This is a genomic window from Nonlabens ulvanivorans (assembly GCF_032922765.1).
GTDB lineage: Bacteria > Bacteroidota > Bacteroidia > Flavobacteriales > Flavobacteriaceae > Nonlabens > Nonlabens ulvanivorans.
The window spans coordinates 2,619,045-2,676,715 of sequence record NZ_CP136694.1; the positions used below are offsets into that span (position 1 = coordinate 2,619,045).

General features: G+C 34.6%; 54 protein-coding genes and 1 tRNA gene (1 of these 55 only partly in view). 40 read left to right on the plus strand and 15 right to left on the minus strand.

Features of this window, described 5'->3' with window-relative positions:
• Nucleotides 1-90: 90 nt before the first annotated feature.
• Nucleotides 91-834 carry a LysE family translocator gene (locus R1T42_RS11870; protein WP_036583282.1) on the plus strand — a complete coding sequence of 248 codons (744 nt, stop codon included), beginning with the start codon at nt 91-93 and terminating at the stop codon, nt 832-834.
• A gap of 39 nt (nt 835-873) precedes the next feature.
• Here R1T42_RS11870 and R1T42_RS11875 read toward each other — a convergent pair.
• Together R1T42_RS11875 and folB are read right to left on the minus strand one after the other, a co-directional pair.
• Nucleotides 874-944, minus strand: a tRNA-Cys gene (locus R1T42_RS11875).
• Nucleotides 945-1,020: 76 nt separating this feature from the next.
• A complete protein-coding gene (folB, locus tag R1T42_RS11880) occupies nt 1,021-1,377 on the minus strand; it encodes a dihydroneopterin aldolase (protein ID WP_317290474.1) in 357 nt (118 codons plus the stop codon).
• A 78-nt stretch (nt 1,378-1,455) separates the two neighbouring features.
• Here folB and R1T42_RS11885 point away from each other — a divergent pair, with 78 nt between their 5' ends.
• The 4 genes from R1T42_RS11885 to R1T42_RS11900 all read left to right on the plus strand — a co-directional run bounded on the left by R1T42_RS11885 (nt 1,456) and on the right by R1T42_RS11900 (nt 4,279).
• Nucleotides 1,456-3,135 carry a glutamine--tRNA ligase/YqeY domain fusion protein gene (locus tag R1T42_RS11885; RefSeq protein ID WP_317290475.1) on the plus strand — a complete coding sequence of 560 codons (1,680 nt, stop codon included), beginning with the start codon at nt 1,456-1,458 and terminating at the stop codon, nt 3,133-3,135.
• Nucleotides 3,136-3,339: 204 nt separating this feature from the next.
• Entirely contained in the window at nt 3,340-3,693 is a 354-nt protein-coding gene (locus R1T42_RS11890) for a YtxH domain-containing protein (RefSeq protein WP_042245142.1), read from the plus strand.
• Between the two features lie 9 nt (nt 3,694-3,702).
• The gene (locus R1T42_RS11895) at nt 3,703-4,086 is read left to right on the plus strand and encodes a phage holin family protein (protein WP_042245145.1); all 384 of its coding nucleotides are present in this window, start codon (nt 3,703-3,705) and stop codon (nt 4,084-4,086) included.
• Nucleotides 4,073-4,279: a DUF6327 family protein gene (locus R1T42_RS11900; RefSeq protein WP_036583274.1), complete on the plus strand. Its 207-nt coding sequence runs from the start codon at nt 4,073-4,075 to the stop codon at nt 4,277-4,279. The genes R1T42_RS11895 and R1T42_RS11900 overlap by 14 nt, the downstream gene beginning before the upstream one ends.
• Before the next feature lie 75 nt (nt 4,280-4,354).
• Here R1T42_RS11900 and R1T42_RS11905 read toward each other — a convergent pair whose 3' ends face one another.
• Together R1T42_RS11905 and R1T42_RS11910 are read right to left on the minus strand one after the other, a co-directional pair.
• Nucleotides 4,355-5,323 (minus strand): SPFH domain-containing protein, encoded by a 969-nt coding sequence (locus R1T42_RS11905; RefSeq protein ID WP_042269238.1) that lies wholly within the window; start codon nt 5,321-5,323, stop codon nt 4,355-4,357.
• 70 nt (nt 5,324-5,393) lie between these two features.
• The gene (locus R1T42_RS11910) at nt 5,394-6,026 is read right to left on the minus strand and encodes a hypothetical protein (RefSeq protein WP_317290476.1); all 633 of its coding nucleotides are present in this window, start codon (nt 6,024-6,026) and stop codon (nt 5,394-5,396) included.
• 110 nt (nt 6,027-6,136) lie between these two features.
• Here R1T42_RS11910 and R1T42_RS11915 point away from each other — a divergent pair, with 110 nt between their 5' ends.
• Nucleotides 6,137-6,772, plus strand: a complete 636-nt coding sequence (locus R1T42_RS11915; RefSeq protein WP_317290477.1) for a hypothetical protein — start codon at nt 6,137-6,139, stop codon at nt 6,770-6,772.
• Here the strand turns inward: R1T42_RS11915 and gltX are convergent.
• Together gltX and R1T42_RS11925 are read right to left on the minus strand one after the other, a co-directional pair.
• Nucleotides 6,769-8,286, minus strand: a complete 1,518-nt coding sequence (gene gltX, locus R1T42_RS11920; RefSeq protein WP_036583263.1) for a glutamate--tRNA ligase — start codon at nt 8,284-8,286, stop codon at nt 6,769-6,771. The genes R1T42_RS11915 and gltX overlap by 4 nt on opposite strands.
• A 117-nt stretch (nt 8,287-8,403) precedes the next feature.
• Nucleotides 8,404-9,471, minus strand: coding sequence for an alkane 1-monooxygenase (locus R1T42_RS11925; protein ID WP_317290478.1), 1,068 nt, complete (start codon nt 9,469-9,471; stop codon nt 8,404-8,406).
• Between the two features lie 130 nt (nt 9,472-9,601).
• Between R1T42_RS11925 and R1T42_RS11930 the strand changes: the two genes are divergently transcribed.
• From R1T42_RS11930 to R1T42_RS11945, 4 genes are read left to right on the plus strand one after another with little or no spacing between them, the layout of a single operon-like run.
• A complete protein-coding gene (locus R1T42_RS11930; protein WP_317290479.1) occupies nt 9,602-13,150 on the plus strand; it encodes a DUF4175 family protein in 3,549 nt (1,182 codons plus the stop codon).
• Nucleotides 13,137-13,556 (plus strand): rRNA maturation RNase YbeY, encoded by a 420-nt coding sequence (gene ybeY, locus R1T42_RS11935; RefSeq protein WP_317290480.1) that lies wholly within the window; start codon nt 13,137-13,139, stop codon nt 13,554-13,556. Before R1T42_RS11930 ends, ybeY begins: the two co-directional genes overlap by 14 nt.
• A gap of 2 nt (nt 13,557-13,558) precedes the next feature.
• The gene (gene mnmG, locus R1T42_RS11940) at nt 13,559-15,430 is read left to right on the plus strand and encodes a tRNA uridine-5-carboxymethylaminomethyl(34) synthesis enzyme MnmG (protein ID WP_317290481.1); all 1,872 of its coding nucleotides are present in this window, start codon (nt 13,559-13,561) and stop codon (nt 15,428-15,430) included.
• Nucleotides 15,431-15,444: 14 nt separating this feature from the next.
• Nucleotides 15,445-16,290 carry a class I SAM-dependent methyltransferase gene (locus tag R1T42_RS11945; RefSeq protein WP_317290482.1) on the plus strand — a complete coding sequence of 282 codons (846 nt, stop codon included), beginning with the start codon at nt 15,445-15,447 and terminating at the stop codon, nt 16,288-16,290.
• A gap of 127 nt (nt 16,291-16,417) precedes the next feature.
• Here the strand turns inward: R1T42_RS11945 and R1T42_RS11950 are convergent, their stop codons facing one another.
• Nucleotides 16,418-16,810, minus strand: a complete 393-nt coding sequence (locus R1T42_RS11950; protein WP_036583253.1) for a hypothetical protein — start codon at nt 16,808-16,810, stop codon at nt 16,418-16,420.
• A 77-nt stretch (nt 16,811-16,887) separates the two neighbouring features.
• Nucleotides 16,888-18,018: a DNA polymerase III subunit gene (locus R1T42_RS11955; RefSeq protein WP_036583252.1), complete on the minus strand. Its 1,131-nt coding sequence runs from the start codon at nt 18,016-18,018 to the stop codon at nt 16,888-16,890.
• 74 nt (nt 18,019-18,092) lie between these two features.
• Here R1T42_RS11955 and R1T42_RS11960 point away from each other — a divergent pair, with 74 nt between their 5' ends.
• The 3 genes from R1T42_RS11960 to R1T42_RS11970 are packed head-to-tail and all read left to right on the plus strand — an operon-like array spanning nt 18,093 to nt 21,855.
• On the plus strand, nt 18,093-19,277 hold the full coding sequence (locus R1T42_RS11960; protein ID WP_036583249.1) for a phosphoglycerate kinase: 1,185 nt from the start codon (nt 18,093-18,095) through the stop codon (nt 19,275-19,277).
• A 15-nt stretch (nt 19,278-19,292) separates the two neighbouring features.
• A complete protein-coding gene (locus tag R1T42_RS11965; protein ID WP_036583246.1) occupies nt 19,293-20,870 on the plus strand; it encodes a lytic transglycosylase domain-containing protein in 1,578 nt (525 codons plus the stop codon).
• A 7-nt stretch (nt 20,871-20,877) separates the two neighbouring features.
• Complete coding sequence (locus R1T42_RS11970) at nt 20,878-21,855, plus strand: DUF4837 family protein (protein WP_036583245.1); 978 nt, start codon at nt 20,878-20,880, stop codon at nt 21,853-21,855.
• 75 nt (nt 21,856-21,930) lie between these two features.
• On the opposite strand, the gene R1T42_RS11975 is transcribed toward R1T42_RS11970, so the two are convergent.
• Entirely contained in the window at nt 21,931-22,125 is a 195-nt protein-coding gene (locus tag R1T42_RS11975) for a twin-arginine translocase TatA/TatE family subunit (protein ID WP_105072209.1), read from the minus strand.
• 238 nt (nt 22,126-22,363) lie between these two features.
• On the opposite strand from R1T42_RS11975, the gene R1T42_RS11980 reads away from it, so the two are divergent.
• From R1T42_RS11980 to R1T42_RS12090, 23 genes are all read left to right on the plus strand, one after another.
• Nucleotides 22,364-23,230, plus strand: a complete 867-nt coding sequence (locus tag R1T42_RS11980) for a M23 family metallopeptidase (RefSeq protein WP_036583243.1) — start codon at nt 22,364-22,366, stop codon at nt 23,228-23,230.
• Nucleotides 23,230-24,720, plus strand: coding sequence for a GH3 auxin-responsive promoter family protein (locus R1T42_RS11985; RefSeq protein ID WP_317290483.1), 1,491 nt, complete (start codon nt 23,230-23,232; stop codon nt 24,718-24,720). Before R1T42_RS11980 ends, R1T42_RS11985 begins: the two co-directional genes overlap by 1 nt.
• 108 nt (nt 24,721-24,828) lie before the next feature.
• The gene (locus R1T42_RS11990) at nt 24,829-26,556 is read left to right on the plus strand and encodes a DUF6909 family protein (RefSeq protein ID WP_317290484.1); all 1,728 of its coding nucleotides are present in this window, start codon (nt 24,829-24,831) and stop codon (nt 26,554-26,556) included.
• A gap of 75 nt (nt 26,557-26,631) precedes the next feature.
• The gene (locus R1T42_RS11995; RefSeq protein ID WP_317290485.1) at nt 26,632-27,669 is read left to right on the plus strand and encodes a hypothetical protein; all 1,038 of its coding nucleotides are present in this window, start codon (nt 26,632-26,634) and stop codon (nt 27,667-27,669) included.
• Nucleotides 27,662-28,684 (plus strand): dTDP-glucose 4,6-dehydratase, encoded by a 1,023-nt coding sequence (gene rfbB, locus R1T42_RS12000; RefSeq protein WP_317290486.1) that lies wholly within the window; start codon nt 27,662-27,664, stop codon nt 28,682-28,684. Before R1T42_RS11995 ends, rfbB begins: the two co-directional genes overlap by 8 nt.
• Nucleotides 28,681-29,544: a glucose-1-phosphate thymidylyltransferase RfbA gene (gene rfbA, locus R1T42_RS12005; RefSeq protein ID WP_317290487.1), complete on the plus strand. Its 864-nt coding sequence runs from the start codon at nt 28,681-28,683 to the stop codon at nt 29,542-29,544. Before rfbB ends, rfbA begins: the two co-directional genes overlap by 4 nt.
• Entirely contained in the window at nt 29,541-30,077 is a 537-nt protein-coding gene (rfbC, locus tag R1T42_RS12010; RefSeq protein ID WP_042295147.1) for a dTDP-4-dehydrorhamnose 3,5-epimerase, read from the plus strand. Before rfbA ends, rfbC begins: the two co-directional genes overlap by 4 nt.
• A gap of 46 nt (nt 30,078-30,123) precedes the next feature.
• Nucleotides 30,124-30,960 (plus strand): dTDP-4-dehydrorhamnose reductase, encoded by an 837-nt coding sequence (gene rfbD / locus R1T42_RS12015; protein ID WP_317290488.1) that lies wholly within the window; start codon nt 30,124-30,126, stop codon nt 30,958-30,960.
• Between the two features lie 34 nt (nt 30,961-30,994).
• Nucleotides 30,995-32,122, plus strand: coding sequence for a GDP-mannose 4,6-dehydratase (gene gmd / locus R1T42_RS12020; RefSeq protein ID WP_317290489.1), 1,128 nt, complete (start codon nt 30,995-30,997; stop codon nt 32,120-32,122).
• A complete protein-coding gene (locus tag R1T42_RS12025; protein ID WP_317290490.1) occupies nt 32,122-33,162 on the plus strand; it encodes a GDP-L-fucose synthase family protein in 1,041 nt (346 codons plus the stop codon). The genes gmd and R1T42_RS12025 overlap by 1 nt, the downstream gene beginning before the upstream one ends.
• A gap of 156 nt (nt 33,163-33,318) precedes the next feature.
• Nucleotides 33,319-34,662 carry an MBOAT family O-acyltransferase gene (locus R1T42_RS12030; protein WP_317291870.1) on the plus strand — a complete coding sequence of 448 codons (1,344 nt, stop codon included), beginning with the start codon at nt 33,319-33,321 and terminating at the stop codon, nt 34,660-34,662.
• A complete protein-coding gene (locus R1T42_RS12035; RefSeq protein ID WP_317290491.1) occupies nt 34,662-36,098 on the plus strand; it encodes a hypothetical protein in 1,437 nt (478 codons plus the stop codon). The genes R1T42_RS12030 and R1T42_RS12035 overlap by 1 nt, the downstream gene beginning before the upstream one ends.
• A 41-nt stretch (nt 36,099-36,139) precedes the next feature.
• Nucleotides 36,140-37,396, plus strand: a complete 1,257-nt coding sequence (locus R1T42_RS12040; RefSeq protein WP_317290492.1) for an oligosaccharide flippase family protein — start codon at nt 36,140-36,142, stop codon at nt 37,394-37,396.
• Nucleotides 37,389-38,459: a glycosyltransferase gene (locus tag R1T42_RS12045; protein WP_317290493.1), complete on the plus strand. Its 1,071-nt coding sequence runs from the start codon at nt 37,389-37,391 to the stop codon at nt 38,457-38,459. The genes R1T42_RS12040 and R1T42_RS12045 overlap by 8 nt, the downstream gene beginning before the upstream one ends.
• 98 nt (nt 38,460-38,557) lie before the next feature.
• On the plus strand, nt 38,558-39,748 hold the full coding sequence (locus R1T42_RS12050) for a hypothetical protein (protein ID WP_317290494.1): 1,191 nt from the start codon (nt 38,558-38,560) through the stop codon (nt 39,746-39,748).
• Nucleotides 39,749-41,017, plus strand: coding sequence for an O-antigen ligase family protein (locus R1T42_RS12055; protein WP_317290495.1), 1,269 nt, complete (start codon nt 39,749-39,751; stop codon nt 41,015-41,017). It begins immediately after the preceding gene.
• Nucleotides 41,010-42,278 carry a hypothetical protein gene (locus R1T42_RS12060; RefSeq protein ID WP_317290496.1) on the plus strand — a complete coding sequence of 423 codons (1,269 nt, stop codon included), beginning with the start codon at nt 41,010-41,012 and terminating at the stop codon, nt 42,276-42,278. The genes R1T42_RS12055 and R1T42_RS12060 overlap by 8 nt, the downstream gene beginning before the upstream one ends.
• Nucleotides 42,271-43,362, plus strand: coding sequence for a glycosyltransferase family 4 protein (locus R1T42_RS12065; protein ID WP_317290497.1), 1,092 nt, complete (start codon nt 42,271-42,273; stop codon nt 43,360-43,362). Before R1T42_RS12060 ends, R1T42_RS12065 begins: the two co-directional genes overlap by 8 nt.
• A gap of 44 nt (nt 43,363-43,406) precedes the next feature.
• Nucleotides 43,407-43,952 (plus strand): putative colanic acid biosynthesis acetyltransferase, encoded by a 546-nt coding sequence (locus tag R1T42_RS12070; RefSeq protein WP_317290498.1) that lies wholly within the window; start codon nt 43,407-43,409, stop codon nt 43,950-43,952.
• A gap of 2 nt (nt 43,953-43,954) precedes the next feature.
• Nucleotides 43,955-45,172 (plus strand): WcaI family glycosyltransferase, encoded by a 1,218-nt coding sequence (locus R1T42_RS12075; protein WP_317290499.1) that lies wholly within the window; start codon nt 43,955-43,957, stop codon nt 45,170-45,172.
• Nucleotides 45,173-45,230: 58 nt separating this feature from the next.
• The gene (locus R1T42_RS12080) at nt 45,231-46,220 is read left to right on the plus strand and encodes a UDP-glucuronic acid decarboxylase family protein (protein ID WP_317290500.1); all 990 of its coding nucleotides are present in this window, start codon (nt 45,231-45,233) and stop codon (nt 46,218-46,220) included.
• Entirely contained in the window at nt 46,183-47,571 is a 1,389-nt protein-coding gene (locus R1T42_RS12085) for an undecaprenyl-phosphate glucose phosphotransferase (RefSeq protein ID WP_317290501.1), read from the plus strand. Before R1T42_RS12080 ends, R1T42_RS12085 begins: the two co-directional genes overlap by 38 nt.
• Nucleotides 47,572-48,822 (plus strand): glycosyltransferase family 2 protein, encoded by a 1,251-nt coding sequence (locus R1T42_RS12090; protein ID WP_317290502.1) that lies wholly within the window; start codon nt 47,572-47,574, stop codon nt 48,820-48,822.
• On the opposite strand, the gene R1T42_RS12095 is transcribed toward R1T42_RS12090, so the two are convergent.
• Complete coding sequence (locus R1T42_RS12095; RefSeq protein ID WP_317290503.1) at nt 48,819-50,117, minus strand: phenylacetate--CoA ligase family protein; 1,299 nt, start codon at nt 50,115-50,117, stop codon at nt 48,819-48,821. The genes R1T42_RS12090 and R1T42_RS12095 overlap by 4 nt on opposite strands.
• Before the next feature lie 63 nt (nt 50,118-50,180).
• Between R1T42_RS12095 and purD the strand changes: the two genes are divergently transcribed.
• The gene (purD, locus tag R1T42_RS12100) at nt 50,181-51,452 is read left to right on the plus strand and encodes a phosphoribosylamine--glycine ligase (protein ID WP_317290504.1); all 1,272 of its coding nucleotides are present in this window, start codon (nt 50,181-50,183) and stop codon (nt 51,450-51,452) included.
• A 10-nt stretch (nt 51,453-51,462) separates the two neighbouring features.
• Here the strand turns inward: purD and R1T42_RS12105 are convergent, their stop codons facing one another.
• Nucleotides 51,463-51,705: a DUF6341 family protein gene (locus tag R1T42_RS12105; RefSeq protein WP_036583203.1), complete on the minus strand. Its 243-nt coding sequence runs from the start codon at nt 51,703-51,705 to the stop codon at nt 51,463-51,465.
• A 46-nt stretch (nt 51,706-51,751) separates the two neighbouring features.
• Here R1T42_RS12105 and R1T42_RS12110 point away from each other — a divergent pair, with 46 nt between their 5' ends.
• The 3 genes from R1T42_RS12110 to R1T42_RS12120 are packed head-to-tail and all read left to right on the plus strand — an operon-like array spanning nt 51,752 to nt 54,355.
• Complete coding sequence (locus R1T42_RS12110) at nt 51,752-52,663, plus strand: DUF6427 family protein (RefSeq protein WP_317290505.1); 912 nt, start codon at nt 51,752-51,754, stop codon at nt 52,661-52,663.
• 56 nt (nt 52,664-52,719) lie between these two features.
• Nucleotides 52,720-53,328 carry a DUF4254 domain-containing protein gene (locus R1T42_RS12115; protein ID WP_036583198.1) on the plus strand — a complete coding sequence of 203 codons (609 nt, stop codon included), beginning with the start codon at nt 52,720-52,722 and terminating at the stop codon, nt 53,326-53,328.
• Nucleotide 53,329: 1 nt separating this feature from the next.
• A complete protein-coding gene (locus R1T42_RS12120; RefSeq protein WP_317290506.1) occupies nt 53,330-54,355 on the plus strand; it encodes a glycosyltransferase family 9 protein in 1,026 nt (341 codons plus the stop codon).
• 1 nt (nt 54,356) lies between these two features.
• Here R1T42_RS12120 and R1T42_RS12125 read toward each other — a convergent pair whose 3' ends face one another.
• The 4 genes in view from R1T42_RS12125 to R1T42_RS12140 are tightly spaced (at most 42 nt apart) and all read right to left on the minus strand, a layout consistent with a single transcriptional unit that may run on beyond the window.
• Nucleotides 54,357-55,274, minus strand: coding sequence for an NAD(+)/NADH kinase (locus R1T42_RS12125; protein WP_042245242.1), 918 nt, complete (start codon nt 55,272-55,274; stop codon nt 54,357-54,359).
• Nucleotides 55,274-56,293: an SPFH domain-containing protein gene (locus R1T42_RS12130; RefSeq protein ID WP_042269303.1), complete on the minus strand. Its 1,020-nt coding sequence runs from the start codon at nt 56,291-56,293 to the stop codon at nt 55,274-55,276. Before R1T42_RS12130 ends, R1T42_RS12125 begins: the two co-directional genes overlap by 1 nt.
• A gap of 42 nt (nt 56,294-56,335) precedes the next feature.
• Nucleotides 56,336-56,638 (minus strand): antibiotic biosynthesis monooxygenase family protein, encoded by a 303-nt coding sequence (locus tag R1T42_RS12135; RefSeq protein ID WP_317290507.1) that lies wholly within the window; start codon nt 56,636-56,638, stop codon nt 56,336-56,338.
• Between the two features lie 31 nt (nt 56,639-56,669).
• Nucleotides 56,670-57,671: the 3' end of an alpha-2-macroglobulin family protein gene (locus tag R1T42_RS12140; protein WP_317290508.1), read on the minus strand. 4,515 nt of this gene lie beyond the right edge of the window; only the last 1,002 of its 5,517 coding nucleotides appear in the window; the start codon falls outside the window, past its right edge — the gene reads right to left on this strand; it ends in the stop codon at nt 56,670-56,672.

Here is a 57,671-nt window from a genome sequence, read left to right on the forward strand (position 1 = left end):
CGCTTTCGCGAAAGCGTGTTAATTATCAACACACAGGTATAAGAAAACCCAACATTAATTTTTACCTTTGAGCAATAACCTTTTAATTATATGCTCGAAGATGTTCTTAGTGCAATTCCGCTGGGATTTTTAATGGCCTTTCTCATAGGACCAGTGTTCTTTGCATTACTAGAAACCAGTGCGATTAAAGGATTTAGAGCTGCAGTAGCACTAGATATAGGAGTTATTCTTGCAGATATTATTTTTTTACTAGCAGCATATTTTATGACTTCCTCTATTTTAGAGAAGTTAAAAGATGATCCTGGACTTTATATTTTTGGCGGTTCTATACTTGCGATATATGGTATAGTTTCTTTTGTAAAAACTAGAAAATCTTATCTTAAAGAGGTTGATCCTAAAGTACTTATTGTAAAGAAGAACAACTACTTTTCTTTATTTATAAAAGGTTTTTTTCTCAACTTTATCAATATAGGTGTCTTAGGATTTTGGCTAGGATTAATAGTCGTTTTTAGTCCTCAGTTAGAGAATGATTCTAATAGAATCATCACCTTTTTTGGTGCAGTATTAGTCACTTATTTTATTGTAGATCTATGTAAAATAGTGCTAGCAAAAAGCCTGAATCGTTACCTCACACCACATCGTATATTTCTATTAAAAAGATTGATAGCTATCATAATGATGATTAGTGGTGCGGTACTTATTTTTAAAGGAGCTTTTCCTAGTGTAACTAATCAGGTAGAAGAGCAACTGCACATTATTCCAGAATTACCAGAACCAGTCGCTCCAGAACTAGAAGGTGTGGAGGAAATTCCTGTACTTAACGATTCTATTTAAAATAAAAAATCCCCAATCAGTAAAGATTGAGGATTTCAGAGGCGTCTAGCGGATTCGAACCGCTGTACTAGATTTTGCAGACCCATGCCTAGCCGCTCGGCCAAGACGCCTTTTACGCCCGCAAAAATAACAAAAAAGTTGTCTTTATCACTATTATTAATCAAAAACGCTCTTTAGTGTTGACTTCTAGCGACTTTGCTGCATAGAAATGACCACACTTGCCACATCACCACCTATAGGAGGATTGATTTTTGCCACTTTTACATGCGCTTTTTGTACTAAATGTTCTTCACTCAGAACTCGATCCAGTATTCTTTGTGCGACTTGTTCTAGTAATTTTGAACGTATCGCCATTTCTTCTACTATAATTCTATTAAGTGAAACATAATCCACGGTATCACTTAGTTCATCAGTCTTAGCGCTTTTTGATAGATCAGCAGTTACTTCTAGATCTACTCGATATTCACTACCTATCATAGCCTCTTCATCGAGACATCCATGGTTAGTATAAACCTTTACGTTTTCAAGTATAATTGTATGCATGTGGTAAAGATACTATGAGTATGGTTAGGACTGAAATAAGCTGTAAATTTGTTTTATCTAAATATATTGAAAAGAGCCATGAGTGATACTACTAAACCTAATAACTTCATAGAAGACATTATAGAAGACGATTTAAACAATGGTCTTTCTCAAGATAAATTACGTTTCCGTTTTCCACCAGAACCTAATGGGTTTTTACACATAGGTCACGCTAGCGCAATATGTTTAAACTTTGGGCTAGGAGAGAAGTACAACAGGCCAGTTAATCTGCGTTTTGATGATACTAATCCTGCAAAAGAAGAAGCAAAATATGTAGCTGCGATTCAAAAAGACGTAGAATGGTTAGGTTACAAATGGGATAATCTGTGTTATGCGTCAGACTATTTTCAAGAGCTTTATGACTGGGCAGTTCAAATGATTAAAAATGGGAAAGCATATGTAGATTCTCAATCTAGTGAAGAAATGGCCGCTCAAAAAGGGACACCTACTCAACCTGGAGTAGATGGACCTTACCGTAATAGAAGTGTGGAAGAAAATCTAGCACTTTTTGAAGGTATGAAGAATGGAGAATATGGTGAAGGAGAACACATCCTGCGTGCTAAAATTGATATGCAGTCTAATAACATGCTCATGCGCGATCCTATCATGTATCGTGTGGTTGATAAAGCACACCATAGAACCGGTACTGACTGGAAAATCTATCCTATGTACGATTGGACACATGGAGAAAGTGATTATCTAGAGCAAATCTCACATTCTTTCTGTACGCTTGAATTTAAGCCTCATAGAGAGCTTTATGACTGGTTCCTTGATCAAGTTATCGATAAAGATAAAATACGTCCTAAACAACGTGAATTTGCCCGTAGAAACGTATCACATACTGTGACCAGTAAACGTAAACTTCAAAAACTGGTAGAAGCTGGTGTAGTTAACGGATGGGATGATCCACGTATGACGACCATATCTGGTTTAAGACGTCGAGGTTACACTCCAACATCATTAAAAAACTTTGCAGAGTCTATAGGAATCGCAAAACGTGATAACCTAGTAGATATGAACCATCTCGAGTTTCATTTAAGAGATGATTTAAATAAAACTGCAGATCGTGTGATGTGTGTATTAGATCCAGTAAAACTGGTTATTACTAATTATCCAGACGATCAGGTAGAGATCCTTCAGGCAGAAAATAGTCAGGAAGACGAGTCTCGTGGTTTTAGAGAAGTTCCTTTTTCCAAAGAACTTTATATAGAACGTGAAGATTACAGAGAAGAGGCAAATAAGAAATTCTTCCGTCTTAAAAATGGAAAAGAAGTACGTCTTAAGAACGGATACATCATTAAAGGTGAAGGTTGCCTTAAAGATGCAGACGGTAATATTACAGAGATTCACGCCACCTATGATCCAGATTCTAAAAGTGGTAGCGGTACTGAAGCGAGTATGCGCAAGGTAAAAGGTACACTTCACTGGGTAAGTGCTGCACATGCAGTGCCTGTAGAAGTACGCCTTTATGATCGTTTATTTACAGTACCATCACCAGATACTGATAAGGAAAAAGACTTTATGGAATTTGTGAACCCTAATTCTCTAGAAGTTATTACTGCCATGGCAGAACCTGCAATGAAAAACTTAAAAATAGGTGACATTGTACAATTTCAACGTATGGGATATTTCTGTGTTGATCCAGATACTACAGAGGATCAAATGGTATTCAACCGTACAGTAACCTTGCGAGATACTTGGGCAAAGCTAGAGGACTAGTATTTTCTAAATATTTTGAATAATTACGCTTTCGCGAAAGCGTATCTTATAAAATCCTTCTTATTTTAACTACAATTAGTAATAATTATGTTGATTTAAGAAGGATTTAATATATATACCATAATTGTTAACCGGTTATTAACGTATTACCACATACAGTGTGTTTATCTTTGAATCAATTAATAATCAATAAATTAAACGAAGATGGCAAAGACAGGAAACGCATTAGTAGCACTAGCAGCAGGAGCAGCAATAGGAATAGCTGCAGGCTTACTTTATGCACCAGAAAGTGGTGAGAAAACTAGAAAGAAATTAAAGAAAAAGGCTGATAAGGCTCAAAAGGATATTAAAAATCAAGCACAAACTGCTTATGATACTTTAACAACTAAGGCTACTGAATATAAAGGCACCTTAGATGAGCGCATTGAGACTGCATTATCAACAGCAAGTTTTAAAGCTGATGATGCAATTGTTTCGTTAGAAAGAAAATTAGAGCAGTTAAGAGCACAAAATGCAAAATTACAGAAGCCTAAGGTAAACGGAAAAACCACGGTATAAATCTGATATATGGGAAAAGGTATAAGTGAGAATATTCAAGAATTTACCACCGCTACTCAAAGTTTTATAGAATCATCTATTAACTATCATAAACTCGATCTTTATAAAAAAGTGATGAGTGGCGTGATATCGAGCAGCCATAAATTGCTATTGGGATTTTTTTTACTGATATCAATTCTATTTTTAAGTCTTGCAGCCAGCATTTACATTGGTGATTTATTGGATAACGATGCTCTTGGATATTTAATCGTTGGATTATTTTATTTTTTACTCGTTATACTAGTAGCTTTATTTATGAAGCCAGTCATTGAAAAAAGTTTATTGCGCAAGACCAGCCAGCAATTCTTCAATTCAAATGAGGATATAAAAATTGACAAGTATGAGAGTTTATAATAGTTTTGACGAAATAGATAGAGATTTAAGGTATTTACAACTGCAAAAGCAGGTTGATCAAGAGACCATGAAACTTAATCTGAATGAAGTAAAGGAAAGCTTCTCTGCAGTATCAGTATTAACTAGTATTGTAAGTTCTATTGCAAAGAAAGCGGTGATTCTTAAAACGGTCAACAAATTGATAGGAAGATAAAATTGCATTGAAAAAGAAATGAAAAAGCACCGCTATTGCGGTGCTTTTTTTATTTAATAAAATAGATCTATAAGATTAATCTTGCCATCCATCAGAATCTTTATTTCTATTTGCCTCATCTCCTTCTTTATTTTTATTAGTTTTTTTCATTTGCTCACCTATTTGTGCACTTGCAGTGAAACTAGCAATCATGTTGTTTAACATATCACTACCAGCTTGTGGTGAGTTAGGTAAAAGAATAAGGTTAGAATTAGTTTCTTCACCCAAAGATTGTAAAGTATCATAATGCTGAGTAACTACTATTAAAGCACTTGCCTCTTGAGAATTGATACCTACGTTATTTAAAACATCAACACTTTCTTCTAATCCACGAGCGATTTCACGGCGTTGATCTGCGATACCTTGACCTTGTAAACGTTTAGATTCAGCCTCGGCACGTGCTTTTGCAACAATCTTGATACGATCTGCTTCAGCTTCATACTCAGCAGCTGTTTTCTCGCGCTCTGCTGCATTAATACGATTCATAGCTGCCTTTACCTGTATATCTGGATCAATGTCTGTTACAAGCGTTTTAATGATGTCATATCCATAATCCATCATCGCCTCGTTCAATTCACGTTTTACAGCAATGGCAATATCATCTTTCTTTTCAAAAACGTAGTCTAGTTTCATTTTAGGAACCTCTGCACGCACTACATCAAATACATATGATGTTATCTGGTCATGTGGGTTTTGTAATCTATAAAAAGCATCATATACTTTTTCTCTTCTAACCTGGAATTGTACAGATATTTTAAGACGAACAAATACATCATCTTTTGTCTTAGTTTCAACGATAACATCTAGTTGTTGAATTTTAAGATTAATACGTCCTGCAATTTTATCAATTAATGGCACTTTAAACTGAAGTCCAGAATGACGCATACTAGTAAATTTTCCAAAACGCTCAATAAGAGCAGCTGTTTGTTGCTTTACCGTAAAAAATGAACTGAAAATTAGTAGAAGTATGATTACTCCTAAAATTGGAAAAATTAATTGTCCCATAGTTAGTGTTTTAAGTTTGTTTAAAGATACAGTACAATTAGTCTTATTTTATTTAAAAAAGTTACAGACACTATTTACAATGTTCTTTATAAAGCTCTGTCAACATTAAAACTCCTTTTTCTTTATAGAGATCTTTTGTGACATGTGTCAGTAATTCAGGACATGAATCTTTAAAATAATAATCTATAATTTTGGTGAATGCTTTATAAAATCCAATTTTAATTTCAGTCATAGAGCTTCCTTCATATTGAAGATATTTAAGTTCTTTTTCATCAGGTAGTTTCATGTATGAAGTCATGCTGTAAGAAATGTTTCCGCGGCCGTCATTTGATTTTCCCCAAGCCACATAAATAGATACACCATCAATATTCCTTTCTATAACTTTAAACCAAATGGGCTTTTTACTCACTTTTAGTTTCTTAAAATTTAAAAACTTTGCCTGCATGTAGTATAAAACTTCATATTTCACAAGCTCTTCGCCTTTAGTAAATTCAAGTGTAGAAAATTCTACTGACAGAAATTTTTGTTTCTTACTATCTAAAGAACTTTTGAATTTAATTTTTTTAACAGCTGCAAAATCTGGTTCTTCAAAATAACCTATTAATTCTGTTCCGTCGGTCTTTACAGCCTTTCCGGGATAATACTTTGCAGCTATAGAAATCAATGGGATAATCAGAAAAAATGTAAGGATTGTATTTTTCATCTTTTATTTCTTTTAAAGAATTTGTAGCCAAGGTAAACAATAATGATATTGTTTGCTTTCTATTTAGTCTCTGAGTTCTTTTATTATTATGTTTAGCTTTTAATTTAATTATGAGAAGTTTATTTATTATTATTTTCATTTGTGGTTTCAATATAGTTGCTCAGGCTCAAAGAAGACAAGCTTCAAATAATAGACTAGGTATAGCCCTAGATGCTACCTTTTTTAGTTTAAACACTGATGATGTAGCGATAGATGGTAAAGTTGGGTGGAGCGCTGGATTAGAAACCAGAGGATCTTCTAGGCCTTATTGGGATATGATTTTTGGAATACACCTTTTTAATAATAAATTTTCTGTTCAAGAAGCGTTAACACTTGATGATATAGACATGAGTGTTATCGGTGCAGAGGTAAAGTTACTATGGGCTTATAAAATTGATAATAGAGATTATCTTTCTTTAGAAATAGGACCAGCCGTATCTTTTAATGGTGAATTTAAAGTAGCAGATAAAAGGTATGAAGACAGCATAATTACAGGTAGTAGCGCTGTTACCGTTGCTTCTTTTCAAGAAACATCGCCAATAAATATTAATGGAATTGTCGGTTTAAGTGGTGGATCAGAGAAGATTAGATTTTCTGCTCATTACCACTATGCGTTTTTAGATGTTTTAAATGGTAAAAACGCTTTAAGCGAAGAACTCAACGGTAATATTAGTTATATCACCGCTGGAGTTCGCTTTTATTTTTAAGATAACTTCTTTATAGCATGTTGAATGCGAGCGATAGTTTGATCTTTACCTATCATACTTGCTATTTCAAATACATCAGGTCCCATCAAACTACCTACTAATGATAGTCTTAATGGCATCATTACTTTACCAAATCCCATTTCTTGAGTAGTAATCCAGCCTTTAATTGCAGTACTTAAACCGGTAGCGCTATCATCAGTGCAGTCTTCGATAATTTTAATCACATCTGTCATGATGTTAGAAGTATCTTCTTTCCAAGCTTTTTTAGCTGCTTTTTCATCATATGAATCTGGTGCAGTAAAGAAGAAACCAGCCAGTTCAAAAAGATCTTCTGTAAAAACAGCACGTTCTTTCACTAGACCACAAACTATATTCACATAATCCTGTGATCCATAATCGATATCTTTTTCTTCTAACGCTTTCGCAAAAGCGGCACCTATAACAGCATCATCTTGTGCAACATACCATTGTTGCTGAAACCATTTAGCTTTTTCCGGATCATATTTTGCACCAGAACTATTTACCTTATCAAGACTAAAAGCTTGAACCAATTCATCTAGACTGAAAATCTCTTGTTCAGTTCCTGGATTCCATCCTAAGAACGCTAAAATATTGATCATTGTTTCTGGAAGAAAACCATCTTGTTTAAAACCTGTAGATATTTCTCCACTTTTAGGATCTTTCCATTCTAGTGGGAATACTGAAAAGCCCATTTTATCACCATCACGCTTACTTAATTTTCCTTTTCCGGTAGGTTTAAGTATTAATGGTAGGTGAGCAAACTTAGGTCGTTCCCATCCAAAGCTTTCATAAAGCAATACATGCAATGCCATGCTAGGCAACCATTCTTCACCACGTATCACGTGAGAAATTTTCATATCATGGTCATCTACCACATTAGCAAGGTGGTAAGTAGGCATTCCATCACTTTTAAATAGTACTTTATCATCGATAAGTGAAGTGTCTATTTCAATCCCTTTACGGATTTCATCAAACATGTGTAGTGTTTTCAACTCTGGCTTAAAACGGATCACATAATCATCTCCACGATTAATACGTTCTTTTACTTCATCACTAGATAAGGTTAGAGAATTGGTAAAATCGTTACGATTGTTATGATTGTATATAAAAGTCTCCTTTTTTGCTTCTGCATTTTCACGAGCGGTTTGCAATTCTTGTGCAGTATCAAATGCATAATATGCGGCACCTTTTTCTATAAGGTCTAGCGCATATTGTTTATACATTGATTTGCGTTCGCTTTGTCTATAAGGTCCACAATCTCCTTCTTTTCCTGGTCCTTCATCATAAGGAATATGACACCAGTTTAAAGCGTTAATAATATAATCTTCAGCACCTTCTACATACCTGTTTTGGTCTGTATCTTCAATACGTAGTACAAAAGTACCGTTGTGTTTTTTTGCAAATAAATAGTTGAACAATGCTGTTCTAACGCCACCTATATGTAATGGTCCCGTAGGACTAGGTGCAAATCTTACTCTTACTGAAGTGCTCATTATCGCCGTTTTTAAGGCTGCAAAGATAATATTTGTAAGTTATGAGTTCAGTGTTAACAGTTAAGACTTTCTCAAGAAAGTGGTTCTCTATAGCTATGGTAGGACAATATTTAACGATTATAAATGTCTATTTTTATTTTCAGATAATTCTATCATTTCTTGTGGCACATGTTTATTAACAATTGAAAACCACAATGGTGGTATCGTAGCAATAACCATCATAGTAGGATATCCATAGGGTAGTTGTGGACTGTTTTCATGATAATCTAAAAGTTGATACTTTTTATTTGCCCTATAGTGATGATCACTATGTCTAGTAAGTTCATAAAGCAAAATTCTACCCAGCGCGTGGTTAGAATTCCAGCTATGTATTTCTCTTACTACTTCATATCTTCCTGACTTTTTCTGTACTCTTCTCAACCCATAATGTTCTAGATAATTTATAATTTCTAGCAAACTAAAACCGACTACAGCAATACATAATGCAATTATAGAAGTCATCCAAGAAAATGAAAGACCTATAATAATTAAATAACTCAATTGTATAACTGTGTACCAAAGCATGTCATTTTTTACAGAATAGAATGATTGATCGTTTACTTTCAATAATCTATTTTGAATACTCCATGAGTTTTTATATTGATTGATAACAGAACGCCACCAGAATGCATATAGACTTTCATTGTAACGCGCACTAGCTGGGTCCTCAGGTGTTGCAGCATTTACATGATGTCCATAGTTATGCTCTATATAAAAATGCATGTAGAGACTAGGTAATAACAATATTTTACCTAGAAAACGTTCCCACGATTCTTGTCTGTGACCTAATTCATGTGCAACATTAATTCCATTACTACCAGCCACTATTCCTAACGTAAAGATTAAACCTATTACTTCATAAGTTTCAAAATAACTGATAGAGTACATGTATAAACCATAAATAAGAACACTAAATATGATAGGTACATTTAACCACAATAAGATGTCAAATAATTTATTTTTCAACTTACTCTCTTTACTTTCCGCATCTAAATTGCTAGTTAAAGATGGCATGATTAGTTCAATTAATGGTACGATTGTAAAAACCATCAATGGAGTAATATATAAAGCAGATCCTCTATAATAAATACCAATCACGCACAAAATAGGAACGATATATGCGGTTAGGTATTTGAGATCTTTCATGAGTAGGATGATTAAACTATTGAAATTTTAAGGGCGTTATTTTCTTAAAGAACAAGTTCTAATATACACCATATCATAAACATCGTGCTCATTGCGTTATATTTACCCTACATAGACGACATATAAAGTGATGAATAACTTTCAAATCATAGAGCACAAGCTCAAACTTTTTATTAAAAAATATTACACAAATGAGATCATTCGTGGTATTATTTTATTTCTAGCGATAGGATTATTGTACTTCCTATTTACTGCTGTTATCGAGCATTTTTTATGGTTGAGCTCTACAGGTAGAACAATTTTATTTGGTCTTTTTGTGTTAGTACAGGCAGCATTATTGTTTAAATTTATTGGTATACCATTAGCAAGACTATTCAAATTATTTTCAGGAATTGATTTTAGAGATGCCAGTAATATGATAGGAACTCATTTTCCTGAAGTATCAGATAAATTAATCAACATATTACAATTACATAAAAATGGAGGAGATGATGAGCTTACTTGGGCCAGTATTAATCAGAAGAGTGAAGAGCTCAAACCTATTCCTTTTTCTCTCGCCATCGATTTTAAAAAGAACGCGGCATATTTAAAATATCTTGCTATTCCATTGTTAATTATTGCTGCACTTTTCTTCACTGGTAATAATGATGTACTAACAGAAAGTACAAAACGTGTAGCAGACTTTAACAATGAGTACATCCCACCAGCACCTTTCACTTTTAAGTTGCTTAATGAAGATTTGAATACTTTACAAAAACGTGATTTCAAACTTAATGTAGAAGTTTCAGGAAGAACAATTCCTGAAAACGCAAGTATTCATTTTAATAATCAAACTTATTATTTAACTCAAGACGCTCCAGGTAGATTTAGTTTTGTATTTAATAATCCATCTGCAGACACTCCATTTTATCTTAAAGCAAATGAAGTGCGTAGTGAGAATTTTGAACTTACTGTCGATGCTGTCCCTTCCATTAATAAATTTGAATTATTAATGGACTATCCATCCTATACTGGTAAGAAAGATGAGGTTATAAAAAGCACGGGAAATGCTCTGGTTCCACAGGGAACTAAGATTACTTGGAAATTAGAAACTGCTGCGACAGATCATGTAGATTTTAAATATACTAATGCTGTAGAATCGTTTGAGAAGGATGGTAATGATTTCGCTTTCGCGAAAGCGATATTAAAACCACTTAAATATGCTATCTCAACATCAAATATGAAGGCAAAGGATTTTGAAGAGTTGAACTTTAAAATTGAAGTTACTAAGGATGATTATCCAGAATTAAAAATGGAAATGAAGAAAGATAGTATTCAAGAAGATATTCTTTATTTCAGAGGTCAAGTAGCTGATGATTATGGGATTAGAAGGATACAACTTGTTTATTTTGAAAGCGATAATAACGCAAGTCAGCAGATTTATGAGATAGGAAAGAATCGTGGAACATTTGATCAATTTCTTTTCACTTTTCCTGGTAATTTACCCTTAAAAGGCGGTAAAAATTATCAATTTTATTTTGAAGTAGTTGATAATGATGTTGTTAATAATTTTAAAAGTGCAAAGAGTCAGGTTTATGGTTTCAAAAAATCTACAAAAGAAGAGGAACAGCAAAAACAATTAAAAGATCAAAAAGAATCTTTAGAAGAGTTAGAGAAATCATTATTAGAACAAGAAAAACAACAAGAAGAACTTAAAGAAATAAGTCAAGAGCAAATTGAGAAAAAACAACGTGGTTTTAACGATAAGAAAAAATTAGAACAAGCTCTTAAAAATCAACAAGAGCAGGAACGTGAAATGCGTCAACAAATGGAAAAAATGAGGGATAATTTAGAGAAGTCTAATCCTGAAAAAGATCCTATGAAAGAGGCTTTAAAAGAACGTTTACAGCAAAGTGAAGAAGAGATTAAGAAAAATGAAGAATTACTTAAAGAGCTTCAAGAGTACCAAGATAAGTTAAGTAAAGAAGATCTTAAAGAAAAAATAGAGAAGGCTCAAAAGAATTCAAAGCAGCAAAAGCGTAATTTAAAACAATTGCTAGAGCTCACAAAAATGTATTATGTGACGCAGAAGTATGAGCAAATGATTGATAAGCTGAAGGACATTGCACAACAGCAAGAAGATCAATCAAAAAAAGAAGGTGATAAGAATAAGAAGTCTGAACAGGATAAGTTAAATGAAGCTTATAAGAAATGGGAAAAGGAACTACAGGAACTTGAGAAGGAAAACAATGGTCTTAAAAAACCTATGAAGTTAGATTTTGATCCACTTAACTCACCAGAGATAAAAAAAGAACAGCAGGAATCTAGTGATGATCTTGAGAATTCTAAAACGCCGGATGCTAGTAAAAAACAAAAAAGTGCCGCAGATAAAATGAAAGAGCAAGCTCAAGCTATGAAAGCTCAAATGAGTTCGGGTAAATCTGAGAAATTGAAAGAGGATGCAGATATGTTGCGTCAGATATTAGATAACCTGATTGTGTTTTCAAAGGAACAAGAAAACGTTCTTAATGGTGTTAAGAATCTAAATAGAAACAGTCCTAATTTTGGTAAAAAACTTAAAATCCAAAAGGATCTTGAGAAAGCATTTAAACACGTCGATGACAGTTTATTTGCTCTTGCATCACGTAATCCTGAGGTGGGAATAGAAATAAATAGAGAAGTAACAGATATTTACTATTATATAGATAAATCTTTGGTGCAACTAAGTGATTTTGAGATGAATAAAGGGCAGATATCACAGCAGTTCACTTTGAATGGTGCTAATAAACTAGCAAATCTACTTAGCAGCGCTATGGATGCTATGAATAATGCGATGGCTCTACCTGGTAAAGGTGAAGGAGAACCTGGTGAAGGTCAAAGTTCAGGTTTTCAGTTACCAGACATTATTAAGAAACAGGAGTCTTTGATGAAAGAAGGACAGGACGGTAAGGAAGGTAACGATGGTAAAAAACCTGGTGATGGTGAGGGAAAAAAACCGGGCGAAGGTAAACCTGGAGAATCTGGTCCACCTGGTCAAGGAGGAAAGGATGGTCAAGAAGGTCAGTCGGGTGAAGGTGGTCAATCTGGTGAAGGTGGCGAAAGCGGTCAGGGCGGTAAAGACGGTAAAGGAAGTACTGGTGAATCTGGCCAAGGTGGTCAAGGTGGTGAAGGCGGTCAAGGTTCTAATGGTGAAGGATCGGGTAGTGATGGTACGACTGGAAAAGATGGAAATGACAATGGATCTGGTGATAATCAAGAGAAACGTGGATATAAAGAATCAGAAGAAGAAAGTGGCAGGATTTATGAGATTTATAAAAGACAACAGGAATTGAGAAATCAATTAGAGGATATGATTCGTCAGGAAGGTCTTGAAGGAATTGTTGATGACATTACTGATAAGATGAAGGCAGTGGAGCGTAAGCTATTAGATCAAGGTTTTAATCGTGAAGTTCAAAATCAAATGATGGAGATTCAACATGATTTATTGAAGTTAAAAGACGCAGGATTGCAACAAGGTAAGGAGGATGAAAGAGAAGGAAATACTAATCGTAAAGACTTCAACAATCCTACTAATGCTGTTTTACCTGATGCATCCATGTATTTTAATAGCAAGGAGATTTTAAATAGACAAGTACTACCTTTGCAACAGGAATATAAACAGAAGGTAAAGGAGTATTTTAAAGAAGATGGTAGACTTTAATTATCAATTTAATTTTGAATTATCAGATGAAGTACGATATTCAAAATGGTTAGAAGCTGTTGCTTTATCTGAGAATAAATCGTTAGGTGATTTGTCGTATGTTTTTTGTTCTGATGGTTTTCTATTGGAAATTAATCAGAAGTATTTAAGTCATGATACTTTAACGGACATTATTACTTTTGATTATTGTGAAGATGATTTTATTCATGGCGAAATTTATATTTCGGTGGATAGAGTTAAGGATAATGCTAAAGATTTTGTCGTAAGTTTTGATGATGAGCTGTTGAGAGTTATGTCTCATGGTCTTCTTCACCTAATTGGTTTTGGTGATAAAACCGATATCGAAAAAAGTACTATGCGACTAAAAGAAGATGAAAAAATTAAAATGTTTCACGTGAAACAATAGGTATGTTTGATAAAGAATATGATGTAATTGTTGTTGGTGCAGGACATGCAGGAAGTGAAGCCGCAGCTGTATCTGCAAATATGGGTTCTAGTACATTATTGGTTACTATGAATCTTGAAACTATTGGACAAATGTCTTGTAATCCTGCTATGGGTGGTATTGCAAAAGGGCAAATTGTTAGAGAAATTGATGCTTTAGGAGGATTGAGTGGAATAGTTTCAGATAAAAGTGCTATTCAATTTAAAATGCTTAATCAATCTAAAGGTCCTGCTATGTGGTCTCCTAGAACACAAAATGATAGGATGCGCTTTTCTGAAGAATGGAGGTTGCAATTGGAGGCTATTCCGTTACTTGATTTCTATCAAGAAATGGTTGCTGGTTTAGTTATTGAAGGTAATAAAGTAGTTGGTGTTCGAACCTCTTTAGGTATTGAAATTAGATCTAAAGCTGTAGTTCTTACTAATGGCACTTTTTTGAATGGTTTGATTCATATTGGTGATAAACAGTTTGGTGGTGGTAGGGCAGGTGAGCGTGCTTCAACGGGTATTACAGGTCAGTTAGTTGATTTAGGTTTTGAATCCGGCCGTATGAAGACAGGTACTCCACCTCGTGTTGATGGTCGTTCTTTAGATTATTCGAGAATGGAGCCACAGCCAGGCGATGCAATTACTTCTAAATTTAGTTACAGTAATCTTACTACATCTCTGAAGTCTCAAAGGGATTGTCATATGACCTATACCAGTCCCGAGGTTCATAATTTATTGCGTGAAGGTTTTGATAGATCTCCAATGTTTAATGGTAGGATTAAATCTTTAGGTCCTCGTTATTGTCCTAGTATTGAAGATAAAATAGATCGATTTGCTGATAAGGATAGACATCAATTATTTGTAGAACCTGAGGGATGGAATACTTGTGAGGTTTATGTAAATGGTTTTAGTACATCTTTACCTGAGGATGTACAATTTAAAGCTTTACGTAGTGTGGTTGGTTTTGAAAAAGTGAAGTTTTTCAGACCAGGCTACGCTATTGAGTATGATTATTTTCCACCTACTCAGTTAAAACATACCTTAGAGACTAAGCTCATTGATGGTTTATATTTTGCTGGCCAGATAAATGGTACAACAGGATATGAGGAAGCTGCTTCTCAAGGTTTAATGGCTGGTATAAATGCAGTACGTAAAATAAGAGAAGAAGAGCCATTCATTTTAAAAAGAGATGAAGCTTATATTGGTGTACTTGTAGATGATTTAATTACTAAAGGAACTGAGGAACCTTATAGAATGTTTACATCACGAGCTGAATATCGAACGTTGTTGCGACAAGATAATGCAGATTTAAGGTTAACACCTAGAGCTGTTGAATTGGGTATTGTTACTGATGAAGCTCTCAAAAGAGTAGATCGTAAAGCTACAGAATCAGAAAGAATGGTTCAGTTTTTACGTGATACAAGTTATGATTTTAAAGAAATGAATAATTTGTTAGTAGCTAAGGGTACTAAACAAGTTACTCAAAATGATAAGCTTTTTAAAGTTTTTTCTAGACCTCAGATTAATTTAGAGGATATCAAAACGATTTCTCAGGTAAAAGAATATCTTGAAACTAATGATCTAGATGAAGATATTCTAGAACAAGTTGAAGTTCATGTAAAATATGCTGGCTACATTGCAAAAGAAAAAGATAATGCTGATAAGTTACACAGATTAGAAAATGTGAAAATTCCATCTGATTATGATTTTAAATCCATTAAGTCTCTTTCCTATGAGGCACGCGAAAAGTTAACAGCAATTCAACCAGCAACAGTTTCTCAAGCATCTCGTATCTCGGGAGTTTCTCCTAGTGATATTTCGGTGTTATTAGTACATATGGGAAGATAGTTTCACGTGAAACAATGAAAAAAAACAATAATTACTCAGAGCATTTTCTTTCTTTAAAAGACTATTTTTTGACTCAAGAATCATTTGAACTATATAAGGATCCTTCTTCCGCAGTTCTTAAAACGATTCCTCAACCTAGGCATTTAGAAGCTTATTATGAAAGTGAGGATTATCTATCTCACGATGATTCTCAAACCTCTTTTTTTGCAAAATGTTATCAGTTTGCTAAAAGGTGGAACCTTAAGAGCAAAAAACAGTTGATTGCAAAGTATGCAATCGACGGAAAAATTTTGGATATAGGTGCTGGAGTAGGCGATGTCGTAGCCATTTTAAAAAATGCGGGTTATGATGCTATAGGATATGAACCTAGTGAAAAAGCAAGATCATTTGCCGCGAGAAAAGGAATCGAACTTTTAAATCAAACGGATTCTATAGAACCAAAAAGTATTAAGGTTATAAGTATGTATCACGTTCTTGAACATGTGCCTGATTTTGAACAGCAAATTAATCAAATCCAAAACTGGTTAACAAAAGATGGGATTCTAATTTTGGCACTGCCTAATTATAATTCATTTGATGCAAAATATTTTAAAAAAGAATGGGCTGGATATGACGTCCCTCGACACTTATATCATTTCAACAAAGAAGCTATAAGAAATATCTTTCAAGACCGTTTTGAATTAATAACTACAAAACCGATGTGGTTTGACAGTTTATATGTTTCCATATTATCTGCACGTTATCAGAAAAGAAAATTTTCCTTTCTTTATGGTTTATGTATAGGTTTTTTATCTAATTGTTCTGCGGTCTTCACTAAAGAACCATCTTCACTAGTTTACGTCCTTAAAAAACGATTTTAAAACCTTTTAAGAGGCTTTTACATAGGTTATGGTAGTTGTGTGTAATATTATTTAAAACGCCGTGTAGATTGCTTTAATCAGTAGGTTTTTAATAAACTTAATTTATTTTATATATAAAAACAATAGTTTATATTGATTGTATCCAAAATAGACCAAAAACGACGAGAAGAAAATAAATGGCTGTTCTACCTGCGCCACGATAATCCTGTAAAATTCTTAATCCGATAAGTAGAATTAAGAAAAGAACTCCTGTAATAATTAATCCTATTTCGCTCAAGGAGATATCTTGATCAACTATGATATCATAAATTCCCAAAGCTAGGAATGAGGTCACAATTATCTCAAGGCCTAAAATTATAATTAAAGATAGTTTCACTAAAAAAGGCGGTAGATGGTTTTTATACATTTCTACATAATCCTTAAGAGTCTTATTCCAAACAAATAATTTTTCATAAGCAGAAATAATTATTGTTAACAGCAAAAAAACTAAAATTAAAATGGGACCTGAATAAGTAATCAACAGAAAGAATTTTTAACGAAAGGTAAAATTACTACCTTTTTATAATTAATTCCTAATTTTCAACATGTTAACTACTTTTAAGCAGATTTATGAATAAGACGAGTAAGTCCTATTGCTAGGTCTGTTAGAATGACTTTACCATTACCATTTCTTTCAATATGGTAAATAGCCTTCTCTATTTCATCACTTATAGGTTGTATACGATGACCTTCTATAAATGGAGCAAACTTTTCTAATTTAAAATCTGGCATTTGCGGTGTTAAATAAACCGCACTATTTGCTTTGTAATTAAGTAGCATTGCTTGTCTGAAATATTCTAGGCAATATAATAAAAAGCGTTTTTGAGTTTCTCGATTAGTAGCGGCTATCATATCTGCCCACGCAATTAAATCGTTAATTGCAGACTTGCGACCACGTGCTGCAAATGCGGTACGTACCCAGGTTACAAACCATTTTTCAAAATCAGTATCTTCAGATATGTTATGAATGGACTGTACAGCTTTATTATAATCACCATTTGACTGTCTTGCGATTTGTTGAGCACGTGTTATTTCTAAACCGTTTCTTTCAAGTAGTCCATTAGCGATAGATTCACTATTTAATTTAGGAACATGTAAAAGCTGGCACCTCGATTTAATAGTATTGATGATTTGATCTTCATCTTCAGCGATTAGTAAAAAGACTGTTTTTGCCGGTGGCTCTTCAATCAGTTTCAATAATTTGTTAGAAGCCTCGGTATTTAATTTATCCGCACCCCAAATTATTAAAACTTTATATCCACCTTCATAGGATTTGAGACTCAATTTAGAAACTATTCTTTTAGCCTCATCAACACCTATTTTACTTTGCTTTTTTTCAATCTCAATGGCTTGATACCAATCTGCAAGGCTACCATAAGGTTGTGTTTTTAAAAACTCTCGCCATTCTGCAATAAAATCATCAGATACTGCTTTGGCTTTAATCTTTGCATTATTTGCTACAGGATAAGCAAAATGTAAATCTGGATGTGCGATTTGATCCATTTGGGCATCACATCTATCATTATTAGAATTACATAATATACTTCTGGCATACGCCAGTGCTAGTGGTAAAACACCACTTCCTGTAGGACCTACCATTAATTGCGCGTGTGCAATCCTACCATTTTCAACCGTGGTTTGTAAATGTGTCTTAAGATGTTCTAGTCCTATGATATCTTGATATCGCATAATGCAAATATAAAAGTATAGGCGCGAGGTTGTATCATAACCGCTATATTTGTGACCATTCACAACATATAACTATGAAGACTATTAACGATATCAATTTTAAAGATAAAAAAGCCTTAGTAAGAGTTGACTTTAACGTGCCGCTCAATGATGATTTTGAAGTAACGGATGCGACTCGTATCCTTGCGGCAAAAGATACCATCATTAAAATTCTAGAAGATGAAGGCTCAGTAATACTTATGTCACATCTAGGTCGCCCTAAAGGAAATCAAGAAGAATTTTCTTTAAAGCACATCGTTGCCGCTGCTACAGATATATTAGGTGTTCAGGTAAAGTTTGTGGACGATTGCATAGGCGATGCCGCTCAACAAGCAGCTGCAAACCTACAGCCATGTGAAGTTCTCTTATTAGAAAACTTAAGGTTTCATAGTGAAGAAACTGCTGGTGATTCCGCTTTCGCGAAAGCTTTATCTCAATTAGGAGACGTATATGTAAACGACGCATTTGGTACCGCACATAGAGCACATGCATCTACAGCAATAATTGCTCAATATTTTGATGAAAAATGCTTTGGTCACTTAATGACAAGAGAGATTGAGAGCTTAAATAAAGTGTTGGAAACTCCAGATAAACCAGTCGTAGCGATTTTAGGTGGTGCAAAAGTTTCATCTAAGATTACCGTTATTGAAAATATACTCGATAAAGTTGATGATCTTATTATCGCAGGTGGTATGGCATATACCTTTATCAAAGCGCAAGGTGGTAAAATAGGGGATTCTCTCTGTGAAGACGATAAAATGGAATTAGCACTTGAAATTCTTGAAAAAGCCAAATCAAAAAATACTAACATACACTTACCTGTAGATGCTATTACTGCCGATGCTTTTTCTGAGCACGCAACCATAGATAATGCAGCTATTGACGCTATCCCAAATGGTTGGATGGGATTAGATATAGGAGAGAAGTCTAGATCACAATTTCATACTGTATTAATGCAGGCCAAAACTATTTTATGGAATGGTCCAGCAGGTGTTTTTGAGCTTGAGCCATTTTCTCATGGTACTATTTCTTTAGGTAAATCTGTCGCAGCATCTACTGCTGCAGGAGCATTTTCTTTAGTAGGTGGTGGTGATTCTGTTGCTGCGGTAAAACAATTTGGTTTTGATGATCAAGTAAGTTACGTCTCTACCGGTGGTGGTGCAATGCTAGAAATGCTAGAAGGTAAAACACTTCCTGGTATTGCTGCCATATTAGATTAATTCTTAAAACAATACATGTATAAATTCTTTTTATTCTTTTTTGCGTTATCTATGGTGACTATGGCGCAAGTCTCACCTGATAGTACGACTACTACAGGACGTATAATCACCTATGAAGAATTCAAAAAAAATCAGGAAAAAGAACAACAAATTACAACTGTAACAGACTCTATAAAACCAACTATAGAGGTAGTAACTGACACTACCTCTATGGTAAATATTCCTGTAATAACAATTGCTACTGCTGCGATTAATGAATATCCCGAGGTAGATAAATTTGATGAGAACTTACTTAAAGAGCTGTATAACAATGATATGTATGATTATATGTATGATGAAGTTATACAAATGGATTATAGTGAGGCTGTTATGAAAACGCTACCTACAGACACACTTAAAGCACGTCTGAAACGTATTAATGAGACCACACCTTTTCAAATAGATTATAATCCTGTACTAGAACAATTAATCAATAAAAAGCTGAGTCATCAACGTATCTATATGGAGCGTTTAATGACTTTGAGCGATTATTATTTTCCGCTATTTGAGGAAATGTTAGATAAATATGATATTCCACTAGAGATGAAGTATCTAGCTGTAGTGGAAAGTGCATTAGATCCTAGAGCAAAAAGTAGGGTAGGTGCTACCGGATTATGGCAATTCATGTTTGCTACAGGTCGCGATTTTGATCTTGAGGTAAATTCTTATGTTGATGAACGCATGGACCCTATAAAATCTACAGAAGCAGCATGTAAATTCTTAAAGAGTTTATATAATATCTATGGAGATTGGGATCTAGCATTAGCGGCATATAACTCTGGTCCCGGAAATGTGAATAAAGCCATAAGACGTAGTGGTGGATATAAAAACTACTGGAATTTAAGACCTTACTTACCACGGGAAACCGCTGGTTATGTACCTGCATTTCAGGCTATGGTATATTTATACACTTATGCAAGTGAGCATGGTTTTCAACCTGCACAAACAGCATATAAAACAATCGCAACTGATACCATACGTGTTAAGAAAATGATTTCCCTAGAGCATGTTGCTCAATTTACTGATGAGGATATAGAAACTATTCAATTTCATAACCCTAGTTATAAATTAGATATCATCCCAGCAGTATCTGGTAGAAATTATTATCTCAGATTGCCGGTAAGAGCAGCAGGGAAATTTGTGAGTAGTGAGGATGCGGTATACGCTTTCGCGAAAGCAGAATTAGACAAAAAAGAAAAACCTTTACCAGAACTCGTTAAAGCAGAGTCTCGTGTCGTTTATCGGGTTAAAAATGGAGACTATCTAGGTAAAATTGCTAATAAATATGGAGTGAAAGTTAGCCAATTGAAAAGATGGAACAGCCTGCGTAGTAATAATTTAAAAATTGGACAACGGTTGTATATACATCCTAGAAAACCTATTACGAGTGGCTCTACTAGTTCAAAAAAAGCACCTGGTAGTTATAAAGTAAAAAGTGGTGATAGCTTATGGAAAATCGCAAACACCTATGGCATAACTATTGCTCAAATTAGAAAATTGAATCCTGGTAAAACCGAAGATTTACAACCAGGTACCACTTTAAAACTTAAATAATACTCTTATGAGATCCATAGTTTACATATTTCTCGCAATGATCACATTAACTGGTTGCAACGATGCGCCGGTAATCGTAACAGATAGCGCTGGTAGAATGAATGATATTTTATTAGTGATTGACAATGATTTATGGGAGAATGAAGTAGGTGATAGTATTAGACAGATTCTAGCAGCACCTGTAGATGGATTAGTGCGTGAAGAACCACAGTTCTCTCTTAACCAGATAGAGCCAGATTCATTTGCAGGATTGTTGATGAAAAACCGTAATTATTTAAAGGTTGAGACTTCTAATAAGGAGCCAGGTGTAACCGTCACGACCGGTTTATATGCAAATCCACAGACTGGTGTTATCATAAGAGGTAAAGATGCTGCTGGTGTTATAGAGCAAATCATTACTAACGCACAGCAAATTAAAACCATATTTAATGATGGTGAGATTAAGGAAAAGCAACGCTTGATGAAAAAAGTAGGGCTTAATGTTGATCAGATTAAAGAACGATTTGGCATTGAACTGATAGCGCCTAGATCATACCGATACGCGGCACCAGATGATAAAGATTTTTTCTGGTTGCGACGCAATATTAAAGAAGGTACGATGGATATTATGATCTATGAAGTAGATCGTGATAAGATTCCTCAAGATTCTAATGTCGTAGCTAGTATTACTAAAGTAAGAGATTCTGTAGGTTCTTTAAAAGTGCCAGTGGATAATGGAGAATTTATAACTGAACGTGCTTTCTCACCTTATGTAAATGAAAGTCAGGTGGACGGTAAATTTGCTTATGAAACAAAAGGATTATGGGAAGTGAGCGGACAGTTTATGTCTGGACCTTTTCTTAATTATGCTATTTATAACAAAGAAAAAAATAACTGGCTAGTTATAGAAGGTTACATTTTTGCACCTAGTGCAAAGCAACGCAATTACCTTTTTGAACTAGAATCGATATTAAAAAGCGTGAAATTTATATCCCAAGAAGATTAAATAACACTTTGTGATTATAATTAAAAAAGCCCTTTCAACATTGTTGAAAGGGCTTTTAATATGATATGATTTAGACTAGTTGTTAGAGTCTATTTGATCATTATTTGCTTTGTCTTCTTTAGTAGCGTCTTTAAATTCTTTAATTCCACCACCTAAACCGCGCATCAATTCTGGTATTTTTTTACCTCCAAAAATTAATAACACTACTAGCGCTATTAATATAATACTACCATAACCAGGCATTCCTAAAATAAAGTTTGCTAACATAATATGTGTTTTAAAAACATTACAAAGATACAATGAACTCTTTCAAACTTTTAATAATGACGTTAAAATTACTTGTTTTATAAAAAGTAAAAGGGTAGCCCATTCCTATTGAGCTATAATTATCCTTAAGAAGACAATTTTAAAGCATACTTAAAGTTGATGATTAGTAAGAATAGCATTGTATAGAAATAACGTGCGAGCTATTATATTATTTTATCTTTGAAATTCGTTAAAGACGCTCATGGCTACTAAAAAGGAAAAAGGAAAACTTAAGAGAAAATGGTTGCATCGCTATCGAATGGTGGTGCTCAATGACGATACTTTTGAAGAACGCTTTTCTTTAAACTTAACTAGATTAAATGTTTTTATAGTTACAGTACTATCTGCTATCATCCTTATAGGATTAACTACGGTCTTAATAGCATTTACACCGTTAAGAGAATTCATACCTGGTTATGCCAGTACTAAACTTACTAAAGATGTTATAACCCTAGAAAATAAAACAGACTCTTTACTGACCTCAATTCAATTGCAACAACAAAAATATGATCGTATTCAAATGGTATTAAGTGGTAACATCACTGCCGCAGAATATGCTAGAATAGACAGTATTGCAAAAGTAGAAACTGCAAATCAAGAGAACTTACCAATACCTATTGAAGAAGATAGCTTATTGCGAGAAGAAGTGGATCGTGAGGATAAGTTTAACGTGATAGAAGGAGCAACTAGTCGTACTAATTTTATATTCTTTACACCTGTAACTGGTACTATATCAGATGGTTTTAATGCAGAAAAAAAACATTATGCCGTAGATATTACATCTGCAGCAAATTCACCAGTAAAAGCTGCGGCAGATGGCACAGTGATTTTTGCAGGTTGGAGTACAGACACTGGAAACACCATACTTATGGAACATTCTTATGGTGTAATTACCGTTTATAAGCACATGGCTACATTAAGTAAAAAACAAAACGATCAAGTACAAGCTGGTGAGGTAATCGGAATTGTAGGTAATACGGGTGAGTTAACTAATGGACCACATTTACATTTTGAATTGTGGATGGACGGCTATCCACAAGACCCAACTAATTTTATCAACTTTCAGTAATGTCAATAAAATCATTCGCAGCAAAGGTTTTTGCAGCTATCATTGATAGGCAAACTCGTAAATGGTCTACTCAACCAGTGGCTACACAAGAAAAGGTTTTTAAACATCTCATTAAGACTGCTCGAGATACCGCTTTCGGTAAATCACATTCTTTTCAAGATATAGATTCACACGCTACTTTTATTGAAAAAGTACCCGTAAGAGATTATGAAGAATTAAGGCCATTTGTAGATAGAGTTGTGGCCGGAGAATCAGATATTTTATGGCCTGGAAAACCATTGTATTATGCAAAAACCTCTGGGACTACTAGTGGTGCAAAATATATTCCTATTACTAAAGAGTCTATGCCAGAGCATGTCAATGCTGCTCGTAATGCCATTTTAAGTTACATCCACGAGACAGGTAAAGCAGCTTTTGTAGATTACAAAATGATTTTCTTGCAAGGTAGTCCTGAAATGGAAGATAAGAATGGTGTTCAGTTAGGTAGATTAAGTGGAATTGTAGCCCATTATGTACCGGGATACTTACAAAAAAACCGTCTGCCGTCCTGGAAAACTAACTGTATTGAAGATTGGGAAACTAAGGTAGAAGCAATTATTGATGAAACCTTACCTGAGAATATGGGTGTCATTTCTGGAATCCCTAGTTGGGTACAAATGTATTTTGAACGCATTGTACAACGAACTGGCAAAAAAGTAGGTGATGTATTTCCAGAATTCAACCTCTTCATTTATGGTGGTGTAAATTTTGAGCCATACAGGCCTAAATTTGAACAGCTTATAGGTAGAAAAGTAGATAGCATTGAGCTTTTTCCAGCAAGTGAAGGATTTTTTGCATATCAAGATAAACAAGATGTGAAAGGAATGCTATTGTTATTAGATGCTGGAATTTTTTATGAGTTTATTCCTGCAGATCAATTTTTTGAAGAAAATGCACCACGTTTAACTATAGGTGAGGTGGAGATCGGTGTGAATTATGTGCTTATTATTTCTACAACTGCTGGTTTATGGGCATATAACATAGGTGATACAATTGCTTTTACCTCTACCAGTCCGTATCGCGTTATAGTAACTGGTCGTATCAAGCACTACATCAGTGCAAGTGGAGAACATGTCATAGGTAAAGAAGTAGAGCATGCCATGAAAGAAGCCGCTGCCATACACAATGTTGTGATTAATGAATTTACTGTTGCACCACAACTTGCCCCAGATAATGATGAATTACCTTATCATGAGTGGTTTATAGAGTTTGGTGAAAAACCTAAAGACCTAGAAAAGTTTAAAGCAACTTTAGATCTTAAAATGCGCGAGCAAAATAGTTACTACGATGATTTAATAGTTGGTAAAGTTTTGCAACCTCTTATTATTAAGCAAGTTGTTGAAAATGGATTTAAGCAATACATGAAAACCATAGGGAAATTAGGTGGACAAAATAAGTTACCGCGACTCTCTAATGATCGTAAGATTGCTGAGGTCTTAGAGAGATTATAATTTAAATAATTTTCTAAAATTAATTTTACAATCATATAACAGGCTGCAAATAGTTGTTATCGCTGTATAGACTAGTTAAATAACTATCTTTGCTAGGAAATTTATTATATGCCTATACTTAACGTAGAACCACGCACAAGAGCCCAAGAAAGTACAAATGCTATCGAGCGCATGTATATAACCATGCGACACTTATTTAATCGTGGCTTTTATAAACCTATGGGCGTGAGTGGAGAATCTTTAAGAGAATCACTCCTTACCTTAAGGCCAGAGATCTACGGCTCTATTGCTGAGGAGAAAATAGAACTAAGTGGTTTACTTTATGTGATGGACCGTTTACCAGAAGGTATTGAAGAGTGTTCTTACATCAATTTAACTAGTGATGAAGGTTATCAAGGTTCGCATTTTAAAGCGATTATTCCTAAAAAGAGACGTCGCAACTGCTATCGTATCGATAAGCACCAGATGAATATAGAGGTTACTCGAGGACGCTCAGAGATTTATGATATACTGACGCACCTAACTTTTCTTATGATAGAATCTCATAAGATTATGAAGCAAGTACTAGTCGGTGATAATGGTAGTACAACTCGCGACTGGAAATGTCTAGAAGCAGTAATAGGAAAAACAAAACTAACACAGCAAGAAAAAGAAGTTGCCGTTACACATGTAGCAACTATATTAGGGCGCACTTTTGAAGAAGTGATGAGCGTTTATAATGATTTTGCAACTGCAAAAAATCCTCATCAGTTTTTAAGTACCATCTATCATTTAGGTAATCTTGCAAAGAAGGAAATCCTAGATGAGGAAAAGAGATTGGTGACATTCTCTCCTGTTTTAAGAGAACGTCTGGGTCACCATATTCATGGAGATAAATGGGCGTTACGCATCAAGCAACATCTAGTAGACCACAATCTTTTTGATAGACCATTACATATCATTAGTGCAAATCTGCACAGTGTAATGAATTCACTTTACGGTCCTAAAGCACTTGAGGCAAAGCTTAAAAATAGTGACCGCATGGAGTTGTTTGCGACTCTTAGTAATGACGCTGCAAAAAAAGATCGCGATGCTATTAAAAAGCACGCGCTCGCAAATGGAATGTCCTACCTTAAGGATGAAAGCGGTACTAATATAGACGTACAGATTTTTGATATGTCTCAGTGCCAGTACATGGAAGTAGACTTTTGTTCAGTTAGCTTCCGCGAAAGCGAGGAAAACACAAAGCCAGTGCTTATAGTCATGGATTATGCTTTTGGAGAACAAGCTTATGAGACCATGGATGAATTGTTAAAGCCATATAAAGATGAGAATGGTAAGCTGCATTTAATGAACATGAAGTCAATTAACATCATGGGTAAAGCAGGTATTCTAGAAGGTGATAAAGGAGATATCATGGTTCCAGATGCCCACGTTTTTGAAGGTACTGCAGACAACTATCCATTTAAAAATAAACTGACTAAAAAAGATTTAAAAACAGATGGTATTAATGTAGTAGCCGGTTCTATGGTTACTGTATTAGGGACATCTTTACAAAATAAAGATCTATTACAGTTTTTCTATAGTTCGAGCTGGCGTGTGATAGGTCTAGAGATGGAAGGTGCACATTATCAAAAAGCGATACAAGCTGCCTCTAGAGTACGTCGCAGTATCAATAAAAAGATTAATGTGCGATATGCATATTATGCTAGTGATAATCCTTTAAAAACAGGTCATACACTTGCCAGTGGTGGATTAGGTCTTACAGGAGTAAAACCAGTATACGTCATTACTGAAAAAATCCTTGAACAGATCATGGAGAACAGTGTTGCTTCAGAAATAAGTACAGAATTATAATTTAAGCCTCCTATTATCGTTTTTAGGTAGAAGTAAACTTCAATTATATTTGAATAAATAAAATCATCGATTTTCATGGAAAACCAACCACAGAATAATCAAGAGCAAGAAGTAGATTTAGTTCCCGTTTTTGTCTGGATTAGTAATGGATTTAAAAACATTTTTACCGGTATAGGTAATTTACTTAAAGGTATAGGTCACTTTTTAATATTATTCCTGATTTTTATTCAGAAAAATTTAATCATTATCGCAATTACTTCTATTGCCGGTATTGCATTAGGTTGGTATTTGAACTTAAAATCGAGTGATCAATTTACTGCACAAATAGTAGTGAAGCCCAACTTTAAAAGTGCAGGTCAGTTAATTTCTAATATTAACTATTATCAGTCGTTAGTAGAACAAGAGGACTTTGAAAAGTTATCTCAAGAATTAAATACCTCTGAAGATAAAACTTCAAAAATCACTTCGTTAAGTATACGTCCAGAGTTTAATGATACAGAACTTTTAGAAGAATATGATCAACTGGCTAGAAAGTCCGATACGATGGCTTTAGAGAACTTCACTTTTGAAGGTTTTAAAGCAGCAAAACGTGATCAAGATTATCAGTTTCAATTAATTGAAGTAGCTTCTAGAGATAGAACCGTTCTTGAAAATTTAATAGATGATGTCATTAGAGTAAAAGAAAACTCAATTATTAAATCAGAGCAACAAGCACTTAAAGAAACTGCAGATTTTGATCTTAAATCAATGAATTATCAATTAAAAGAATTAGACTCCTTAATCGCTGCTTATCAAACAGCTATTAAATCTAGTGATGTACAAGGTGGAAATGGCACTAATTTATATTTAGGAGATCAAAAACCATCTGAAGCATTAAAAAACTTATTTGATCAAAAAAGAAATATACTCTATCAAATGTCTAGGGTAAGACAAGATAAGTATAGCTATAGTAACACCATTAATGTCGTGTCTCAGTATATCAAAAAAGGTACGATAGAAAAAAGGCATTACCGACTTAAAGGAGCTTTTATAGGTCTAGGATTTGGACTTTTAATTGCATTATTCCCGCTAGTTTGGAGGTTTTTGAAAAACTACGAAAAACAGAATGCTTAAAATATTAGTTACCGGTGGAGCAGGTTTTATAGGAAGTAATCTTATTGAATACTTACTTACAAATACTGGTGCCCACATTTATAATTTAGATAAGCTTACCTATGCTGCAGACTTAGGTTTTGCACATAACTTCAAGCATGATCGTCTCACTTTTATAGAAGGAGATATATGCGACGCGGTATTTATTAATAAGCTATTTAAAAACTATCAATTTGATAAAGTGTATCATCTCGCGGCAGAGTCCCATGTAGATAATAGTATTGAAAATCCTCAGGTCTTTATAGAAACTAATGTAAACGGAACTTTTAACTTGTTGCATGCGAGCTATCAATTATGGATGGAAAAACCACGAGTTTTTAAACCTGATTTTAGCACAAAACAACAACAATCTAGATTTCTCCACATCTCTACAGACGAGGTTTATGGAAGCTTAGAAGATGACGGTTTTTTCACAGAGAAAACACCTTATGCACCTAGCAGTCCGTACAGCGCCAGTAAAGCAGCCAGTGATCATTTAGTGATGAGTTATGTGCATACTTATGGTTTTCCTGCGGTAATCACAAACTGTAGCAATAACTATGGACCTAGACAGCATGATGAGAAGTTAATACCTGTCGTGATAAGAAAAGCATTAAATGGTGAATCTATTCCCATTTATGGTGATGGTAAAAACGTGCGTGATTGGTTATATGTAACAGACCATTGTCAAGCTTTACATACTGTTTTAGAAAAAGCTAGTCAAGGAGAGAATTATAACATAGGTGGAAAAAACGAAATAAGAAACATAGATATAGCAAATCATATTTGTTCCATATTAGATGAGGTTCAACCTCGTAAAGATGGACAACCTTATGCGGCACAAATAACTTATGTAAATGATCGTCCAGGACATGACTACCGTTATGCAATTGATCCATCAAAGATTGAAGAAGACTTCAATTGGCAACCGGCAGAAACCTTTACTACCGGAATCAAAAAAACAGTAGAATGGTATCTCAAAAAATATAACCCATGAAAGGAATAGTTCTAGCCGGTGGTAGTGGTACTAGACTGCATCCACTTACGTTAAGTGTGAGTAAGCAGTTAATGCCTATCTATGATAAGCCTATGATATATTATCCTATCTCAACATTAATGAGTGCAGGAATTCAGGAAATATTAATCATCTCTACACCACAAGATCAACCACTTTTTAAAAATTTATTAGGTGATGGATCTCAACTGGGCTGTAGGTTTGAATATGCCGTTCAAGATAATCCTAATGGTCTGGCAGAAGCGTTTATTATAGGCGCTGATTTCATAGGAGAAGATAGTGTTGCTCTAATTTTAGGAGATAATATTTTCTATGGAACAGGTCTTGAAAAAGCACTTCAAGAAAGCGTGAACCCAGAAGGTGGAGTTATTTTTGCTTATCATGTAAATGATCCACAACGATATGGTGTGGTAGATTTTGATGAAAATATGCGAGTAACCAGCATAGAGGAAAAACCTATAGAGCCACGTTCAAACTATGCCGTTCCTGGAATTTATTTCTATGATAATGAGGTAGTAGAAATTGCAAAATATATACAACCATCACATCGTGGTGAATTAGAAATTACAGACATCAATAACGTATACCTTAATCGGGGCAGACTTAAAGTAAATGTGCTCGATCAAGGAACTGCATGGCTCGATACAGGCACCTTTGAATCCTTAATGCAAGCCAGTCAGTTTGTACAAGTAATCGAACAGCGTCAAGGCTTGAAAATAGGCTCTATAGAAGAAGTAGCTTATCGCAAACGATATATTGAGAAGCAACAACTCAAAAACCTCGCACAACCTCTTATAAAAAGTGGTTATGGAGATTATTTGATGAGACTTACAGAGAAATGATTGTAAAAGAAACTCCGTTGAAAGACTGCTACATCATCGAGCCACCTGTTTTTGGTGATGATCGCGGTTATTTCAGTATTAGACATGATAAATACGCTTTCGCGAAAGCGTTTCCTAATCACCCACCATTTGTATTACATAACGAGTCTTTTTCAAGCTATGGAGTGCTGCGTGGTTTACATCTACAAAAAGGAGATGCTGCGCAAGCAAAGCTAGTGCGTTGTGTACAAGGTAAAATTCTTGATGTAGCAGTAGATTACAGACCAGATTCTCCAACCTTTTTAAAACATTTCACCATTGAATTAAGTGGTGATAATCATAAACAACTCTTAGTTCCTAGAGGATTCCTGCATGGCTTTTCTGTCCTGTCAGATACAGCAATCGTAAATTATCAAGTAGATAACACTTACCAACCAGAGACTGAATTTGGGATACGATATGACGACCCAACGTTAAATATAGATTGGCAATTACCAGATAGTGCTGTTTTACTATCTGAAAAAGATGAAAAATTAGATTTTTTAAAATTATAATGTCAGTCTGAGCTTGTAGAAGACGATGTTTGATAAATACAAACCCTTGAAAAAAATTCTCATTACAGGAGCAAACGGAATGTTAGCTACAGCGATAAAAAACGCTTTGTCTGGTTGTGATGTTTATGCATTTTCAAGTCAAGAATTAGACATCACCTGTTCACAAAGCTTACATAAAAAGATAGCAACGGTACAACCCGATTATATCATCAATTGTGCAGCATACACAGCTGTAGATCTTGCCGAAACCGAACAAGAAAAATCATTTAAAATCAATGCTCTTGCTGTTGAAAAAATGGCTCAAATTGCTAAGCAATACCACGTAACACTCGTTCATTTTTCTACAGATTATGTTTTTAAAGGCGATGCAGCAATGCCATACCAACCTGATCAAGACACAAATCCTATAAACGTTTATGGAGCCAGTAAGTTAGCTGGAGAAAAAGCCATTTCTCGAGTAAATGGTAAACATTATATTTTTAGAATCTCTTGGTTGTATGCAGCAAATGGCAAGAATTTTTTCAAATGGGTAGCAGGTACTGATGTAAAGGAGTTAAACATTGTGAATACGCAAACTGGTTCACCTACCAGTGCAATAGATGTGGCAAATTTTATCAATCATGTAATTGATAATGAACCTAAGAATTACGGTATTTACCATTTTACAAATCAAGGTGAGATGACCTGGTACGCTTTCGCGAAAGCGATAAATCAAAAATTAGATTTAAATAAAACTATCAATCCAGTAGCCACTTTTAAAACAGATGCAAAACGACCAGCTTATAGTGTGCTGGATTGTAAAAAAACAGAACAGGTTTTCAATTATTCAACTCCATCTATTAGCGATGGATTAGATAAGGTAGTGGCTAGGTATAAGTCTTAAGGAAACCTTATTTTTACAGCTTTACAATTAGAATATGTCTGAAAAGAATCATAAAGTAGCATTAATCACTGGTGTAACCGGTCAGGATGGTGCTTATTTAAGTGAGTTTTTATTAAAAAAAGGATATGAAGTGCACGGTATCAAGCGCCGTGCTTCATTGTTTAATACAGATCGTATCGATCACCTGTATCAAGATCCACATGAGACTGATGTGAAGTTCAAATTGCATTATGGTGACCTTACAGATACGACTAACCTGACTAGAATCATCAAGGAAACTCAGCCAGACGAGATTTATAATCTTGCGGCTATGTCTCACGTTCAAGTTTCTTTTGAAATGCCAGAATACACCGCAAATGCCGACGGAATAGGTGCGTTGCGTATCCTAGAATCTGTACGCTTGCTAGGAATGGAAAAGAAGACTAAAGTTTATCAAGCTTCTACATCAGAATTGTATGGTAAGGTGCAAGAAATTCCACAATCAGAAACGACTCCATTCTATCCGCGCAGTCCATATGCGGTGGCAAAAATGTATGCCTACTGGGCAACGGTAAATTACCGTGAAGCTTATGGTATGTTTGCTTGTAATGGGATTCTTTTTAACCATGAATCTCCAGTACGTGGTGAAACATTTGTAACGAGAAAAATTACGCGTGCGACCTCAAAAATAGTTAAAGGACTTCAAGACAAAGTGTATTTAGGTAATCTAGATGCCAAAAGAGATTGGGGACATGCTAAAGATTATGTACGCATGATGTGGATGATCCTACAACACGGTGAGCCAGAAGATTGGGTTATCGCGACAGGAACGACGACTAGTGTAAGAGACTTTGTGCGTATGGCTTTTCAATACATAGGTATTGAGTTAGAATTTAATGGTGAAGGCGTGGACGAGAAAGGAACGGTGAAGTCCTGCTCCAATCCAGATTACCAACTAGAAATAGGAAAAGAAGTAGTGGCTGTTGATCCGCGTTATTTCCGTCCTACAGAGGTAGATTTATTAATCGGTGACCCTACTAAAGCCAAAGAAAAACTAGGTTGGGTTCCAGAAATCGCCCTTCAAGAACTCGTTAATGACATGATGAAAAGTGATTTACATTTAATGTCTCGAGAAGAATATTTGAAAAGTGGTGGTTATAGAATTAACAACTACTTTGAATAATGAATAAAGATTCAAAAATATACGTCGCTGGACATCGTGGTCTTGTAGGAAGCGCCATCGTTAGTGAGTTAAAAAAATTAGGTTACACAAATTTTGTTCTTAAAACTCACAAAGAGTTAGACCTTACAAATCAACAAGCCACAGCAGACTTTTTTGTAACTGAAAAACCAGAATTCGTCTTTCTTGCAGCGGCGAGTGTAGGTGGTATCGTAGCAAACAACACTTACAGGGCAGATTTTATCTATAAAAATCTCATGATCCAGAATAACGTGATTCATCATAGTTATTTAAATGGAGTTAAGAAATTATTGTTTCTGGGAAGCACTTGTATTTATCCTAAAATGGCACCACAACCTATGCCAGAGGACAGTTTACTTACTGGACCACTAGAATATACAAACGAGCCTTATGCGGTGGCAAAAATCGCTGGTATCAAAATGTGCGAGAGCTATAACCTGCAATATGGCACCAATTTTATCTCTGTAATGCCTACTAATTTATATGGTCCTAACGATAATTTTGATCTAGAGAAATCTCATGTATTACCAGCCCTAATTCGTAAAATGCACCTAGGTAAATTATTAATGGTTGGTAATGAGCAGGCATTAATGGATGATTTAGGTGTTGATGATATCGCTTTCGCGAAAGCGGAATTACACAAACACGGTATCACCGAAAAAGGCATCGCGTTGTGGGGAACTGGATCGCCTAAACGTGAATTCTTATGGTCGCACGACATGGCAAAAGCCTGTGTGTACTTAATGGAAAACAAAGATTTTGCTGATGTAAAAGGAATCGAAAAAGACATAAGAAATACACACCTCAATATAGGAACCGGAGAAGATATCGCTATAAAAGACCTGGCCGTAATGATTAAAAAAACGGTAGGTTATGAAGGAACGCTGGATTGGGACAGTTCAAAACCAGACGGCACACCACGCAAACTTACAGACGTTTCAAAGCTGCATGAACTAGGCTGGAAACATGAGATTTCATTAGAAAAAGGTGTGGAGATGATGTATGAAGCTTATATGAAATAATCGATACATATGTCCTTTATTTCCATATCCTATTTATTGTTTTTTCCAGTTATAGCACTGTTATACTATGTGTTACCTCATAAGTTGAGATGGATTTTATTATTAGTAGGAAGCTATTTTTTTTACATGTCTTGGAATGTAAAATATGCGCTTTTGATGCTGCTTTCCACAGTAATTACTTATTTGAGCGGAATTTTAATCAGTAAAGTAAATCAATGCGAATTAACCGAAAAGCTTAAAATAAAAAGGAAGAAGCTATGGCTTACCTTGAGTTTAGTCTCTAATTTAGGAATCCTTATTTTCTTTAAGTATTTTAATTTTTTGAATTCGGCAGTTGCTGATTTCTTTTCATTAATTCATGTAGAATGGGGCTTTGAAAATATTGATGTTTTATTACCTGTAGGTATTTCTTTCTACACTTTTCAGGCTTTAAGTTACTCGTTAGATGTTTATTATGATAGGATAAAAGCGACGCATCATTTTGGGAAATATGCATTATTTGTTTCATTTTTCCCTCAACTAGTCGCTGGTCCTATAGAGCGATCTTCTCATTTGTTACCTCAACTTGATAAGGTAATTAGCTTTGATTATAGTAGAATTAGAAGTGGTTTAGGACTTGTGGTATGGGGAATCTTTAAGAAGGTTGTTATTGCTAATAGGCTTGCTGTAGTTGTAAATCAGGTATATAGCGACCCAGGTTCTTATAGTGGTTTTGAGACCATTATCGCAACTATATTTTTCTCATTCCAGATTTACACAGACTTCTCTGCATACACAGATATTGCACGTGGTAGTGCTAGAATACTCGGTTATGATTTAATGAAAAACTTTAATCAGCCTTATTTTGCGACATCAATTCCCGATTTTTGGCGTAGATGGCATATTTCTTTAACTACTTGGTTTAGAGATTATCTATATATACCATTAGGTGGAAATCGAGTTAGTAAATGGCGATGGTATGTAAATATTATGATCGTTTTCTTGGTGAGTGGTTTCTGGCATGGAGCAGCTTGGAGTTTTATAATTTGGGGATTCTTACATGGGATTTTCCAAATGATTGATTTGTGGACACAAAAATCAAGACACAAAATGAATTCGTTTATGAAAATTAAAGAGAATTCATTTGATGTTTTATTTTTCAAAAGAATTTGGACATTTATATTGGTAAGTTTTGCATGGATTTTCTTTAGAGCAGAGACCTTTGATAAAGCTATTTTAATTATAAAAAATAGTTCAGAAATATCTTTCTACCAATTGATTGATGGATCTATGTATAAATTAGGTTTAGATTCTAAAGATTTTACTTTATCCCTATTATTAATTTTGGGCCTATTAGTATTTTGGGTACTAGATAAAAAATACCCTATTAGAAAATGGATTTTTGAAAAACATGTAGTTACTCGATATACCGTGTACTTACTATCAGTGTTTTTTATATTAATATTTGGCTTTTATGGAGCGACGTATAATACGGATGAATTTATATATTTTCAATTCTAATGAAAAAGCGCTTTATCAATAGATTCATACGGTTAACAATTTTAGTTGCATTGTTTGTAATGCTATTTCAATTATTTTCTTCTATTTTCACTCCTAAGAGAATTGACCTTCCATGGAATTCAACGGCAAGAATTAAAGGTTTTTATGAAATAGAGAACAACAGTTTAGATGTTGTTTTTTTAGGGTCTTCTCATGCGTTTTGTACATTTAATCCAGCCGTTTTTTATAAAGAAAATGGGATTAGGAGCTATGTCTTTGGTTCTGAAGAACAACCATTGTGGCTAAGTTATCATTATTTTAAAGAGGTTTTGAAACATCAAAAACCTAAGGTTGTAGTATTAGAAGCATTCTTTATTTCTGAAAGCAAGGAGTTTAAACGTGATGGAGTGAATAAACTAGCGCTAGACGATATTCCTTTATCATATAATAAATATGAATCTCAACAAGTAGCTTTTGAGGATAATCTAGAAGGTTTAAATCCCTTGTACAATTACCATGATCGATGGAAAGATTTAAGTGAAGCGGATTTTGAAGAGCCACAAGTTGGAGAGTTGAAAGGTTATACACCTCTTTATAAAGTAACTCCTAAGGAGATTAAGTTTTTTGAATATGAGAAAAAAAACTTACCGGGAAAAAGCAGGCTTTACCTTGATAAAATTATTCAGTTAGCAAAAGACAATGATATAGAACTGGTGCTTGCTTATGCCCCATACACTATTAATAAATTACACAACCAGCATATAAATCAATTAGCTAAAATTGCCTCAAACGACGATGTTGCTTTTATCAATTATGTAGACTCTACCTTACTAAAAGAAATAAACTTTAATAGTGCCAAAGATTTTGAAAATGGGCATACAAATGTACATGGAGCAACTAAGGTTTCAACTCACTTATCTAATTATTTAAGCTTAAAATATCAGTTTCCTGTTCATACAAATCTCGAAGATTATGAGAGACTTACCTTTAAATACTACGGTAAGGACTCTCTTAAGGAAATTAATAATTTCCAAGACTACATCAATTTTTTAAGTAAACTAGATGTCTATGTGGCTGTCACAGCTATGGATGCTATAGATAAAGAAGCTCTAAAACCTTTTGAAATTCTAGGGTCTATAATTAATTTTAAGGATAAATACAGAACTTCTTATATAGGTCTATTTAATAAACATAGAAGTTTTGTGGAAGAAAGTATCGATAGTCTGCCATTATCCATTTTATCATATCCAGAAAATCACCTTACCATAAAAATGGAGAGTGCTAGTTTTAAAAAAGGTAATCATTCACGTATTTATGTGAATCAAAAAAATCATTTGGACGGTAAAAGTAAAAGAGGCTTTAATATTATTGTTATAGACCCAACAAGTAAGGAAGTTCTAGATGTGGCTAGTTTTGACACCATGAAAAAGGACATTAAAAAATGGACTAGATATTAAAATCACTTTTGTGACGTTTAAATAAGTAACCTAACCATTACATGAGTAAGCTTTCTAAAAAATTCTCTGGAGAAGAAAAAACAGTGGCCAAAAACTATGGTGCACTTGTGATTCTTCAGGGATTGAATTATTTACTACCATTACTCATTATTCCATTCTTAGAACGACAGTTAGGGTTAGAAAAGTTTGGACTCGTGATGCTAGCACAGTATCTCATGGTTTTTTGCGTGGTATCTACAGACTTTGGTTTTAACCTAACAGCTACGCGTGAGATAGCTCTTATTAAGGAACAAAAAGGTGATTATTCAATCATTTATTTTAAGGTGTTTTGGGCACGTATGATTTTATTAGTACTTGTGTTTCTTATTCTTATGGCTGTGGTTTTTAGTTTTGAAAGATTCTCTCAAAACTGGGCTGTCTATTTATTAAGCTATGGAGTCGTAATAGGGCAAGCTATTTTTCCGGTGTGGTTTTTTCAGGGAATTGAAAAAATGAGGTTAATTACGATCATTAATGTAATTGCAAAAGTGATTTTTACAGTGCTCTTATTTCTGTTTATTACAAAGCCAGGTGACTTTTTAAATGTTCCCATTTTTAATTCCATAGGCTTTATAACTGCTGGAGTCATAAGCTTTATAATGAGCTTAAAACATGTTTCTTGGCGATGGCCAGATTTTGACGGGACTAAAAACTTTTATAAGGAGAGTTTTCTAGTATTCAGCTCAAATATAGCCTCTCAAGTTAGTGTTGCTGCGAACGGATTAATTCTCGGTTTTTTTGCAGGAGATGCTGTAGTTGGGGTATACAGCGCGTTTGAAAAACTTATTCTTGCAGCAAAGAATATGTATGTGCCTATTTATCAAGCTATTTATCCATACATGTCACGTAAAGAGCTCAAAGAAAAGAGAACAATGATGAGTAAATTGATTCCTATCATTGCTGGAATAGGAATTTTAGGATATGCAATTATTTATTTCTTAGGTGATTGGGTCATAGAGCTGCTATATAAAGATCAACGTATAATCGATAATATTTCATTATTTAAAGTTTTAGGATTAATAGCTGTCTTTTCTGGATTGAGTATGTTATTTAATGTACTGTACGCTCCTGCAAGAAAATTATTCAAGTATAGAATGCAAATTATGATTATGGCCGCTATTTTTAATCTTGTGTTTAGTTTTATTTTTGTTCCTATTTATGGGTTAAAAGCTACAGTATTAGTGGCTACTATCACAGAGTTATTTCTATTATTTTTGGCCGTTTTATATTACAAGAAAGATTTAAAAACTTATGCTTAAGCCTCTAGTGATCATACAGACAGTAGTGCCTAGCTATCGCATTAAAGTATTTGATGAGATACAAAAACAGCTTAAGGATGGATTTAAAATTTATTGTGGCGATTCTTTTTTTGATTCAACTATTAAGACCTCTATAAATTTTAAAAGTACTGGTACGTTGAAGAATCATTATATCCTTGGCCGTAGATTTTTATGGCAAACTGGACATTGGAACGAAGTTTTTAAAGATAACGTTCTCGTGCTAAGTTTAAACCCAAGAGTGATTTCTCATTGGATAATTTTGTTGTTGAGATTGCTTTCGCGAAAGCGAACTATATTATGGGGACATGCATGGCCACGATCTGGTCAGAATTCAAAATCTGACAAGCTACGTCACTTAATGCGTTTTTTTGCCAGCGAGATCATAGTGTATACAGAGCAACAAAGACGCGAGCTTCAAGAGAAAATGGCTTACAAAAAAATTACTACAGCGCCCAATGCTGTCCTTTATAGACATGAAATGTCCAGCGAGACAGATAATGAGGTAAATGATGTTATTTACGTGGGCAGATTAATTGAAGATAAAAAGCCTTTATTACTTTACCAAGGGTTTAAAAATGCGTTGGACAGTTTACCTGAAAAGGCCAAACTCATAATTATAGGGGATGGACCACAACGGTTAAAACTTGTAGAGTTAAGCAAGAAAGATGATCTAGAACATCGAGTTACCATACCGGGAAAAATCACGGACATAGATGTTCTTAAGAGTTATTATAGTAAAGCATTAGTTAGCGCTTCTCCAGGATATGTAGGATTGAGTATCACCCAAAGTCTAGGTTATGGTGTCCCAATGATTATCGCACGTGATGAACATCACAGTCCAGAGTTAGAGGCCGCAAAGGAAGATTTTAACGCACAATTTTTCAATTCTGATGATGAAAATAACCTTGCCCAAGGTTTAGTATTATTTTTTAACGAGAAAGATAAATGGTTGAATCGAAGAACTGAGATTGTAGAGTATTGTAAAAATACTTACAGTATTGAGATTATGACTCGTGCATTTGTTAACCTGGTAAAGGTATAATAGTAATGATTTTACTGGCACTCTTTTTTTTATTTTTATTGATTCTCATTACCCGAGTGGTAAAGTTCAATATTATTAGCCCTATTTACATCTACTTGATGTTTTATATAATAGCGCTAGGTTTAAGCGTACCTTATTACTATTATTTTGAAGATAAAGTTTCTTTATACAACTTTGATTTTATAACTACTGAGCAATTTGATTTAGCAGTGACTTATCACTTAATTGCACTTATTGCTTTTTGTATAGGTGTACTTATTTACTACGATTTTTCAAGGGTTAAAACTAAACTACTACTCAACAAATCTTTTGTAAAGAGTTTATTCATTAATCCCAATATTCAAGTGAATATATTACCTGCGATTCACGTGATTATGTTTATTATTATCTTGTTTTGTGGTATAACATACGGTAAACAGATTTTTTACCGTGAGATGTACTTAGTAGACGGGAATCGTACATTAATAACACTCTTTAAGTTATTGAGCTTTGTAGCTACTTTAATGCTCTCTATAGTTTTTAGAAAAAATAAGGTAATAGCGCTTTTCTACTTTACCACCATTATGCTCATAGGAATAGGAACAGGTTCTCGATTAGCCTTTGTATATCTAGCTGTTTTTGCATTGTTAATTTATCAAACTAGTAAAAACACTACCAAGGATAAAATAATTTTAGTACTGAATATTATGCTTTCTTTTATTTTTCTATCATTTCTAATGACGCTGCGCATGTTGCCAGATCATGGGATACTACCTTATTTGAGTAGTGTTTTTAATAATTCAAAAGCGGTCGGTGACAGTATTGTATTTAATACTTATTATTCTTTCATTTTTGGAGTATTTGTCAGTGCTAAAACTCTGATGGAAAACATGCCAGATTGGAACAATATTTTGATAGCGGTAAATCCTGTAACAGGAAATATGGCTGGCTGGTATGAGATAGCACCTAATATGCGTTTAAATCGTTTTGCACCTATGAGTGCAAATGGTGAAGTGTTTACCATGGGTAAAACGTTTACTTTTATTTTTTTCACGGTAATAGGTGTTATATTTACTTATTTTGAAACACAAATGCGCAAGTTTTTTAAAAACAAAAAACGGGTTATAGGATTTATAATAGCCTTACTTTCTATACTGTTTGTAGGGATGTCTTTTGAGTATAACCTACGTTCTACAATGAGATATATTTATTACATCACATTTGTTATTGTGGTTGCAGGGTATTTAAGTAGATATTCTTATAAAATAGGCTTAGTACCTATTCCCAAAAACAGTAAAATTGAGGATTAAATGATAAAAGCATTTCTTTCAAAATTTGAGACCTTAGAGGAAAGACTGTTATCATTTTTAATGCTAGCTATTGGGTTATTTCCTTTATTTCCTAATAAGCTCAAACCTTTACCAGTAGTCTTGTTAGTCCTTTTGACTATTTGGGTTGCGTTTAAAAAAAAGCCTAAATCTGTTGAAAAGAAAAAAATTTGGCAACCTATAGTACTATCATCACTTATAGTGATTTATGCCATAAGTTTACTCTACACACAAGACCTTAAAACAGGATTTAAAAGACTAGAAACTGGAGCATCATTATTTCTGGTTCCATGGTTGTTTTATTTCTTAGGCTCTAGAATTAAATTAAGTAGAGCGCATTTAAAAATAGTGTTCCATACTTATTTCTGGGCCGCTGTCTTGTATGCTGTGATTATCATCATTTTCTTCATGTCTATAGGTTATTATAGTGGCGAGCATAACCTAGAGTACTGCCTATCTTGGTTGGATGGAATGTTATGGGGACTGAGTCAGCATGCTATTTATGCGTCTATGATTTTAGGGATCGCTTTATTAATAACACCATTTATTTTCAAAGATTATAAAGGCTGGAAAAAAGTACTCATCGCAATAGGCTTTTTAATGCTGATCTATATGCTTTTTCTAATGTTTAGAAAAGGCGTGGTAGCAGCCATTATTATTGCTGCATTCACTTATTTTTTGACTAATTTCAAGAAAATTAAAAAGGTCAGTGTTCTACTCATTACTTCAGTGGTTCTTATAGCTGGCATTTTTATGAAAGACAAAATATCAGAACGAGTTACTGAGGTTTTTAGAAAAGAAACTTACAGTCAAGTAGACATAGAGAAGTCTACTAGTATGCGTTTTGCAATTTATAATTGTGTTGTAGATGATATTAAAAAAAGTCCATGGATAGGTCATGGAATAGGTGATGGCTATGAGCTTATAGAAAATTGTTTAAGAGATAAACATGGAATTATCTTTCAAGATAGTAAACTCAGGAAGAATGCTCATAATCAATATCTCGGAATCTGGTTGTATACAGGACTAGCTGGTTTGTTATTATTTGTATTTCAGCTATTCCTTTATTACAAAAAAGCCATAACCGATAAAAATGTCTTATTTATTCAATTACTTGTATTCTTTTCAATAGTATTGCTCACGGAAAATATATTGGACAGAGCAACAGGTGTTCTTTTGTTTGCACTTTTTCTCAATATGTTCTTTTTTATGAAGCTAAAAGCAGAAAATAAAATCCTTCAAAATGACTGATTCATTACAACCGTCAAAACATTTTGAAAACTTGTTTTTTGTAGCGCTTATTTTGCTGTTTGCAACACCGATACTACCGCAAATCCTCAAAATAGCCGCTATCGCTTTATTTATTGTAGTTTGTTTAAGTGAAGGGATAAAAAACAAATCTAGATTCAAGTGGAGTTTTTTCTTGTTTAATGCGAGCTTATATATCATGTATCTCTTGAGTGTTTTGTATTCTCAAGACATGGACTATGCTTTTGCAAAACTAGAAGTGGCTGCATCACTCCTAGTATTTCCATTGAGTTTTGCCGTGGTGTCTAAATCTCTTATTGATTCTGTCATTGAAAAAATTAAATATCTATTCTATACATACATCACAGCCGTATTACTGGTAAATATTTATCTGGTAGCTAGCTTTCTTATGGATGGCAATGCATGGACTCAGTTTATAGACTATGCACCATATGTAAATAAACTTGAATATTATCCTGGAATACACTCTTTGTATTTGAGCATGCATAATGCTGTAGCAATTATTATGGTGTTCTATCTACTACGTACAGAGCGTGTTTTTAAAGCTGGAATCCCACTTTTTATTGTAGGTTTTTTATTAGGTATTGGGTTGATATTGCTATTAAAAAAAGGACCTGTTTTTGCTCTTTTAGTAGTTACTACATTATTGAGTTTTAGGTATAAATTGATTCGTGTTTGGGCTTTTTATGGTGTGTTTATCATAAGTCTTGGATCCTTACTAGTGGCTTTTCCTAGTACTGTACAACGCTTCAATCAGCTTTTAAAAATGGAAAAGGTAGAGACAACTAAAAACTCTGCTCAAATACAAAAAGTAGTTCTCAATTGTGCCAAAGAAGAAATGGAAGACGCAGGAATCTTTGGTTTTGGACTAGGCGATGGAAAAGGAGAACTTATAGACTGCTACGGTGGAGTAGATCAAGATTTGGTTAATAGCTCATATAATTCCCATAATCAATATATAAGTTTGGTGTTGATGGTAGGTTTTATAGGCTTATTTATATTTCTAGCCATGCTGTTTTTTAATGTGATGAATGCGGTGCGATCAGGAGTTTTTATCACTATTGCCTTTATACTGTTCTATGCAATAGTTATGTTTTCTGAGAACCTACTCGAGCGTCAAGAAGGAGTTGTTTATTTTGCCCTTTTAATTAATTTACTTTACTTCTTGAATAAGAAAAATCAGCAAGCGGTGCGACGCAACCCTAATCAAGAAGAGCTTCTTAATAGTATTACAAATGAGTAAAAAAAGGATATTACTCATAGGACCATTTCCTGAACCTACCACAGGAGTATCGCTAGCAAATCAAGTGGTGTATGACGAGTTCTCAAAAAATGATGCTTTTGAAGTAAGTAAAGTAAATACAAGCTTCTCCAGTTTTGATGAAAAGCTAGGAGCAGTAAGTTTTAAAAAACTTTGGTTTTACCTCAAACTTCAAGTTTATTTCTTGAAAGTATTTCAAAATGACATTATTTACATCACGCCAGGACAAACGTTCTTTGGTGTGGTTAAATATGCCTTATATATTTTGGCGGCTACGCTTTCGCGAAAGCAAATCTTACAACACATACATGGTAATTTTTTGGGAAAACAGTATCATTTACTTAGTGGAATCAAAAAGAAAGTGTTCTATTACCTAATGTCTAAAACCGATAAGGGAATCGTACTTTCAGAATCTTTGAAGCCAAATTTTGAGCCTTTTATAGCTTCAAAAGATATTTATGTACTCAAGAACTTTGTGATCGATGAGTTATTCTTTGATGATGAGGTTATAAAGAAAAAAGATTATAACAGCTTAAAAATTGTTTACTTAAGTAATTTAATGGCAGAGAAAGGAATCTTTGATTTACTAGAATCACTAACGATGTTAGAAAAAAAAAACATTCCATATTCAGCAAAAATTGCTGGTAACATCGCTCCCGAAAATCAACAAAAAGCAAACTCTTATTTCAATAAACTACAGCACACAGAATATATAGGCGTAGTAGGCAAAGAGCAAAAGGCAGAATTATTCAAATGGTCTAACGTTTTTGTGCTACCTACCTATTACACCATGGAAGGACAACCTATTTCTATACTAGAAGCAATGGCTACTGGTAATGTAGTGCTTACCACACCACATGCAGGAATTCCAGATATTTTTAAAAATGAAATTAACGGCTTTTATGTGGTAATACAAAACCCAGAAAGTATTACAAAGCAAGTAGAACATATAATTGACCATAAGGATGACCTAGTTACTATAGCAATATATAATGTAAAAGAAGCCAGAGAAGCATATCGCGTTCGCAAGTTCGTCTATAATCTTCAGGAAATTATCAAAGCTTAAAAAGACTAGAAATAATTACCTTGCAATCTTAACACTACAGCTTTTTGAAAAACTACCAGCAACTAGACCAGTTTGAATTACCGCCCAACTTCCGTGGTCGTGGTGCGGTAACGGTGCAGTTATGGTGGTTAGTACAAAGTACACTATTTGCTTGGTCACCGCAATTTATGTACGGCTGGCGCAGATTTTTATTACGTTCATTCGGAGCTCAAATCGGTAAAAAAGTGATTGTTAGACCTACGGTTAGAACACAATTCCCATGGAAAGTTTCTATAGGTGATTATAGCTGGATAGGTGATGATGTGGTGCTTTATAGTCTAGGCGAAATAAAAATAGGGAACCACGTAGTGATATCTCAAAAATCATACATCTGTACAGGAACACACGATCCACAAGCGGTAAATTTTGATATCTATGGCCATAAAATTACTATAGAAGATCAATGCTGGATTGCAACAGACGTTTATGTTGCACCAGGAATAACTATAGGCCGCGGCACATTAGTAGGCGCACGCAGCAGCGTTTTTAAAAACCTTCCAGCAGGTAAAATATGTTTAGGAAGTCCAGCACAAGTGATAAAAGATAGATAAGCTTGAAAGGAAAACACATCACATTCATAGGGCTCAACTATGCACCAGAAGATACAGCCATAGGCCTGTATTCTACTCAAATGGTAGAAGCACTCACAAGTGCTGGCGCCACTGTAAACGTCGTTACAGCCTTTCCATACTATCCACAGTGGAAAATAGCGCAAGCCTATCAAGACCAGCCTAGTTATCTTCAAGAAGAATATAAAGGTGCAAAACTCTACCGTTATAAGCAGTATGTGCCAGAAACGCCTACTTTTTTAAAACGCATCATTCATATTCTAAGCTTTACAAAAGGAAGTTTCTTCAATTTGAGAAAGATTAAAGAAGCAGATCTAGTCATTTCTATTATTCCGTTTACAGCCAGTGCGTGGCTTGCAGGATATCATGCAAGAACTCACAAAGCCAAAAGCTGGATTCACATTCAGGATTTTGAATTTGATGCCGCATTACAATCGGGATTATCTAGTGGTGGGAAAAAGTTGATTTTCAAGTATCTTTTTGGTCTTGAAAAACGCATTTTAAATAAGGCAAACACGATTAGTACCATAAGTCATAATATGATTGCAAAACTGGAATCCAAAACCAGCCAGCCACATTATTACTTACCTAACTGGATTGATGAAAATCAAGTAAACCCAGAGACAGCAAAGCAGCATTCTTACTTACGCAGTGATAAATTTAAATTGCTTTACAGTGGTAATGTAGGAGATAAGCAAGATTGGGATTTTTTCTCCTCTTTCGCGAAAGCGTTACCACAACAACATTATGACATTATCATCGTAGGTGCTGGAGCAAAATACCAGCAGTTAAAGGATACTACAAACCAAGAAAATATTCACTTTTACGATCCAGTTCCTTTTGAAGAACTCTCAGATTTACTGTGTAGTGCTGATGCGCATTTTTTGTTTCAAAAAACCGAAGTGCTCGATACTGTAATGCCGTCTAAACTGTTGGGCATGATGGCTAGCGAGAAGCCTTCTCTAGTTCTAGGAAATGCAAAGTCTGAAGTAAAACAGGTGATGGAACTTGCAAACGCAGGTTGCTATCTCACAACAGCAAACGTAGAAATAGCCGTTAACCAGTTAGAAGAATGGCGATTAAATCAAGATGAGACCTTGCAAATAGGTAAGGACGCCAGACGCTATGTAACCCAACACTTTGCACGCAAACCTATATTAGACAATTGGGTAGATCAACTCACAGAATTACTGGACAGCTAGTATACGGTGCTACCAGCCATTTTCCCTATATTTACAGCTCTAACCACAATTTTACTCGATGAAGAAAAGAGTTCTTATTACTGGCGCAGCTGGCTTTTTAGGTTCGCATTTATGTGATCGCTTTATAAAAGAAGGTTATCGCGTGGTAGCAATGGATAACCTGATTACAGGAGATCTTAAAAATATAGAACATCTTTTTCCATTAGAACAATTTGAGTTTTATCATACTGATGTGAGTAATTATGTGCACGTTGCTGGTGAGTTAGATTATATTTTACATTTTGCGAGTCCAGCTAGCCCAATAGATTATTTAAAAATTCCTATCCAGACTTTAAAAGTAGGATCCTTAGGAACTCACAATTTATTAGGTCTTGCTAAAGCTAAAAATGCACGTATACTTATCGCCTCTACCAGCGAGATTTATGGAGACCCATTAGTCCATCCTCAAAGTGAAGATTACTATGGAAACGTAAACACTATAGGACCTCGTGGTGTATATGATGAGGCAAAACGTTTTCAAGAATCCATAACCATGGCATACCATCGTTTTCACGGTTTAGAAACACGCATCGTACGTATTTTTAACACTTATGGACCTAGAATGCGATTGAATGATGGTCGCGTTATTCCTGCATTTATGGGACAGGCCTTGCGTGGAGAAGATATCACCGTTTTTGGAGATGGAAAACAAACGCGTTCTTTTTGTTATGTAGACGATCAAGTAGAAGGAATTTATAGATTACTCTTGAGTGATTACAGTGATCCAGTAAATATTGGTAATCCGAACGAGATTACGATAGGCGATTTTGCAAAAGAAATAATTGAACTTACTGGTACTAATCAGAAAGTGGTTTATAAAGAATTACCTCAGGATGATCCTTTAAAAAGAAAGCCAGATATTTCACTAGCTAAAGAATTACTTAACTGGGAACCTAGAGTCCATAGGGGAGAAGGAATGCGCATTACATTTGAATATTTTAAAACACTTTCTAAAGAAGAATTAGAAAAACGTGAGCACAAAGACTTTACAAAACATATCAGACGATAGTATATCCTATCGAGATGGCCGTTATTCGGGACTGATTAGACCTTTTCTGTATTTAACAGATTTGTCTCTGATCATTGCTGGTGCGGGATATTTTTTTGATAGTAGTTTTGACTTACTCACTTTTGGAATTTTTATTGGTATTTGTTGGGTAATTGTTTCAATGCAATTTGATTTTTATCAAATACATCGTAATACTAAATTCATCACGTTGATGTTGCGTATCGCAAAACAATCGGTGTTTTTTGCTTTTATCGTTTTCGCATTTTTTGGCTACTATTATCAGTTGGATAGAGATTCTGTTTTTATATTTAAATATATAGGCGCTACAATGGCTGCTATTGCTACCATTAAGGTGAGTATCTTTTTCTTGTTTAGAAACTATCGCAAGGTATTAGGCGGTAACCTAAGACATATTGCGATTTTAGGGGCAAATAAAGACACAGAACAGCTCAAGAACTTCTTTGCAAAGCGTCCTGATTATGGATACCGACTCAAAAATCTGTTTGATACAAACGACTCTTTTAATATTCAAGAGTTTACAGATTGGGTAATTGAAAATAACGTAGATGAGATATTTTGTTCTGTACCAGCATTAACTAATGAGCAATTAGTTGAACTAACAGATTTTGCAGACAACAATCTGCGTACTCTGAAATTTCTACCAGACACAACTGCGGTGCTTTCTAAACAGTTACACTATGAGTATTATGGTAAAACACCCATATTATCTTTAAGGCAAATTCCACTGGATGATCCTGTAAATAAACTAGCAAAAAGATCATTTGATATTGCCTTTTCATTGTTGGTAATAGTTGGAGTTTTATCCTGGTTAATACCTATAGTTGCCATCATTATTAAGTTAGAATCTAAAGGAGCTGTGTTTTTTAAACAAAAACGTAATGGACTAGACTATAAAGAGTTTACCTGTTATAAATTCCGCAGTATGGTACCCAATAAGACTGCAGATTTACACCAAGTCACACGTGGAGATCATCGTATAACTAAAATAGGGAAGTTCCTGCGCAAGACCAGTATAGATGAGTTGCCACAATTTTTCAATGTATTTCTAGGCGATATGAGTGTTGTAGGACCACGACCACACATGGTCAGTCACACACATATGTATGCAGAACGTATCGATAAATTTATGGTACGTCATTTTGTAAAACCAGGCATTACAGGACTCGCACAAGTAAGCGGTTATCGTGGCGAGGTAGAGACAGAAGAAGATATTATAGGTCGTGTGCGCAATGATATTTTCTATATAGAAAACTGGAGTACAGTGATGGATTTAAAGATTATTTTTAAAACTGTGGCAAACGTATTTATGGGTGAAGAAAAAGCCTATTAGATGGAACTTGTATCTGTCATTATGCCTACGTATAACAGTGCTTTAACTCTTAAAGAAGCGCTGGACAGCATCATTCATCAATCATACAGACCTATAGAAATTATCACAATTGATGACGCAAGTAATGATAATAGTCTCGCTATTGCAAAATCATATGCACAACAACAAAGCACTAGAGATGTACAGTTCGTTACTCTAAGTAATGACCAGAACGCTGGTGCAGGAATAAGCAGGAACAAAGGAGTTGAAAAAGCATCAGGTACCTACATCGCTTTTCTAGATGCAGATGATATATGGAAACCAGAAAAGCTTACGACTCAAATCGACGCCATGAAATCTCAAAACGCTACCGTATGTTATGGAGCTTATGAGATTTTTAAAACCAGTCCAGATCAGCCTATCTCAGTTCATAAAGTATTTGAAAAACTGACTTATGATAAATTGCATAAAACCAATTATCTAGGCAATCTTACAGGCATTTATAACGCTGCTGTATTAGGTAAAATAGGCATTCCATCATTGCGCAAAAGGCAAGATTGGGCCATGTGGTTAGACGTTCTTAAAAAAACAGAATTTGCTATAGGAATTCAAGAGCCTATTGCTAGTTATCGACTAAGCAATGGACTGTCTGCAAATAAAATAGAGTTGATTAAGCATAACTATGCAGTTTATAGAAAACACCTCGGTTACTCAGCGATGAAGAGCTATTGGAATATGATGTTGTTTTTTTATGAGCAGTTTCTTGTAAAGAAGAAAATGATAGTTTCGTTTGAAAAAAAGCAAAAGGAATCTTCGAGACATACGAATTGGTTTCCTGATAAAATTTTAATTGAAAGAGAAGAAGATTATCACACACATTATTTAGGTGAACTTAATGATGGCCGATTATTCTTCGGTTATAACACCTTTGTTTTTCCAAATGGCTTTCAGGTTGAAAATTGGCAAGAGTCTCGTTTAGAGTATGTGGTAGTTTATCTATTCGATAATAATGGTAAATTTTTGGAGGTTTTATATAAGTTTATAGGTAAAACTAAAGATGTCCAGATTGGGGAATCAGAGCGTTTATTGTTACAATTATTACAGCCATTAGGTAAATTAAAATTTAGAAGTATTGAAGTCAAACCATTTTCAACGATAATTGATGGGTTTGAATTTGGACTTATTCCAGATGATGAAATCCAAACCATTGAATTACAACCAAGTTCTACTATTGCTTTTTCTGCTCCTTGGAATGGTGAATACGATACCTAATCCACTTCGCTCATAAATTGTTTCAATTTCCCACGATTACTACGATCTAAGGAATCTAATCGTGTAAAAGCGACGGCTAAATCAGGTTCAAGATATTCATCCATAGCTTTTTGGACTTTAACTTTTTGGGAGACATCCATTTCCTGTGAACTCACATATTGAATTTCAAAAGACGCTTCTGTTTTTTGAATGACTATAAATTCTAGTATGTTGACATCTTCATTGATAATCGATTTTGTGACATAATAAAAGGTCAATCCAGGAACTACTTTACCACTAGGTAATCTAGCGATGTCACTGGTACGACCTTGTAGGTTTTCTAGAATTCTTGTGCCATTTTCTAGTGTTTTTAAACTACCTAAATCGCCTATTTCATAACGTATCACGGGATGTGCTAGGTTATATAAATCTGTAACGAGTATACGACCTATAGTTCCATCTGTAACTGGTTGATTAGCCTCATCGACTATTTCTATAAATAGATTTTGCTGGTTCAGAACAAATTCTCCTCGTGGATTTTCCATAGCAATTAATCCTACCTCGCTAGCTCCATATTCATTCACAATGGGAACACCTATCCATTTTTCGAGAAGTTTGCGATCATCTGCAAAAAGCATTTCACTGGTTACGATACATATTTTTAGACTTGGACAGTAGGTTTTGAGAGTTGTGCCTTTTTCACGACAGTATTTTGCTAGTAGTACGATACTACTGGTATAACCGTTGAGGTATTCGTATTCGCTTACGCGAAAGCGTGATACATATTTCTCTAGTATCGCATTATTTAAATTAAAAATTGGAAACCTTTTGCGATTACTCACGTAATCTTTAAGGAGTTCTACATATTTACCTTTTCCACTCAATGGAATCCCATAAAAACGAGCCTGTAAAGACGTGTTGAGGTCAATGTCATGTTCATTATAGGCATGATGAAATGCAGCCCAAGTAATCGCGTGTGCAAATTTATCTTTTGCATAAGTAAAAGGATGACCGCTAGAACCACTGGTTTTTCCTTTAAAAACGTTTTTTGAGCTGTAGTCGTTACTTAATCGTTTATGAAGTGGTTGCTGTAAATCTCTTTTAGTAAGTACTGGCAGCTTTGCCCAGTCAGTAGACTTGTTATCTAATAGATTTATATAGAAGTTGTTATGCTTTAAATGATGTTGAACAATTGCCTTCTTATGTTGTTCTATAGATTCATCAGTGTTATTTAATAATTGTTTAAAACGAGATTTGGCTTCCTGAATAGGGAAACCTTGCCATCTTAATATGTTGTCAAAAAGTTGTAGTGGCATTTTAAATTTTAAAGCAATATTGAGCAAGGTAAAACTTATTTTTGCATTCTTAAACACAACCTAATGAACGTCCTTATTCTAGGAAGCGGTGGCCGCGAGCACGCTTTTGCATATTCAATTTCAAAAAGCTCTTTACTTTCTCAACTTTTTGTTGCTCCAGGAAATGCTGGTACGGCTCAAATAGCGACTAATGTAGCGCTAGGCGTGACTGACTTTCAGGCGATTAAAGAATTTGTTCTTGAGAATAATGTGCAAATGGTAGTAGTAGGACCAGAAGCACCACTGGTAGAAGGAATCTATGATTACTTTCAAGAAGACGCTGCTCTTAAAGATGTTAACGTTATAGGACCATCTAAACAAGCTGCCATGCTTGAAGGTTCTAAAGAGTTTGCAAAAGAATTTATGGAACGCAATGAAGTTCCTACGGCAGCCTATAAAAGTTTTACAGCCACATCACTTAAAGAAGGAATGGCGTTTATTGATTCATTAAAGCCACCATTTGTTCTAAAAGCAGATGGACTCGCTGGTGGAAAAGGTGTTCTTATAATTTCTGATGCCCAAGAAGCAAAGGAGTCTCTTGAAGAAATGCTGGTAGGTGGAAAATTTGGTGCAGCATCTAATAAAGTTGTGATTGAAGAATTCCTTGATGGTATCGAAATGAGCGTTTTTGTTCTTACAGATGGTGACTCTTATAAAATCTTGCCTACTGCAAAGGATTATAAACGTATAGGTGAAGGCGACACAGGTTTAAACACTGGTGGAATGGGTGCGGTTTCTCCAGTACCATTTGCAGATGATGTGCTGATGCAAAAAATTGAACAAAAAGTTGTGATTCCTACTATAGAAGGATTTAAAAAGGAAAATCTAGTTTATAAGGGATTTGTCTTTATAGGTTTAATGATTGTAGATCAAGAACCGCTTGTTATAGAATATAACGTACGTATGGGTGATCCAGAAACTGAAGCTGTTCTTCCACGTATTTCAAGTGATTTACTAAGTCACTTAAATGCCTTTGCCACGACTAGCTTAGATCAAGAAAATCTAGTGATTGATGAGCGCAGTGCAACAACAGTAATGTGTGTTGCAGGTGGCTATCCTGAAGCTTATGATAAAGGAATGGAGATTACAGGACTAGATGAGGTAGTAGACAGTATTGTTTTTCACGCAGGTACGACTGTAAAAGATGGTAAAGTAGTTACTAATGGTGGACGTGTTATGACAGTAACTTCTTATGGAACAGATTTCAATGAGGCACTAAAAAAATCCTACCAGAATGTAGATAAACTACACTTTGATAGGATGTATTATAGAACCGATATAGGATTTGACCTATAGTGGTTAATATTTATTTCTGATTTTTTCCTAAGAAAGAATGAGCAGTTTGTGTGTGGTCTTCCTCACCATTTGCTTCAAAAATACGTAGTTGCTTAATCCAGTAACCTAAAGCTACTATTAAAATTGCAATACAAATCCATGAAACGGTATTTGCTAACCACCAGTTTTCTAACTCTAATTCAGCTAGAGCTGAAAATGGAGCTAATAATATCTCTTCAAAAAAGTATGCGATTCCTTCAAAAAATTCTTTCATTACTGTAAATTGCTTTATACTGATGCAAAAATAGTCAAAAAACCATATGCTTTCTACTTTTTTTAGTACTTCTAGACCTGTTCACTATTTGATGGTGTTCATTATAGTAGTCTTGACGGTATTAATTACAATATTATGGGATCCACAAAGACAATGGTGGGAACTTATTGCTATACTAATTTTGTCGGGAAGCCTTGCTCTAGTTGAATTTATTGTGTCTAAAAACGATTTAACACCTTCATCCAGTTATGTGTTGTGGTGTGCTACAATTTTATCACTTACTTATCTTGCATTTAAAGTACCGCTGCATATTATGGTTGCATTGTTCTTTGTTTTGCTAGCAATTCGTCGTTTATTGAGTCTTAAAACAGGACATTCAATTATAAAAAAGATTTTTGACGCTACCTTTTGGATAGCTATAGCGACCGTCTTTTATCATTGGAGCGCCTTATTATATCTCTTGGTTTTTGTTTCTATATTTCTTTATGTGCGCAATGACTTCAGGCACTGGGCGACACCATTTATTGCATTGGGTTGTGTATGGGTTTTATTATTTACCTATGATTATGTGTGGGAAAACCACGTGATTTCTTCGTTATGGGACTTATATAAAACTTCATATTTATGGGAGTATACAGTATTTCAAAGCCAAGAAATCATCTTGTTTTCTCTGATTATTTTTTCTGTGTTTGGACTATTTATTTACTTGACAAAGCTCATTGATATACAGCAAAGTGTGCGACCACGATTTACTATTATGACATTTATGGGTTTATGTGGTATTGCTTTATTTTTAATCGATTTTGAATCATTCTGTAATGGTGGATATTTATTTCTCATATTACCACTAAGTGTATTTATCGCAAGAGCAGTGCACACAATAAATCATAAAATATTTAAAGAAATTCTTCTTTGGATTCCTGTTTTACTGCTGTTGGGCAGTTTTTTACTGTATTAAATCAAACTCTAAAATTGACTAAAGAGACTTATATTTGTATCTTAAAATAACAAATTATGTTCTCAGATAAAGCCAATGCTATTTTTCAAAAAGTCATCGATGTTTACCACGTTGTAAATACAGTTGATCAACCTTTTGAAAATGCATATGATCGTAATACAGATCTTATAGAGCACTTATTATATCGCAAGTGTTGGATTGATACGGTACAATGGCATTATGAAGATATCATCCGTGATCCTAACATTGATCCAGTTGCAGCACTAACTTTAAAACGTCAGATAGATGCTAGTAATCAAGATCGTACAGATATGGTCGAGTATGTAGACAGTTATTTTTTAGATAAATATGCAGATGTTACCGTTAAGGATAACGCCACTATTAATACAGAAAGTCCTGCATGGGCAATTGATAGATTATCTATCCTAGCCTTAAAGATTTATCACATGAATGAAGAGGCAACACGTACAGATGCTTCTCAATCACATATTGATGCCTGTCAGAAAAAATTAGACATTTTATTAGAACAACGTATTGATCTTTCTACTGCTCTAGATCAATTGTTAGAAGATATCGCGCATGGTCGTAAATACATGAAAGTGTATAAGCAAATGAAGATGTATAATGATGATGAGCTTAATCCGGTATTGAGAGCACGTAAATAATATGGCCTTACCGCAACGCATTATCGTTATCAGGCTCAGTGCCATGGGTGACGTGGCTATGTGTGTGCCTGTTTTACTTGCTTTACAAAGAGATTATCCCAGTGTTGAGGTGATTACGCTTTCGCGAAAGCGATTTAAACCCATCTTATCACAAATACCTAACGTCACGTTTATAGAAGCTCAAGTAGACGATATACACAAAGGAATTCCCGGTTTGTGGAAATTAGGGAAAGAATTGAAAGAACTTCAACCACAAGCTATTGCAGATTTTCATAATGTCTTGCGTACTAAAATGTTGCGTACATTTATGATAGGAATACCTAACGCTGTTATTAATAAAGGTCGTGCAGAAAAAAAGCAATTAATTGATAACTCATCATTTTTTAAACCTCTTAAACATAGTACAGAGCGATATGCAGATGTATTGCGCGATCTAGGTTTTGAAATTCATTTAAAACAAGACGAGTTTCTTCCAAAAAGACCCATTTCTGCTCAAATACATGAAAAAATAGGCAGAAACTCTTCTAAATGGATAGGTTTTGCGCCATTTGCAGCACATCGCACAAAGGCTGTTGGACTTGAAAAAGCTACGAACATTGCTCAAAAAATTGCTGCATTACCCAATGTAAAATTATTATTATTTGGTGGTGGCAAAAAAGAAACCAGTGATCTAGCTCAAATTGCAAGCAGCGCAGGTAATATTATTTCACTAGCAGGTAATTTAGATTTTAATGAAGAGTTAGACCTTATTTCAAATCTCGATGCTATGATTGCTATGGATAGTGGTAATGGTCACCTAGCAGCGATGTATGGTGTTCCAGTTATTACCCTATGGGGAAACACACATCCACATGCTGGTTTTGCACCTTATGCGCAGCCTATGCAACGTCAACTTACTGTTAATAGAATAACTTATCCATTAGTTCCTACTTCTATTTTTGGTAATCAATTAGTGGACGGCTATGAAGATATTACTGATTCTATAGAGACTTCTCGCATTCTAGAAGAGTTGAAGAAGTTATTGTAGGTTATAGAATAACAATATTTGCAGATTCTTTTGCTTGCTTTATAGTGGCAATAGAGCCGCTATTAAATCTTAGAAAATCTTGTTCAATTCCGTCGCTAAAAATAATTCCGTTAGTAGGCATGAATGATTCGATGATTAGTGAGTCGTTTCTAATTATTCCCGCGGTTAAATCGGTTTGCGTTCTTATACTTTTAAATGGTTCTCTAACAGCAAAAAGTAAATCGCTACCTCTTAATTTAGGCTGTTTAGATACAAGGTCTTTCTCAAACATTTTAGTCACTCCATAGGCCATATTAAAAATAGAACTTAACCATCCTGTAGAACCAGCAGGTGTAGACACAATTATTCCACTTGAAGAATGTTGTTCGGTTTGATCCTTGAACGTGATTTTATATCTAGCTGAAACGTGAGAAGAGGCTCCTATGAACAAATCATTAAATGCTAGTAATCTTTGTCCATCATTTAATGTTGCTTCTGCAAAGCTCATTTTTTTTGACTGATAGTTTTGAGTCATCACACGCTCAACACCTTCAATAAAATTATTAGTATTAAAAGGTAGCAGGATACCGTCGTATCGATCCGTATCCGGATTTACAGCTATTATAGGTAGACCTTGAGAGTACTTAGCAGTGTTAGCCACGAGACCATCTTGACCAATTACTATAATGATATTTTTATTAGAAAAGATGTATGAAGAAACAAATTGCCTATCGATTGTTTTATTCTTAATAAACTTAGAAAGTTGAGTCTGTAAAGAGTTTAAAGAATTTTTAAATATGGCATCTTCAATTTCATATTCTTCAAAATCACTTCCTAAACTTTCTATGTAAAATTTTGCTTGTGCTTTGGTGTTAAATCGTTCAATAAGAGACTCTAAACGAGTCTTACTTTTAACAATTATCGCGTACTCAAATTTCATTATTTGAGTTCTTTCTTTTCATTAAGAATGGAATCTAATAAATCTGGACTAATATTTAAATTCCCTATTTTCCCAGCATTATCAGCTAGTTCTCTAAAAGCAAGAGAAATGTTAAATCGTGGATCAGAGTTGTTATTTAAGGCAGTTAAAGTCTTCCAATCCATATCGCGATAAGGTTTGAGAGTTGTTTCTAAAACATAACCTTTAGTTTCAGCTTCTTTCTTATCATTCTCTGTTTTTTGTTCGATTAATGATTTTCGCTGGTTTTCTACAGAAATGTCAGCATCTAGTTGCATTTCTCTAAGCTTTCTTTGATTATCAGCATTCTGAACATCTGACTCCATTTTTTTCTCGGCGATTTGCTTTTGTTTCTCTTCAACCGCAATCTCAGTGTTTAATTCTGATTCTTTGATGATTCGTTCTTGTTCAACAGCAAAGTTTCTTCTTTCATAAATTGCTTGATCCGCTTCTTGTTGTAATTTTTCGCGAGTTTCTGTTTCTAGTGCTCGAGACATTTCTGGTGTTGCTTGGACAGCAAGAATATTAGCGCCTAGAATTTCTATTCCTAGCATTCCTATGGCATTTGATGTTTTGAGTCCATGAGTAATGTTTTCTTCAATCGATTTTGCAGAACGTATAGCTTCTTTCAATTTTATTCCATGAATATAAGCAGAGGTGGCTGTTTGTGCCTCATTGATAATTCTTTGGTTTAACTTTTCAATATCGTTCTTTTTGTATTGACCATTATCTTGAACGGTGAAATCTAGAACGTCGGCAAGAGTTTTAGGATCACTAATTTTATAACTTATTTGACCTTGAATAGTGACGGTTTGATAGTCATTTGTGGACTCATTGAATACAAATGGCAAGTCATTACTTCCCATAGGTATTGCTACTATTGAACTGTTTGGAGAAAAATAGAAGAATGAAAGACCTCTTCCTTCCTTTTGTATGTTTCCATTTTTATAATGAAGAACATACGTCATTGAGTCAAATTTAATGTGTTTAATTCCAAACATATTCTAAGTGTTTTGTACTATCAAAAGTATTATTTTTTATTCCTATTCCTGCCCAAAACTATACTCACGTTCCACTTTACAAATGCGCACGTGATACCATTTATACCAATCAGATTTACCTAAGCGTTGCGCCATTTGATGATCCACTTGCTGTTTCCATTGGTCTATTGCTTCTAGGGAATCCCAGTAAGAAACAGTAATGCCTATTTCTTCACGGGCAGATTCGTGATGTTTATATCCAGATTGTTGTTGCGCAAGTTTTTCTATTAGCCGCGCCATAGAATCGTACTCAGGAATATTTTCTTTTTTAACTGAGGTAAATATAACGGCGTAGTATGGAGGCATTTTTAAACTCTTTAAAACAAATAAATTTTACTTACCTCTTAATTTCAACCCATTGTCCTTTATTGCGCACAATATACTCGTTATCATACATCGCTTCACACTGTATACCTGGCAGGTAATAATTACCTAGATAACTTGCGTTGATAACCGTTTCAAAGGTGATGGACTTATTAGCTTGTAAGCTGAAGTAATAATTTACTCGATCATCTCTTATATCGGTATATTCAGCTTTGTTGCTTGTGTTGTCACCATACTCTGTAAAACGAGTATTGACTATTTCCCAACCACTAGGTAAAATCTGGCTTAAAGCGATATCATTTACATATAGGCCTGTCGTATTTGTGATGATCACTTTTGCTGTGATTTCTGTTCCCTGTATGATATTATTCATGTCAATCGCTTTACCGTTACTATCCGTATAGCTTACGATTGCAGATAACTTACTTTTCACTGCCTTTTCTTCACCTACTGGTAATTTTCCTGTGGTTGCCGTAGTGATGAATATACTGTTTTCACCATTGTTAGTTACAGATATAGAGGTCTCTTGTGTATCTATTTCTAAATCACGACTGGCTAAACTTTTACCACTTGAAACAGATGTAGAATTCCCTTTAAAACTATAACTAACGTCAATGCCTTTTCCTCCTATAAAATCTGCATATTTTGAAATAGCGAGTAGGGAATAGGCCGTCTCTTGTGTACTATAATACTTTTGAGAATCAAGTCCTTTTGCGAGGTCTTCTACAAGATTTCTTGCCTTGCTATTTTCTTTTAATAGAATCATGGTTTCTAGAGCCATAGCACGATTGCGCTGTGGTGATCCATAGGTTCTATAATCATATCTAGAAGGTTTAAAATCTATGTTTGAATTAGAGACCAACTCATTTGCCGCTTTTTGTTGACCTACCAGTGCATAAGCCGCGGCTAGTCTTAATTTACTTTCATTAGACAGATTTCTGGTTTCTCTTAATCTATTCATAGAAGATAAATCTGGCGCTCCGGCTAGTGCTAGTGTATAGAGTCGATATGCTTG

What these genes read in the sequence shown, in the direction of transcription:
- R1T42_RS12065 (WP_317290497.1), top strand. Translation starts at nt 42,271, where the DNA reads ATGAGTAAAAAAAGGATATTACTCATAGGACCATTTCCTGAACCTACC.
- R1T42_RS11930 (WP_317290479.1), top strand. Translation starts at nt 9,602, where the DNA reads ATGAATAACTTTCAAATCATAGAGCACAAGCTCAAACTTTTTATTAAA.
- R1T42_RS12110 (WP_317290505.1), top strand. Translation starts at nt 51,752, where the DNA reads ATGCTTTCTACTTTTTTTAGTACTTCTAGACCTGTTCACTATTTGATG.
- rfbC (WP_042295147.1), top strand. Translation starts at nt 29,541, where the DNA reads ATGATTGTAAAAGAAACTCCGTTGAAAGACTGCTACATCATCGAGCCA.
- R1T42_RS11980 (WP_036583243.1), top strand. Translation starts at nt 22,364, where the DNA reads ATGGCTACTAAAAAGGAAAAAGGAAAACTTAAGAGAAAATGGTTGCAT.
- R1T42_RS12090 (WP_317290502.1), top strand. Translation starts at nt 47,572, where the DNA reads ATGGAACTTGTATCTGTCATTATGCCTACGTATAACAGTGCTTTAACT.
- R1T42_RS11910 (WP_317290476.1), bottom strand. Translation starts at nt 6,026, where the DNA reads ATGAAAAATACAATCCTTACATTTTTTCTGATTATCCCATTGATTTCT.
- R1T42_RS12095 (WP_317290503.1), bottom strand. Translation starts at nt 50,117, where the DNA reads ATGCCACTACAACTTTTTGACAACATATTAAGATGGCAAGGTTTCCCT.
- R1T42_RS12135 (WP_317290507.1), bottom strand. Translation starts at nt 56,638, where the DNA reads ATGCCTCCATACTACGCCGTTATATTTACCTCAGTTAAAAAAGAAAAT.
- R1T42_RS12025 (WP_317290490.1), top strand. Translation starts at nt 32,122, where the DNA reads ATGAATAAAGATTCAAAAATATACGTCGCTGGACATCGTGGTCTTGTA.
- R1T42_RS12030 (WP_317291870.1), top strand. Translation starts at nt 33,319, where the DNA reads ATGCTGCTTTCCACAGTAATTACTTATTTGAGCGGAATTTTAATCAGT.
- R1T42_RS11995 (WP_317290485.1), top strand. Translation starts at nt 26,632, where the DNA reads ATGGAAAACCAACCACAGAATAATCAAGAGCAAGAAGTAGATTTAGTT.
- purD (WP_317290504.1), top strand. Translation starts at nt 50,181, where the DNA reads ATGAACGTCCTTATTCTAGGAAGCGGTGGCCGCGAGCACGCTTTTGCA.
- R1T42_RS12120 (WP_317290506.1), top strand. Translation starts at nt 53,330, where the DNA reads ATGGCCTTACCGCAACGCATTATCGTTATCAGGCTCAGTGCCATGGGT.
- R1T42_RS11915 (WP_317290477.1), top strand. Translation starts at nt 6,137, where the DNA reads ATGAGAAGTTTATTTATTATTATTTTCATTTGTGGTTTCAATATAGTT.
- gltX (WP_036583263.1), bottom strand. Translation starts at nt 8,286, where the DNA reads ATGAGCACTTCAGTAAGAGTAAGATTTGCACCTAGTCCTACGGGACCA.
- R1T42_RS11885 (WP_317290475.1), top strand. Translation starts at nt 1,456, where the DNA reads ATGAGTGATACTACTAAACCTAATAACTTCATAGAAGACATTATAGAA.
- R1T42_RS11900 (WP_036583274.1), top strand. Translation starts at nt 4,073, where the DNA reads ATGAGAGTTTATAATAGTTTTGACGAAATAGATAGAGATTTAAGGTAT.
- ybeY (WP_317290480.1), top strand. Translation starts at nt 13,137, where the DNA reads ATGGTAGACTTTAATTATCAATTTAATTTTGAATTATCAGATGAAGTA.
- R1T42_RS11970 (WP_036583245.1), top strand. Translation starts at nt 20,878, where the DNA reads ATGAGATCCATAGTTTACATATTTCTCGCAATGATCACATTAACTGGT.
- gmd (WP_317290489.1), top strand. Translation starts at nt 30,995, where the DNA reads ATGTCTGAAAAGAATCATAAAGTAGCATTAATCACTGGTGTAACCGGT.
- R1T42_RS11905 (WP_042269238.1), bottom strand. Translation starts at nt 5,323, where the DNA reads ATGGGACAATTAATTTTTCCAATTTTAGGAGTAATCATACTTCTACTA.
- rfbB (WP_317290486.1), top strand. Translation starts at nt 27,662, where the DNA reads ATGCTTAAAATATTAGTTACCGGTGGAGCAGGTTTTATAGGAAGTAAT.
- R1T42_RS11965 (WP_036583246.1), top strand. Translation starts at nt 19,293, where the DNA reads ATGTATAAATTCTTTTTATTCTTTTTTGCGTTATCTATGGTGACTATG.
- R1T42_RS12125 (WP_042245242.1), bottom strand. Translation starts at nt 55,274, where the DNA reads ATGAAATTTGAGTACGCGATAATTGTTAAAAGTAAGACTCGTTTAGAG.
- R1T42_RS12050 (WP_317290494.1), top strand. Translation starts at nt 38,558, where the DNA reads ATGTTTTATATAATAGCGCTAGGTTTAAGCGTACCTTATTACTATTAT.
- R1T42_RS11895 (WP_042245145.1), top strand. Translation starts at nt 3,703, where the DNA reads ATGGGAAAAGGTATAAGTGAGAATATTCAAGAATTTACCACCGCTACT.
- R1T42_RS11960 (WP_036583249.1), top strand. Translation starts at nt 18,093, where the DNA reads ATGAAGACTATTAACGATATCAATTTTAAAGATAAAAAAGCCTTAGTA.
- R1T42_RS11870 (WP_036583282.1), top strand. Translation starts at nt 91, where the DNA reads ATGCTCGAAGATGTTCTTAGTGCAATTCCGCTGGGATTTTTAATGGCC.
- R1T42_RS11955 (WP_036583252.1), bottom strand. Translation starts at nt 18,018, where the DNA reads ATGCGATATCAAGATATCATAGGACTAGAACATCTTAAGACACATTTA.
- R1T42_RS11925 (WP_317290478.1), bottom strand. Translation starts at nt 9,471, where the DNA reads ATGAAAGATCTCAAATACCTAACCGCATATATCGTTCCTATTTTGTGC.
- rfbA (WP_317290487.1), top strand. Translation starts at nt 28,681, where the DNA reads ATGAAAGGAATAGTTCTAGCCGGTGGTAGTGGTACTAGACTGCATCCA.
- R1T42_RS11990 (WP_317290484.1), top strand. Translation starts at nt 24,829, where the DNA reads ATGCCTATACTTAACGTAGAACCACGCACAAGAGCCCAAGAAAGTACA.
- R1T42_RS12045 (WP_317290493.1), top strand. Translation starts at nt 37,389, where the DNA reads ATGCTTAAGCCTCTAGTGATCATACAGACAGTAGTGCCTAGCTATCGC.
- R1T42_RS11945 (WP_317290482.1), top strand. Translation starts at nt 15,445, where the DNA reads ATGAAAAAAAACAATAATTACTCAGAGCATTTTCTTTCTTTAAAAGAC.
- R1T42_RS12055 (WP_317290495.1), top strand. Translation starts at nt 39,749, where the DNA reads ATGATAAAAGCATTTCTTTCAAAATTTGAGACCTTAGAGGAAAGACTG.
- R1T42_RS12105 (WP_036583203.1), bottom strand. Translation starts at nt 51,705, where the DNA reads ATGAAAGAATTTTTTGAAGGAATCGCATACTTTTTTGAAGAGATATTA.
- R1T42_RS11890 (WP_042245142.1), top strand. Translation starts at nt 3,340, where the DNA reads ATGGCAAAGACAGGAAACGCATTAGTAGCACTAGCAGCAGGAGCAGCA.
- mnmG (WP_317290481.1), top strand. Translation starts at nt 13,559, where the DNA reads ATGTTTGATAAAGAATATGATGTAATTGTTGTTGGTGCAGGACATGCA.
- R1T42_RS12060 (WP_317290496.1), top strand. Translation starts at nt 41,010, where the DNA reads ATGACTGATTCATTACAACCGTCAAAACATTTTGAAAACTTGTTTTTT.
- R1T42_RS12040 (WP_317290492.1), top strand. Translation starts at nt 36,140, where the DNA reads ATGAGTAAGCTTTCTAAAAAATTCTCTGGAGAAGAAAAAACAGTGGCC.
- R1T42_RS12035 (WP_317290491.1), top strand. Translation starts at nt 34,662, where the DNA reads ATGAAAAAGCGCTTTATCAATAGATTCATACGGTTAACAATTTTAGTT.
- folB (WP_317290474.1), bottom strand. Translation starts at nt 1,377, where the DNA reads ATGCATACAATTATACTTGAAAACGTAAAGGTTTATACTAACCATGGA.
- R1T42_RS12130 (WP_042269303.1), bottom strand. Translation starts at nt 56,293, where the DNA reads ATGTTTGGAATTAAACACATTAAATTTGACTCAATGACGTATGTTCTT.
- R1T42_RS12115 (WP_036583198.1), top strand. Translation starts at nt 52,720, where the DNA reads ATGTTCTCAGATAAAGCCAATGCTATTTTTCAAAAAGTCATCGATGTT.
- R1T42_RS11985 (WP_317290483.1), top strand. Translation starts at nt 23,230, where the DNA reads ATGTCAATAAAATCATTCGCAGCAAAGGTTTTTGCAGCTATCATTGAT.
- R1T42_RS12080 (WP_317290500.1), top strand. Translation starts at nt 45,231, where the DNA reads ATGAAGAAAAGAGTTCTTATTACTGGCGCAGCTGGCTTTTTAGGTTCG.